Here is a 51,218-nt window from a genome sequence, read left to right on the forward strand (position 1 = left end):
CGCGGCGGCGATGCGCGGCGGCACCGGTTCGGAATCCAGCAACGGGAGATCGGCAAAGGCGTCGGCAGGCGCCGACGAAACGGACATCAAGGACATGTGAAACGCTCCTCGCAAAGACGATTTGGGCGAAAAACGTTTCAGGGCATTGCAAACAGACAGAACGACAACCCGCTTCGCACGCACGGCGAAGCGGCCCTGACGGACATGACTATCTGCACATCTTCTCTCATCCGGACTGTGACCGTCGGCTCTGGCATTCGACCAGATCTGCTGACCCCGCGCGAAATGCGCGGGCGCTCGCGGGCTCGCCGGCTTACGCCAGCCTACCGCCGGTGGGGAATTTCGCCCCGCCCTGAAGACGCACTGATTGCCGGACGGGAACGCCCCGTGACCGGCGGGCCAAGCATACAACAGCCGCACACGACGCGCAGCGAATGACCGGTAAAACCTTACTGACGACCCCGTCTAACGGCATCGTCCGAACGGCCGACGCGCGCACGCAACGCCTCCCGCGAAAACCGGGAACCGCAACGCTCGCGCCGCGCGGCCCGCGCGATCAGTTGGCGGCCGCGTGCGCCGCGTCGGGCACGAGCCAGCGCGGCGGCACCTCGGGGCTCACCGTCACGCGGAACGCACGCGCTTCGCTGTCGCCCGGGTTGCGTAGGCTGTACGGCTGATCGGCGTCGAACACGATCGCGTCGCCGGTCGCCAGCAACTGGCGGCGATCATGCACGCTGACTTCGAGCGTGCCCTCGCTGACGACGAGATTGACCGTCGTGCCCGGTGCGCGGCGTGCGCCGGGTTCCGTATGCAGCGGCGCGATCCGCAGCTCGTGGAATTCGGCCGCGACCGGCTCGCCTTCCGGATACAGCGCACGTGCCGAGAAGCGGCCGTTCGAGCTGACGACGCGCGACGCGCGCTCGGCCGCCAGGTGCTCGAAACCGTTCACCGCATGGCGCCGCAGGAACGCGGCGACCGACACCTTCAGCGCCGCGGCGATCTTGCAGAGCACCTTGATCGACGGCACGCTGCGCGCCGATTCGATCTGCGCGAGCATCGCCCGCGACACGCCGGACAGCCGCGCGAGCGCATCGAGCGACAGTTGCCGCTCGGCGCGCAAGCGCGCGAGGTTCACGCCGACGACCTGCTCGAGCGCGTCGAGCGATGCGGACGCGCGCAGGTCGGCGCCATTGCCGGACTCGAAGGAAGACACGTCGCGCACGAGCGCCAGGGATGAAGACATAGCATTGCCTCCGGGCCGCCGCGCGGCCCTGCGTAGGGGGTAAGCCGGAATCGGAATCGGGTTGCGCCGGTCGTGGCGCGTATCGAAACGCTATCACCCGGCCTTGCACGGGCAAACGAAGTTATCTTCACACCGTTATCAGCATCGCGGAGGAATGCGTTTCTCGCGAACCTTTTCCTGCCGCTATGGCGTCGCGCTCGGCGCGCCGTGGCGGCGTTCACTGCGCCGCCGGCGCCGCGCCGCGCGCCGGGCCGCGCGCGTCGAGCCGCATCGCGAGCCACGTGACGACCAGCGCCGCGAACGTCACCGCGACCGCGACCCACGGCAGCGCATCGAGCGCGAAGCCGTGCTCCAGCGCGAGGCCGCCGAGCCACGCGCCGCCCGCATTGCCGACGTTGAACGCGCCGATGTTCAGCGTCGACGCGAGATGCGGCGCGCTCGCGGCCTTTTCGACCACGCGCGCCTGCAGCGGCGGCACCGTCGCGAACGCGGCGATCCCCCAGACGAACACGGTGACGGCGGCCGCGACCGGCAGGTGGCTCGTCTTCGCGAATACGGCCATCACGGCCATCAGCGCGACGAGGATCGCGATCAGCGACGGCATCAGCGCGCGATCGGCCAGCTTGCCGCCGATCGTATTGCCGATCGTCAGCCCCGCGCCGAACAGCACGAGGATCAGCGCGACCGCGCGCGGCGAGTAGCCCGACACGGCCTCGAGGATCGGCGCGATGTACGTGAACACGACGAACACGCCGCCGAAGCCGAGCACGGTCATCAGCAGCGCGAGCCACACCTGCGGCTCCTTCAGCACGCGCACTTCATGGCCGAGGCCGACCGGCCCGCTGTCGTGACGGTTCGGCACCAGCGCGGCCACGCCGCCGAGCGCGAGCACGCCGAGCGCGGCGACGATCCAGAACGACGCGCGCCAGCCGAGCACCTGGCCGACGAACGTGCCGAACGGCACGCCGAGCACGTTCGACAGCGTGAGCCCGGTGAACATCAGCGCGATCGCGCTCGCGCGCTTGTCGGCCGGCACGAGCGACGCGGCGACCACCGCGCCGATCCCGAAGAACGACCCGTGCGCGAACGACGTGACGACGCGCGCGACCATCAGCATCGCGTAGCCGGACGCCGTCGCGCACAGCACGTTGCCGACGATGAAGATCGCCATCAGCAACTGCAGCGCGGCCTTGCGCGGCATGCGGCTCGTCAGCACCGCGAGCAGCGGCGCGCCGACCGCGACGCCGAGCGCGTAGCCGGTGACGAGCAGGCCGGCCGACGGCAGCGACACGGCGAGGTCGTGCGCGACTTCGGGTAGCAGGCCCATGATGATGAATTCGGTGGTGCCGATGGCGAAGGCGCTGATCGCGAGCGCCAGGAGCGGAATGGGCATGACGTTCTCCGGTAGGCGGCGGCCGCGGCGCCGGTTCGGTGCCGCACCGCACAAGAAAGCGGGATGTGCGCGCATTGTCCCGAAGACGCCTATATTTGATAATTGGCGTGGCATTTGAACCATTTTCAAATATTTCTGGAAAATCGCATGGACCGACTGGGCGACATCCGGCTGTTCGTCGAGGCGGCGGAGCTGGGCAGCCTGTCCGCCGCCGGGCGCAAGCTGAACCTCACGCCGGCCGCCGCGAGCGCGCGGCTCGCGAAGCTCGAGGCGAAGATCGCGACGCGGCTGTTCGAACGCTCGACGCGGCAATTGCGGCTCACCGACGAAGGCAAGCTGTACCTGAACTGCTGCCGTCAGGCGCTGCAGGCGCTCGACGATGCGGACGCGATGTTGCAGGAAGGCCGCAACGTCGTGAGGGGCAAGGTGCGGCTGTCGTCGACGTCCGATTTCGGCCGCAATCAGTTGCTCGACTGGCTCGACGAATTCACGACGCAACATCCCGACGTCACGTTCTCGCTGACGGCGTCCGATTCGTCGTCGAACCTGTGGCAGGACGAGATCGATCTCGCGATCCGCTTCGCCGCGCCGCCCGACGGCGCGCTGATCGCCCGCCGGCTCGCGACCAACCGGCGGGTGCTGTGCGCGGCGCCGTCGTTCATCGAACGCCACGGCATCCCGGCCGATCCGCACGATCTGGCCCGCTTTCCGTGCAACGTGATCACGATCGCGTCCGGCCCGATGAACACCTGGCACTTCACGCGCGGCGACGAAGTGCAGGTTCACACGGTGCCCGTGTCGACCGCGTTCGAGACCAACGACGGCGGGCTCACGCGCGAATGGACGCTGCGCGGCCATGGCATCGCGCTGAAATCGCTGTGGGACATCGCCGACGACGTCCGCGCGGGCCGGCTGCGCGTGCTGCTGCCCGACTGGCGGCACCAGGACGCGCCGCTGCACGCGATCTACCACAGCAAGCGCTACATGGCGCCGCGCGTGCGCGTGCTGCTCGACTTTCTCGCCGAACGCTTCGCGCGCGAGGAAGCCGCGCTCGACGACCTGCTGAACGCGTGCCGCTGACGGTCGGCCCGCCGTCGTCGCCGCTATCGAGGGGTCGGAACCCGGAGGCCGGCGTCGCGTGCCCGCAACCGGCGGCCCGTCCGCCGCGGCATGAAAAGCTATAATGGAAGGCTTTCCCGACGGCCTTTCCTCCCGGCTACGCGCGATTCGCGTGCCGCGCACCGCCGTCCCGACTCACCCTTGACGACGCCCCCAGGTCAACCACTGCGAACGGCGAATCCCCATGACCAAGAAAGTTTACGTAAAGACCTTCGGCTGCCAGATGAACGAGTACGACTCGGACAAGATGGTGGACGTGCTCAACGCGGCCGAAGGCCTCGAAAAGACCGACACGCCGGAAGACGCGGACATCATCCTGTTCAACACGTGCTCGGTGCGCGAGAAGGCGCAGGAAAAAGTGTTCTCCGATCTCGGCCGCGTGCGCGAGCTGAAGGAAGCGAAGCCGGGCCTGCTGATCGGCGTCGGCGGCTGCGTCGCCAGCCAGGAAGGCGCGTCGATCGTGTCGCGCGCGCCGTACGTCGACCTCGTGTTCGGCCCGCAGACCCTGCACCGCCTGCCGCAGATGATCGACGCGCGCCGCGAGAGCGGTCGCGCGCAGGTCGACATCACGTTCCCCGAAATCGAGAAGTTCGACCACCTGCCGCCCGCGCGCGTCGAGGGGCCGAGCGCGTTCGTGTCGATCATGGAAGGCTGCTCGAAGTACTGCAGCTACTGCGTGGTGCCGTACACGCGCGGCGATGAAGTGTCGCGCCCGCTCGACGACGTGCTGACCGAAGTGGCCGGCCTCGCCGACCAGGGCGTGCGCGAAGTCACGCTGCTCGGTCAGAACGTGAACGCCTATCGCGGCGCACTGACGGCCGGCTCGTCGGACATCGCCGATTTCGCGACGCTGATCGAATACGTCGCCGACATCCCCGGCATCGAGCGGATCCGCTACACGACGTCGCATCCGAAGGAATTCACGCAGCGCCTGATCGACACGTACGCGAAGGTGCCGAAGCTCGTGAGCCACCTGCACCTGCCGGTCCAGCACGGTTCCGACCGCATCCTGATGGCGATGAAGCGCGGCTACACGGTGCTCGAATACAAGTCGGTGATCCGCAAGCTGCGCGCGATCCGCCCCGACCTGTCGCTGTCGACCGACATGATCGTCGGCTTCCCCGGCGAGACCGAGGAGGATTTCGACAAGATGATGGCGCTCGTGCACGACATGCGCTACGACACGAGCTTCTCGTTCATCTACAGCCCGCGCCCCGGCACGCCGGCCGCGAACCTCGCCGACGACACGCCGCGCGAGGTCAAGCTCAAACGCCTGCAACATCTGCAGGCGACGATCGAGGAAAACGTCGCGCGCATCAGCCAGTCGATGGTCGGGAAGGTCGAGCGGATCCTCGTCGAGGGCCCGTCGCGCAAGGACCCGAACGAGCTCGCGGGCCGCACCGAGAACAACCGGGTCGTGAATTTCCCGGCGCCGCTCGCGTCGCACCCGCGCCTGATCGGCCAGATGATCGACGTGAAGATCAACCATGCGTACCCGCACTCGCTGCGCGGCGAGCTCGTGCTCGTCAGCGACGACGCGAGCACGGCCACCCACTGACCGACCGACGCCCGACAGGAGCCCGACGCTACTTTGAAGACCGTCCAAGCACTGGAATTCACCGCCCCGCGCGACGACAACGCGCGCCTCGCCAACCTCTGCGGCCCGCTCGACGAAAACCTGCGGCAGATCGAACAGGCGCTCGACGTGACGCTCGCGCGGCGCGGCCACCGGATCACGATTCGCGGGCGCGGCGCCAAGCTCGCGCTCGCCGCGCTCGAAAACTTCTACAACCGCGCGCGCGATCCGCTGTCGGTCGACGACATCCAGCTCGCGCTGGTCGAAGTGCGCCACACGGCCGGCAACGGCCGCCAGGACACGCTCGACGTGCGCTTTCGCGGCGATCCCGACCATCCGTTCGACGAACCGGTCGTGCAGCTCGACGCCAGCGAGCCGGACGAAGAGCCGGGGCCGAAGCTCTACACGCGGCGCGCCGACCTGCGCGGCCGCACGCCGGCCCAGCGCGAATACCTGAAGCAGATCCTGCAGCACGACGTGACGTTCGGCATCGGGCCGGCCGGCACCGGCAAGACCTACCTCGCGGTCGCATGCGCGGTCGACGCACTCGAGCGCGACCAGGTCAAGCGGATCGTGCTGACGCGCCCGGCCGTCGAGGCCGGCGAGCGGCTCGGCTTCCTGCCCGGCGATCTCGCGCAGAAGGTCGACCCGTACCTGCGGCCGCTGTACGACGCGCTGTACGACCTGCTCGGCTTCGACAAGACGGCCAAGATGTTCGAGCGCCAGATGATCGAGATCGCGCCGCTCGCGTACATGCGCGGCCGCACGCTGAACCACGCGTTCATCATCCTCGACGAGGCGCAGAACACGACGCCCGAGCAGATGAAGATGTTCCTCACGCGGATCGGCTTCGGCTCGAAGGCGGTCGTGACCGGCGACACGAGCCAGGTCGACCTGCCGCGCGGCCACAAGAGCGGCCTCGTCGAGGCGCAGCAGGTGCTCGGCGGCGTGCGCGGCATCGCGCTCACGCGCTTCACGAGCGCCGACGTGGTGCGCCACCCGCTCGTCGCGCGCATCGTCGAGGCGTACGACGAATTCCACGCGCAGCATCAGGACGGCTGAGCGGCGGCGGCCGCGTGCCGCCCCCGGCCTCCCGGCCCGGCCCGCCCGACGGCGCGCCGGGCTTTTTTTGCCCGTGCGCGGCCCGGCCGAATTCGGGCGCGATCGGCCATTTGGTGTATCCTCGACGCGTCCCAATCGCCTCACGCGTCATGAAATCCTCCCGTTCCCGCAAGTCCGGCCGCGCTCAGTCCGTCGCGTCCGAATCCCCCCGCCTTTCGCTGTTCGACGCGAAGGGCAAGGCCCGGACCGTCAACGCGCAAGGGCTGCGGATCGATTTCCCGGACGGCCGCAGCCTGATGTTCGACCTGTCGGGCAGCTCGGGCGACGCGGCTGTCGCGATCGTCGCGCAGCACAACGACCCGGCGATGCGCGCGAAGCTCGCGCTGCAGCCCGAGCACTACGACAGCGTGACGCTGCACGTCGGCGCCGAATTCGCGCCGCGCGAGGACGACCCCGAAGACGAGCCGCGCGCGCTGGAACTCGACCTGTCCGTCCAGTACGGCGACGAGATCACGAGCGACGTGCGCAAGACGCTGCCCAAGCGCAAGCTGATCGCCGAATGGCTCGAGCCGGCGCTGTTCGCGAGCGCGCAGCTCACCGTGCGCTTCGTCGGCGAAAACGAAGGCCGTACGCTGAACGCCGGCTACCGCCACAAGGACTATCCGACCAACGTGCTGACCTTCGCGTACGACCCGGCGCCCGACGGCACCGTGATCGGCGACCTCGTGCTGTGCTGCCCGGTCGTCGAGAAGGAAGCGCACGAGCAAGGCAAGCCGCTCATCGCCCATTACGCGCACCTGCTGGTGCACGGCGCGCTGCACGCGCAGGGCTACGACCACGAGACGAGCGACGAGGACGCGGCCGAAATGGAAGCGCTCGAAGTCGACATCCTCGCGAAACTGGGTTTCCCGAACCCGTACCGGTAAGCCGTCCGCACGATGCGTCACGCCGCGATGCTGCCGCCCGCCTACCCGCCGTCGATCGGCGAAGGCCGTCTGCTGACCGAAGACGAGCTTGCGGCATCGCTCGCGCACACGATGCGCGACTGGGACGGCCGGCAGGATCTCTGGCTGTTCGGCTATGGCTCGCTGATCTGGAACCCCGGGCTGCCGACCGTCGCCGCCGTGCGCGGCAAGGTGCACGGCTACCATCGCGGGCTCTACCTGTGGTCGCGCGTGAACCGCGGCACGCCCGAACGGCCGGGCCTCGTGCTCGCGCTCGATCGCGGCGGCTCGTGCTCGGGCATCGCGTTCCGGCTTTCCGGCCCGACCGCGCAGCCGCATCTCGAGACATTGTGGAAACGCGAGATGCCGATGGGCTCGTACCGGCCCGCGTGGCTGCCGTGCTCGCTCGAGACCGGCGAACGCGTGAACGCGCTCGCGTTCGTGATGCGCCGCGACGCACCGACCTATACGGGCAAGCTGACCGACGCCGTCGTGAAGGAAGTGTTCGGCTGCGCGGCCGGCCGCTACGGCACGACGCTCGACTACGTGAGCCGCACGGTCGACGCGCTGCGCGCGAGCGGCATCCCCGACCGCGCGCTGGAAGGGTTGCTGGCGCGATGCCGGTGATCCGACACCGCGCCGCCCGCGCACCCGCACGAGGACACCGCCAATGAAACCGTCACACCGGTCGCGTTGCAGGATCGCCGTGCTGCTCGTCGCCGCGAGCGTCGCGCTGTCCGGCTGCGGGATACTCGGCTGCGGCGGCGCCGCGACCAACGGCGCGGCCGCCGGCGGCTGCTCGGCCGGCATGCGGTTCTGAGCGGCGCGCCGGCGGCGCCCGCCTGCGGCAGAATGCCGCCGTCCGGCCGCGCCGCCCGTCCCGCCACCGTTTTTTGGCCGCCGCGCCCCGCCGCTCCTTTCTGCGATAGGATGGACCCGACGACGACGTCGCGCCCGGCGCGGCCGTCCGCGAGCGGGGCCCGCGCGAGCCGCCCGCCCTGGCCGTGCGGCCGGGGTGACACGGTCGCGTCGTGCCCTTGGTGTATCCTTGCCTACTCCGTGACCGCGCGCCCCGGCATGACCCGGGCGCACCACCATGAACGATTCGTATCCCAGTCGTAAGCCAACCGACAAACCGCAAGAAAAGCGCTCGCTGCTCGAGCGCCTGACCGACTTCATCTCGCCCGAGCCCGAATCCCGCGGCGAGCTGCTGGAAATCCTCCAGGACGCCCACGAACGCAACCTGATCGACGCCGATTCGCTGTCGATGATCGAAGGCGTGTTCCAAGTGTCCGATCTGTGCGCGCGCGACATCATGGTGCCGCGCGCGCAGATGGACGCGATCAACATCGCCGACAAGCCCGAGGATTTCATCCCGTTCGTCCTGGAAAAGGCGCACTCGCGCTACCCCGTGTACGAGGAGAACCGCGACAACGTGATCGGCGTGCTGCTCGCGAAGGATCTGCTGCGCTTCTACGCCGAGGAGGAGTTCGACGTGCGCGGGATGCTGCGCCCGGCCGTGTTCATTCCGGAATCGAAGCGCCTGAACGTGCTGCTGCACGACTTCCGCGTGAACCGCAACCACCTGGCGATCGTCGTCGACGAATACGGCGGCGTCGCGGGCCTGATCACGATCGAGGACGTGCTCGAACAGATCGTCGGCGACATCGAGGACGAATACGACTTCGACGAGGAAGCCGGCAACATCATCGCGGGGCCGGACGGCCGCTACCGCGTGCGCGCGCTGACCGAGATCGAACAGTTCAACGAGACGTTCGGCACCGATTTTCCCGACGACGAGGTCGACACGATCGGCGGGCTGATCACCCATCATTTCGGACGCGTGCCGCACCGCGGCGAGAAGCTGCAGCTCGGCAACCTCGTGTTCGAAATCCAGCGCGGCGATGCGCGCCAGGTTCATGTGCTGCTGGTGCGCCGCAACCCGCTCGCCAGCCGTCGCGCCGAAACCTCGCACGAAGACTGACCGCTCCGCGCCAGCCGCGCTTCCTTCAACCGCTCGCCCACTTCCGCTTCACATGGACGATCCGATCCCGTCCCGCCCGGCTGGCGGCCTTCTCGCGCCGGCCCCCGGCCGCGCGCTGCCGCGCTGGCACTATCCGGCCGCGCTGCTCGCCGGCGCGGCCAATACGCTCACCTTCGCGCCCACGCCGCATGGCGGCTGGCTGCAGCTCGTCGTATTCGTCTGGTTTTTCGCGCAACTGACGCGCACGTCGAGCTGGCGCGGCGCCGCGCTCACCGGCGGCGCGTTCGGCTTCGGCAACTTCATCACCGGCGTCTGGTGGCTCTACATCAGCATGCACGTGTACGGCGAGATGGCCGCGCCGCTCGCCGGCGGCGCGCTCGTGCTGTTCTCGCTGTACCTGGCGCTGTATCCGGCGTTCTCGGCCGGGCTGTGGTCGTTCTGCGCGGGCCATGCGTGGCACCGCCGCGAGCCCGACCCGCGGCCGTTCTCGCCGACCTGGCACGGCGCGTTTGCGTTCGCCAGCGCGTGGGCGCTCGGCGAATGGCTGCGCGGCACCGTGTTCACCGGCTTTCCGTGGCTCGGCAGCGGCTATCCGCAGGTCGACGGCCCGTTCGCGGGCTTCGCGCCGGTGGTCGGCGTGTACGGGATCGCGTGGGTGCTCGCGCTGTTCGCCGCGCTGGTCGTGCAGGCGCTCGCCGCCGCGCGCCCGTCGCCGGTGCGTGACGGCGCAGCCAGCGCATCGGGCGGCAACGCCCGCGTGCGCATCGCCGCGCCGGCCGGCATCGCGCTCGCGCTCGTCGCGGCCGGCCTCGGGCTGTCGCAGGTCACGTGGACCGTGCCCGCGAACGCGCCGCTCACCGTGCGGCTGCTGCAGGGCAACGTGAAGCAGGACATCAAGTTCGAGCAGGAAGGCATCGACGCGGCGATCAAGATGTACCAGCAGATGATCGTCGAGAAGCCGGCCGACCTGATCGTCACGCCCGAGACCGCGATCGCGGTGATGATCCAGGAACTGCCCGAGCCGTTCGCCGCCGCGATCCGCAAGTTCAGCGACACGACAGGTTCGGCCGTGCTGTTCGGCGCGGTCGGCGCGTCGGTGACCGAGGACGGTCACTACGTCGACTACACGAACAGCCTGTACGGCGTGACGCCGAATTCGCGCGACATCTATCACTACGACAAGCATCACCTCGTGCCCTTCGGCGAGTTCATTCCGTGGGGCTTCCGGTGGTTCGTCAACCTGATGAAGATGCCGCTCGGCGACTTCGCGCGCGGCGCGCCGGTGCAGAAGCCGTTCCTCGTGCACAACCAGCCGGTAATGGCCGACATCTGCTACGAGGACTTGTTCGGCGAGGAAATCGCCGCGACGATCCGCGACAATCCGCAGCCGCCCGGCGTGCTCGTCAACGTGACGAACCTCGCGTGGTTCGGCGACACGATCGCGCTCGACCAGCATCTGCAGATCGCGCGGATGCGCTCGCTCGAAACGGGCCGGCCGATGCTGCGCTCGACCAACACCGGGATGACGGCCGCGATCGACGCGCACGGCCGCGTGCTCGGCCAGTTGAAGCCGTTCACGATCGGCTCGCTCGACGTGCGGATCGAAGGCACGAGCGGCTTCACGCCGTACGTGACGAGCGGCAACAACATCGTGCTCGCGGTGTCGTTAGTGCTGCTCGCGTTCGGCTTCACGTTCGGGCCCGGGCTGCGCCGCCGCAACGGCCGGCAGCAGCACGGCGGCGACGAAGCGGCATGACGCAACGGGCCGCCGCCGCGCACGGCGGCGGCCCGTGACCGCGAACCGGCCGGCCGTTCAGGCCTGCCGGGACGATCGATCCGATTGCGCCGGCTGCGCGGCGAGGCCCCGCAGGTCGCGGCTCACGTCCTCCATCACCGGCGCCCACGCGCCGAACGTCGGCTGCCGGTACAACGTCGCGGTCGGATACCACGGGCTGTCCCGACGATCGAGCAGCCACGGCCAGTGCGGATTCACGTCGAGCAGCACCCAGGTGCGCGCGCCGAGTGCGCCGGCCAGGTGCGCGACCGACGTGCACACGGTGATCACGAGATCCAGCGCGCCGATGAATGCGGCCGTATCGTCGAAGCTCTTCAATTCGTCGGTGTAGTCTTCGATCGCGAAACCGGCCGCGCGCGCGGCGGCGACGTCCGCGTCCGCCCCCGGCTGCAGCGAATAAAACGTGACGCCGTCGATGCCGCGGAACGCGTCGGCGTAGCGTTCGAGCCCGACGCGCCGGAACGGATTGCGCTGGTGGCCCGCGCTGCCCGTCCACACGAGCCCGACCTTCAGCCGGCCGTCGCCGGCGAGCCGCGCGCGCCATGCGTCGCGGGCGCCCGGCTCCGCCCGCAGGTACGGCACCGACGCCGCGAGCGTCGACGCTTCCATGCCGAGCATCAGCGGCACGCCGATCAGCGGCACTTCGTAATCGAACGCCGGCAGCGCGTCGACGCCGCCGCCCGCGCCGAACACGTCCGCATGCGCGCCGAGGCTGCGCTGCATCAGCGCGCCGAGCGCCGGAAACGTATTCCACGCGAGCCGGCCGCCCTCGCGATGCACGCGTTCGGCGAGCGGCACGACGAAGCGGCAGAACTGCAGCACGTCGCCGAGCCCCTGCTCGCCCCACACCAGCAGCGTCTTGCCGGCAAGCGGCTCGCCCTGCCAGCGCGGGCCCGGCAGCGCCGGCCGGCGGCCGCGCAACTCGCCCGCGCCGTCCCAGCGCGCCTCGTGGCCGCGCCAGCCGGCCGCGTAGTTGCCGCGCACGAGCTGGATGATCGCGAGATTGAAGCGGAACGACGCGTCGTCGGGCGCGAGCTCGCACGCGCGCGCCGCGTAGCGCTCGGCGTCGTCCCAGCGCTGCGCCTCCTTCATCGCCATCGCGACGTTGTTCATCGCGAGCGCGTTGTCGGGTGCGAGATCGGCGAGCCGCGCGGCGCTCGCGAGCGCACCATCCAAGTCGTGCATCGCGATCCGCGCGACGACGAGGTTGATCCATGCCTGCACGTCCTGCGGATCGTGCTTCACGGCCGCGTCGAGCAGCGCGATCTCTTCCGCGCGGTCGCCGCCCGACAGCCGCAGCGCGATCGCGAGGTTGTTGCGCAGCGACGGCCAGCCGGCGTCGATGGCGAGCGCCGCGCGGTACGGCGCGACCGCCTGCGCGTGATGGCCGGCCATCTGCAGCACGTAGCCGTGGTTGAAGTGCGTGGCCGCGCCCGGCTGCACGCGCGCCGCGCATTCGGCGAGCGCGAGCGCGTCGGCCGGGCGCTGCCGGGCAACGAGCGCGGTCGTGAGCCGCACCAGCGAGTCGGCATCGACCGCATGCAGATGGGCGGCGGCGGCCAGCCAAAGATCGTGCGCGGGGCGCTCGCCGCGCGCCTGCGCGTCGGCGGCCTGCCCGAGCAGCGCGAGGAACGGCGGAAGCAGCGGAATCAGAATGTCGGTCGGTTCGTTCATGCAATCGGCATCGGCGAGCGGGTGACGCGGCGCGCATCGCACGCGCCGCAATACGCGCATCTTAACGCTCGCGCGAGGCGCCGCGGCCCGCGCGCGTGCGCACCGGTGCGCGGGCCGCCGGAACGGTGCGGCGATGCCCGCATCCGGCTTCCGGCCGCATCCGCTCGCCGATCCGGTAAAATTACGCGTTTCTGCACACTAACAAGCCGCGCCGCCGCGCGAGCCGACCCTCCGGGCCCGCCCGGAGCGCCGTCCGCAACGGAGCGCCAGCGCCACGAAGGCTCTTCATGCTTACGTTTCAGCAAATCATCCTGACGCTGCAGTCCTACTGGGACAAGCAGGGTTGCGCCCTGCTCCAGCCCATCGACATGGAAGTCGGCGCGGGTACGTCGCACGTCCACACGTTCCTGCGCGCGGTCGGCCCCGAGCCGTGGCGCGCCGCGTACGTGCAGCCGTCGCGCCGCCCGAAGGACGGCCGCTACGGCGAAAACCCGAACCGCCTGCAGCACTACTACCAGTACCAGGTCGTGCTCAAGCCCGCGCCGGAAAACATCCTCGACCTGTACCTCGGCTCGCTCGAGGCGCTCGGCTTCGACCTGAAGCAGAACGACGTGCGCTTCGTCGAGGACGACTGGGAAAACCCGACGCTCGGCGCGTGGGGCCTCGGCTGGGAAGTGTGGCTGAACGGGATGGAAGTCACGCAGTTCACGTATTTCCAGGAAGTCGGCGGCCTCGAATGCAAGCCGGTGCTCGGCGAGATCACGTACGGCCTCGAGCGCCTGGCGATGTACCTGCAGAAGGTCGAGAACGTGTACGACCTCGTGTGGACCGAGTGGGAAGAGCAAGGCCCGAACGGCCCCGAGCTGCGCCGCCTGTCGTATGGCGACGTGTACCACCAGAACGAGGTCGAACAGTCGACCTACAACTTCGAGCATGCGAACGTCGACCTGCTGTTCACGTTCTTCAACAGCTACGAAGCGGAAGCGAAGAAGATGATCGACGCGCAGCTCGCGCTGCCCGCGTACGAGCTCGTGCTGAAAGCCGGCCACACGTTCAACCTGCTCGACGCGCGCGGCGCGATCTCGGTCACCGAGCGGGCAGCGTACATCGGCCGCATCCGCGCGCTGTCGCGTCTCGTCGCGCAGGCTTACTACGACTCGCGCGAGAAGCTCGGCTTCCCGATGCTCGGCAACCCGCCGGGCGTGCCGGGCCTCACCACCGACGCCCAGGATGCCGCGCAGCCGGCATGGGCGCCGCCGCTCAAGGTCGAACGCAAGATCGATCAGGACTGACGAGACGAGATTTATTCCAGACATGACGCACAATCATCCCGCCCCCCTGCTCGTCGAACTGCTGACCGAAGAGCTGCCGCCGAAGGCCCTCGCGCGCCTCGGCGACGCATTCGCCGAAGGTATCGCACAACGCCTCGCCGCGCGCGACCTCGTCGAAGGCGAACTCGTGTTCGAACGCTACGCGACGCCGCGCCGGCTCGCCGTCGTCGTGCAGAACGTACGCGCCGTCGCGCCCGACAGACAGGTCCGCGAAAAGGTCCTGCCCGTGTCGGTCGCGCTCGACGCGCAAGGCAAGCCGACGGCTCCGCTCGCGAAGAAGCTCGCGGCGCTCGGCCACCCGAATCTGTCGATCGCCGATCTCGAGCGCGCGCAGGACGGCAAGGCCGAAGCGTTCTTCATCAACTACTCGGCGGCCGGCGCCACGCTCGCCGACGGCCTGCAGGCCGCGCTCGACGAAGCGCTCGCGAAGCTGCCGATCCCGAAATTCATGACGTACCAGCGCCCGGACGGCACGGACGTGAAGTTCGTGCGCCCGGTGCATCGCCTGACGGTGCTGCACGACGACCGCGTGGTGCCCGTCACCGCGTTCGGCGTCGATGCCGGCGACACCACGCTCGGCCACCGCTTCCTGTCCGACGGCCTCGTCGCGATCCAGCATGCGCGCGCGTACGCCGACACGCTGCGCGACAAGGGCCGCGTGATCGCGCACTTCGCCGATCGTCGCGAAACGATCCGCACGCAACTGAACGAACATGCGAACGGCGACACGGTCGTGATGCCCGAATCGCTGCTCGACGAAGTGACGTCGCTGGTCGAGTGGCCGGTCGTCTACCCGTGCCGCTTCGAGGACGAATTCCTGCAGGTGCCGCAGGAATGCCTGATCCTCACGATGCAGACGAACCAGAAGTATTTCGCGCTGACCGACGTCGCCGGCAAGCTGCGCTCGCGCTTCCTGATCGTGTCGAACATCGAGACGAAGACGCCGGGCGAGATCGTCGAAGGCAACGAGCGCGTCGTGCGCCCGCGCCTCGCCGACGCGAAGTTCTTCTTCGAGCAGGACAAGAAGAAGCCGCTCGCCGATCGCGTGCCGCAGCTCGCGAACGTCGTCTATCACAACAAGCTCGGTTCGGCGCTCGCACGCGTCGAGCGCCTCGAGGCGCTGGCGGGCGAGATCGCCCCGGCGATCGGCGCCGATCCCGCGCACGCGAAGCGCGCCGCGCGCCTCGCGAAGGCCGACCTGCTGACCGACATGGTCGGCGAGTTCCCGGAACTGCAGGGCACGATGGGCACGTACTACGCGCGCCACGACGGCGAGGCCGACGACGTCGCGCTCGCGTGCGCCGAGCACTACCAGCCGCGCTTTTCCGGCGACGCGCTGCCGACCACGCCGGTATCGACCGCCGTCGCGCTCGCCGACAAGCTCGAAACGATCGTCGGCATCTGGGGCATCGGCCTCGCGCCGACCGGCGAGAAGGATCCGTTCGCGCTGCGCCGCCACGCGCTCGGCGTGCTGCGCCTGCTGCTCGAGAAGCAGTTGCCGCTCGATCTCGTGTCGCTGCTGCGCACGGCCCATGCACGCTTCGACGGCGTGCCGGGCGTCGCCGAATCGACCGACGCGATCTTCGCGTTCTTCATGGATCGCCTGCGCGGCCTGCTGCGCGAGCGCGGCTATTCGGCCGGCGAAATCGACGCGGTGCTGAGCCTGAACCCGACGCGCATCGACGATCTCGTCGCGCGCCTCGACGCGGTGCGCGAATTCACGCGCCTCGCGGAAGCCGAAGCGCTCGCGGCCGCGAACAAGCGGATCTCGAACATCCTGAAGAAGTCGGAAGGCGGCGCGAACGGCGCGGTGCAGCCGACGCTGCTCGTCGAGGCCGCGGAAAAGGCGCTGCACGAGCAGCTCGCGGCCGTCACGCCGCACGTGCAGTCGCAGCTCGAGGCGCGTGCGTACACGGGCGCGCTGTCGGCGCTCGCCGCGCTGCGCGCGCCGGTCGACACGTTCTTCAACGACGTGATGGTCAACGCGGACGATCCGGCGCTGCGCGCGAACCGTCTCGCGCTGCTGTCCGCGCTGCACCAGCAGATGAACTGCGTCGCCGACATCTCGAAGCTCGCCGCATAAGGGCCGCACGATGCCGATTAGCCCCAACCGAAAGCTTGTCGTCCTCGACCGGGACGGCGTGATCAATGTCGATTCGGATGCGTTCATCAAGACGCCCGACGAATGGATCGCGCTGCCCGGCAGCTTCGAGGCGATCGCCCGGCTCAACCATGCGGGCTATCGCGTGGTCGTCGCGACCAACCAGTCCGGCATCGGTCGTGGGCTGTTCGACATGGCCGCGCTCAACGAGATGCACCTGAAGATGCATCGCGCGGCGGCTGCCGTCGGCGCGCGCATCGACGCGGTGTTCTTCTGCCCGCACACGGCCGAGGATCACTGCGACTGCCGCAAGCCGAAACCCGGCATGATGCAGATGATCGCCGAGCGCTTCGAGATCGATCCCGATCACACGCCGGTCGTCGGCGATTCGCTGCGCGACCTGCTCGCCGGCGTCGCGGTCGGCTTCCAGCCGCACCTCGTGCTGACCGGCAAGGGCAAGAAGACGCTCGCCGCGGGCAACCTGCCGCCCGGCACGAAGGTGCACGACGACCTGCGCGCGTTCGCGCTCGATTTTCTTTCACACGAACACGAGTGATGCGGCTGCCGCGCGCATCCTCCCCAACGCCAGACTCACGCCGATGCGCTTCGTTCGCTCCCTGCTGCTGCTGATCTACTTCATCCTGTACACGGTGCCGTACGCCACCGCGTGCTTCATCGCGTTCCCGTTCATGCGCCCCGACGCACGCTACTGGATGGCGGCCGGCTGGTGCAAGTCGACGCTGTGGGTCGTGCGCTGGCTGAACGGCATCCGCTACCGGATCGAAGGGATGGAGAACCTGCCCGACGGCCCGGCCGTGCTGCTGTCGAAGCACCAATCCGCGTGGGAGACGCTCGCGTTTCCGGCGCTGATGCCCAAGCCGCTCTGCTACGTGTTCAAGCGCGAGCTGCTGTACGTGCCGTTCTTCGGCTGGGCGCTCGGGCTGCTGCACATGGTCAACATCAACCGCAAGGAAGGCAAGAACGCGTTCAATTCGGTGATCCGCCAGGGCAAGAAGCGCCTGTCGGAAGGCGCATGGATGATCATGTTTCCCGAAGGCACGCGCACGCCGGTCGGCAAGCAGGGCAAGTACAAGACGGGCGGCGCGCGCTTCGCGATCGAAACCGGCACGCCGGTCGTGCCGATCGCGCACAATGCAGGTCGTGTGTGGCCGCGCAACTCGTTCACGAAATTCCCGGGCGTCGTCACCGTGTCGATCGGCAAGCCGATTCCGGTCGAAGGCAAGACGCCCGACGTATTGAACTCGCAGGTCGAAGCCTGGATCGAAGCGGAAATGCGCCGCATCGATCCCGATGCGTATCGTCAGGCGGGCAACGCCGGCACACGCGATGCCGCGCGCGCCTGACGCCCCGGATTGCAGCCGTTGCGTACGACAAAAAGAAGCGAACTGATGAAACAGCGTCCGCGGCCACGGCCTGCCGTCGTGGCCCTCGATCATCGCCAGATGGACCTGCCGCTCTTCGACGGGCCGGCCGCGCCGCCGTCGGCGCCCGCCGCCCCGCCGGCGCCGCCCGACATCGCCGCCCCTGCCGCGCCGCTCGATCCCGGTCCGGCGCCCGATCGCTCGCGCGTGCGCACGTTCGCGCTCGACAGCCGCGTGCTCGAATACCGGCTCAAGCGCTCGGCGCGCCGCACGATCGGCTTCACGATCGACGGCAGCGGGCTGTCGATCACCGCGCCGCGCTGGGTCACGCTCGCCGACATCGAAGCGGCGATCGCCGAGAAGCAGCGCTGGATCTTCGCGAAGCTCGCGGAATGGAAGACGCGCACCGAGCAACGCGCGCTGCCGCAGATAGACTGGCGTGACGGCGCGCAACTGCCGTATCTGGGCAAGACGGTGACGATCGCGCTCGGCGCGGGCGCCGTCGCGTTCGATGCCGACGCGCTGCGGCTGTCGCTGCCGCTGCCCGTGCAGGCCGACATGCAGCAGATCAAGGACCGCGTGCAGGGCTGGCTGCAGGGCGAAGCGAAACGCATCTTCGGCGAACGCCTCGCGGTCTATGCGGAAAAGCTCGGCGTCACGTATTCGATGTATGCGCTGTCGTCGGCCGCGACGCGTTGGGGCAGTTGCTCGAGCGACGGCAAGATCCGCCTGAACTGGCGGCTGATTCATTTTCCGATGTCGATCATCGACTACGTCGTCGCGCACGAGCTGTCGCACCTGCGCGAGATGAACCACAGCCCGGCCTTCTGGCAGACCGTCGAATCGATCTTCCCCGAGTTCCGCGAAGCGCGGCACACGCTCAAGCATCACCCGCCCGAGCTGCTGCCGTCGCTCTGACGCGCACGGCTTCGCCGCCGACGAAAAAGGGCGATGCGGATTACCCCGCATCGCCCTTTTTCGTTGGTGCGGCGCACATCGCACGCCGCGGCCCGGTTCATCCCGCGCTTACTTCTTCTGGATGAACTCGATCTTGTAGCCGTCCGGATCCTCGACGAACGCGATCACGGTCGTGCCGTGCTTCATCGGGCCGGCCTCGCGCGTGACCTTGCCGCCTTGCGCCTTGATCTTCTCGCAGGCCGCGTACGCATCGTCGACCGCCACCGCCAGATGGCCGAAGCCATTGCCGAGATCGTAGGACGGCGTGTCCCAGTTGTGGGTCAGCTCGATCACGGTGCCCGTGCGCTCGTCTTCGTAGCCGACGAACGCGAGCGTGAACTTGCCTTCCGGATAGTCCTCGCGACGCAGCAGCTTCATGCCGAGCAATTCGGTGTAGAACTTGATCGAGCGGTCGAGATCGCCGACTCGCAGCATCGTATGCAGCAAACGCATGTGTTGTACTCCTGTGGGGACTTTCCAGAACCGGAAATTCTACCGGAGTCGGGTGAATCGCGCCGGGGACGGCTGGCCGGCGCGCGCCCGGGCGGTGCAGCGGCTGAGCCGCACGAGCACGAGCGAGCGCCGCGGCGGGAAACAGCACGATCCGACTCACCCGGCCACCGCGTCGATCGGGTAACATCCTTCCACTTCGCACCAAAATCGGGCACGCATGCCACAGCCCGACCGCGACCACCCACTCTTCCGTACCGCCACCCTGCCGTGCGAAACCGCCCATCCGAGCGCACCGGACGCGCCGCCCGCCTCACCTCGCCGCCACCGCACCGGACCCGCGAGGCACGTCGATGAGCCCGCTTGCCGCCGCCCCCGTGCGCCGCGCACTCGATACGCACGCCGTCGGCCTGATGCTGCTGCTGTGCGCGATCTGGGGCTTCCAGCAGGTCGCGATCAAGAGCACGAACGCCGCGATCGCGCCGATGTTCCAGGCCGGGCTGCGCTCGGCGATCGCCACGCTGCTGCTGTGGGGCTGGGCCCGCACGCGCGGCACGCCGCTGTTCCAGGCGGACGGCACGTTCGGCGCGGGCCTCGCGGCCGGTGCGCTGTTCGCCGGCGAATTCGTCTGCGTGTTCTTCGGGCTGACGCTGACGAGCGCGTCGCACATGGCGATCTTCCTGTACACGGCGCCGTGCTTCACCGCGCTCGGCCTGCATCTGTTCGCACCGGGCGAGCGGCTGCAACGCACGCAATGGGCCGGCGTGGGCATCGCATTCGCCGGCATCGCACTCGCGTTCGCGGACGGCTTCCTGAAGCCGCGCGCGCCCGGCGCGTCCGTGCTGGCCGGGCTCGCCGGCGACGCGCTCGGGATCCTCGGCGGCGCGATGTGGGCCGCGACGACGGTCGTCGTACGCTCGACGGCGCTCGCGCGAGCCAGCGCGAGCAAGACGCTGTTCTATCAGCTCGCGGTATCGGCGGTCGTGCTGGTCGCGCTCGCCGCGCTGTTCGGCCAGATGTCGTTCGCGCACGTGACGCCGATTGCGGTGGCGAGCCTCGCCTACCAGTCGGTGATCGTCGCGTTCGTCAGCTATCTGTCGTGGTTCTGGCTGCTGACGCGCTACAGCGCGTCCCGGCTGTCCGTCTTCACGTTCCTGTCGCCGCTGTTCGGCGTCGCGTTCGGCGTGCTGCTGCTCGGTGAATCCGTCGGCTGGCGCTTCATGTCCGCGGCCGCGCTCGTGCTGACCGGCATCGCGCTCGTCAACGCGCCGCCGCGCCGGCGGGCGTGACGACCGGACCGGCGCAAGAAGACGCGCGGGCAATAAAAAAGCTGCCCGTCGGGCAGCCTCGTCGATACAGCCGATGAGCGGCTCGCGCCACGCGCATCATCCGGCCTTGCGCACCGCCGCCAGCGCCTGCGCGACGCCGACGTATTCGGCCACGCTCACGTCCTCCGCGCGGCGCGCGAGATCGAAGCCGAGCGCATCGAAATCGATCGTCTCGCGGTAGTCGCCGAGCGTATTGCGCAGCATCTTGCGGCGCTGCGAGAACGCGGCGGTGACGATTTCGCCGAGCAGCACGGGATCGACGTCCGGCAGTTCGTGCGGCTCGTACGGAATCATCCGCACGATCGCCGAATCGACCTTCGGCGGCGGCTGGAACGATTCCGGCGGCACGTCGAGCATCTTCTCCATCACGTAACGGTACTGCAGCATCACCGACAGCCGCGAAAACGCCTTCGTGCCCGGCTCCGCGACCATCCGCTCGACGACTTCGTTCTGCAGCATGAAATGCTGGTCGATGACCGCATCGGCGAACGTCATCAGGTGAAACAGCAGCGGGCTGGAAATGTTGTACGGCAGGTTGCCGACGATCCGCAGCGACGGCTTGTCGCCGGGCGCCGCGAGTGAGCGGAAGTCGAACGCGAGCGCGTCGCCCGCGTGCAGTTCCAGCAGCGCGCCGAAGCGTTGCTGCAGGCGCCCGATCAGATCGCGGTCGAGCTCGACCGCGTGCAGCGGCGACTCGGGCGTCGCGAGGCGCTCGATCAGCGGCTCGGTCAGCGCGCCGAGCCCGGGGCCGATCTCGACCATCCGCTGGCCGCGGGCGGGGCCGATCGTCGCGACGATCGAGTCGATCACGCCGTGATCGACGAGAAAGTTTTGCCCGAAGCGCTTGCGCGCGAAATGGCCTTGGTGCTGTCTGCTGTTCGACATCGACTCAGTAAAACGAAAAATACGACGAAAGGAGTAAGCCGGCGGCGTCAGGCTGCGCGGCGATGGCGCGCCATCGTGACGGCCGTATCGAGCGCGGCGATCATGCTGCCCGGATCCGCGCGGCCCGTGCCGGCCAGATCGAGCGCGGTGCCGTGATCGACCGACGTGCGGATGATCGGCAGCCCGAGCGTCACGTTGATGCCCTCGCCGAACGTCGCGTACTTCAGCACGGGCAGGCCCTGGTCGTGGAACATCGCCAGCACGCAATCGGCATCGGCCAGATGGCGCGGCTGGAACAGCGTGTCGGCCGGATACGGGCCGCGCGCGTCGATGCGTTGCGCGTTCGCGCGGGCCAGCGCCGGTTCGATCACGTCGATCTCCTCGCGGCCGAGATAACCGTTCTCGCCCGCGTGCGGGTTCAGGCCCGTCACGAGGATGCGTGGCGCGGCGAGACCGAAATCGCGCCGCAGGTCGCGATCGATGATCGCGAGCGTCTCGACGAGCCCGTCGATCGTCAGCGCGGCCGATACATCCTTCAGCGGCAGGTGCGTGGTCGCGAGCGCGACGCGCAGCGGCCGGTGGCCGGTGCCGGCCAGCATCATCACGACGCGCGGCGTATGCGTGCGTTCGGCCAGGTATTCGGTATGACCGGTGAACGGCACGCCCGCGTCGTTGATCGTGCTTTTCTGCAGCGGCGCGGTGACGATCGCGTCGTACCGGCCCGCCAGCGCGCCGTCGATCGCCGCGTCGAGCAACCCGAGCACGTACCGCCCGTTCGCCGCGTCCAGCTTGCCCGCCTGCGCGGGCGCGGCCAGCGCGTGATGCGCGACCGACACCTGCGTGCCGCCGGCCAGCGTGGCCGGGTCGGCCCCGACCGCCGCCGCCCGCGCATCGAGCAGCGCCGCATCGCCGAGCACGGTGAAATGCGCGTCGGGCCAGCGCTGCGCGGCGTCACGCAGCGCCTGCACGGTCAGCTCCGGGCCGACCCCCGCGGGTTCGCCGGTCGTGATCGCGATCTGCAGCGCGGGCATGGTCATCCGATGCTCGCTCAGTTCGCCGGGCCGACGCCGCCGATCTTGTACTGCACGTACGACGAATCGCGCAGCTCGCGCAGCCAGTCGGCATACGCCTGTTCGGCCTTGCGCTGGCCGATCGCCTGACGGGCGATGTCCATCTGCTGCTGCACCGACCCTTCCGCTTCACGGCGGCTCAGCACCTGGATCAGGTGGTAGCCGTACTCGGTGCGAATCGGCTGGCTGATCTGGCCGTCCTGCAGGCTGTTCATCGCGCGCTCGAATTCCGGCACGGTCTCGCCCGGGCTGATCCAGCCGAGATCGCCGCCCTGCGACGCCGAGCCGTCCTGCGAGTAGGTACGCGCGAACTTCGCGAAATCGCCGCCGGCCTCGACCTGATTGCGGATGTCGCTCAATTGCTGGCGCGCCTGGCCTTCCGACTTGCCTTCGCCAACGCGCAGCAGGATGTGGCGCACGTGCGTCTGCACGATCTTCGGCGCCGCGGCGCTCGCGCCCTGGCTCTGGCGGCGGTCGACGAGGCGCACGATCTCGAAGCCGTCCGGCACGCGGATCAGCGTCGGGTTGACCTGGCCCGGGCGCAGCTTCGACGCGGCGTCGACGACGTCGGCCGGCAGCGCGCTCGGCGCCTTGAAGCCGAGATCGCCGCCCTTCTTCGCGTCGTTCGCTTCGGAGTTGTTCTTCGCGAGGCGCTCGAAATCGGCGCCCGACTTCGCCTGCTGCAGCAGCGCTTCGGCCTTCTTCTGCGCGGCTTCGATGTCGGCCTGCGGCGCGTTGGTGGGCGCCTTGATGAAGATGTGCTGGAAGCGCAGGTCCTGCTGCTGCGCCGCGTTCGGCCCGCGCTGGCTCGCGATGTAGTTCGCGACCTCGGCGTCCGACACCGTGATCTTGCCGTCGACTTCGCGCTCACGCAGCTTCGACAGCATCAGCTCGGTACGCGCATCGTTCGTGAAGATGCTCCACGGCACGCCTTGCGCCTCGAGACGCGCGCGGTACTGGTCGAGCGTCATCCCGTTCGCCTGCGCGAGACGCTGCAGCGTGGCCTGCACGGTCGCGTCGTCGATGCGGATCCCGTCGTCCTTGGCCTTTTGCACCTGGATACGCTCGAGCACCATCTGGTTCAGCACCTGCGCGCGCAACTGGTCGGCCGGCGGCACCGGCGCGTTCTGCTGCTGCAGCCGGCGCGCGATCAGGCCGACGCGCTGGTCGAGTTCGCGGCCGGTGATCACGTCGTTGTTGACGACCGCGACGACTTCGTCGGCGAGCTGCGCACCTTGCGAACCGAGCGCCTGCGCCGCAGCGGGCGCGGCGGCGAGCAGCGCGGCGGACGCGGCGAGGCTGGACACGACTGCCGCGAAACGAAGGGTTTTCTTCATTGCCACTGAAACTCCATTGAAATCGTGCTGACCGGTGCAGACATGCCGGCGTTACTCGTAGTTGCTGAAGCGGGACATCGGCGGCGGCGGCGGCGGCAACGGCGTGTAGCCCGGCACCCCGGCGCGGAATGCGGACACGAGGCCGTTGTCGATGGTCGACAAGCCCTTGAGCGTCAGCTGCATCATGAATCGCGTCGACGAGTTCTGCTGTCCCGACGTATTGATGCCGTTCGCGGCCCGCTGCACTCCGACCCCGAGCGCCCAGCAATCCGCGTCGTATTGTAAGCCGACCAGACCGTCGACCACGCGATCTCCGGCGAAGTCGTAGTTGAAGCGGCCGATCGCATACAGGCGGCGCGTGAGCGGCCACTGCGCGGACACCAGGAACTGGTTGATCGGCTGGTTGTCGAGCGTGGTGTTCGTGCGCGTATAGCGGTAGCCGACGTTGATCACGCGGCGCTCGCCCGGGCTGTAGCCGAAACCGATACTCGACTTCACGAGCTGGTTGTTGTTCTGGTTGTACTGGAACGCCGTTTCCGACATGAAGCCCGAGCCGAGCTTCAGCGCGGCGCCGACGATCAGGTCCGAGTGGCGCGCCAGCACGGCGCTCTGCCCGGGCGTCAGCGTGACGCGCTGATCCGCGAAGTAGTACTGCTGCGCGATCACGAAGCGCGCGCGCTCGTCGCCGGTGCGCGGATCGATGAAGCGCGACGTGAGGCCGGCCGTGATCCGGTTCGCGTCGGCGATCCGGTCGTTGCCGACGAACGTGTTCGGCTGGTAGATCTCCGCGAGGCCGAAGTCCGATTCCGCGGTGTCGAACAGCGGCGCGTTCGACTGGTCGCGATACGGCGTGTACACGTAGTACAGGCGCGGCTCGAGGGTCTGGATGAAGTCCTGGCCGAACAGGCGCACCGAACGGTCGAAGATCAGGCCCGTGTCGAAGCTCACGGTCGGGATCGACTCGGTGAAGCGCTTCGGGCTGTTCGGCGTGGTCGACGACAGGTAGTTCAGGTCGTAAGACGCGAAGTGGTATTGGACCTTCGGCACGACGAAGTAGCCGGGCCCGTACACGCCGTACGAGATGTACGGATTGAAGACGATGCGGTCGCCTTCGGTCGCGTCGGCGGTCGTGATGCGGAACCGCGAATAATCGGCTTCCGCGCCGAAGTCGAAGCCGCCGACGTTGTACTTCGTGTACTTCACGTTCAACTGCGGCTCGCGGCTGTACGGCGCGATCGACGGCGGCAGCGTCTGCCAGTGCTGGTAGCGCGCGAGCACCGACCACGGGCCGTTGTTGTACGTGAGGCCGGCTTCCTGCTGGTACAGCGTCTGCGTCCCGTTGATGAACTGGTTCGCCGACCCGAGGTCTTCCGGATACGTGTTGTCCGAGACCTTGTTGTAATAGACGTAGCCGCCGAAACCGCCGCCGAAGTTCTGCTGGTGCTGCCAGTAGATCGCGTAGCGGTTGCGGTGCGCGAGCCGGTCGTCCGGCAGGTAATTGGCCGTGAACGTGCCCGAATACGACGGCGACAGATAGCGGAACGTCGCCTCGGCCATCACGCCGCGCCGCGAGATGATGCGCGGCGTGAGCGTCAGGTCGCGGTTCGGCGCGATGTTGAAGTAGTACGGCAGCGACAGCTCGAAGCCGTTGCTCGAGTTCACCGAGAACGTCGGCGGCAGCAGGCCGCTGCGCCGCTCGCCCGACAGCGGGAACGTCATCCACGGGCTCGCGAAGATCGGCACGCCCTGGAAGAACAGCACGCCGTTGCGCGCGGTGCCCTCGTCGGCACCCGTATCGAAGTCGAAGCGGCTGCCCTTGATGTACCACGCGGGGTTCGTCGCGCACTGGCATGCGGTATACGTGCCGTTGACGAACACCGAGCGCTCGTTGTCGACCATGTCGACGCGCTCCGCGCTGCCCGACCCGCCCGTCACGTTGAAGTGATACTTCGGCGCGGTCATGAAGCCCTGGTTCGCCTCGACCTTCAGGTGCGCCTCGGGGCCCGCGAACGACGTGCCACCGTTGATCACCTTGACCTGGCCGTACGCATCGGCCATGTCGGTATCCTGATCGTAGTGGATCGCGTCGGCCTTCACGACGGCATCGCCGCGCCGCAGCTCGGCGGAGCCCTTCGCGGCGAGATCCTGCTCGGCGGTGCCGCTCGTGTGGTCGGCGATCACGAACGCGGCCGGCTTCGCGCCGTCCTTCAGCGGATGATCCTCGAGCTGGGGTGCGAGACGCAGATCCCACGGCGAGTCGAGCGGCTGCGGCTGCGCAGCGGCGCCCGACAGCTGCGCGTACGACACGGCCGGCACGAGGCCGGGCACGGCCAGGAGCGCGAGCGCGAGCCGCCGTTTGCGCGGCGCCCCGTCACCGGGGAAAACATTCGGGAATAGCGGTTTGGGCGGCATCTATCGTTTGGCGAATCGCCCCTTGTCAACCGCGCCTGCAAGGCACCTTCGCGCGCGGCGGGCCGCGCCGTCGAGCCGCGACTGCGGCTCTTCGCAAACCGGGGAGGCGATCGGGCGGACGTCGCGACAGGCGCGGGCCTGCACGGCGGAAGCTGACGCGGGGCGCGTCAAAAAAGTCGTGGGGTATTATATGGCAAGACGTTCCCCCCTCCGCCGAGTTTCATGACGCCCCCATCCGCCGCATCCCAGCCCGACGCCCGCCTCGACGCGCTCACCGCGTGGCTGCGCCCGCTCGCCGGGCGCTACGCCCTCGATCTGTCGACCCTCGCGCCCGCGTCGTCGGACGCCAGTTTCCGCCGCTATTTCCGCGTCGCGTCCGCCGCGAGCCCCGGCGGCACGCTGATCGCCGTCGACGCGCCGCCGCCCGAGAAGTGCCGCGAATTCGTCCAGGTCGCGCAGTTGCTCGCCGCGGCCGGCGACCACGTGCCGGACGTGCTCGCCCACGATTTCGACGCGGGCTTCATGCTCGTGACGGACCTCGGCCGCACGTCGTACATCTCGGTGCTCGATCCGGCCGACCCGGCCGCCGCAAAGCCGCTGATGCGCGCGGCGCTCGACGCGCTGATCCGCTTCCAGCTCACGTCGAAGCCCGACGTGCTGCCGCCGTTCGACGAAGCGTTCCTGCGCCGCGAAATGGAGCTGATGCCCGAATGGTTCGTCGGCCGCCACCTCGGCAAGCCCGTCACCGACGCGATGCGCGGCACGCTCGACCGCACGTTCGCGCTGCTGGTCGCGAGCGCGCACGCGCAGCCGCAAGGCTTCATGCTGCGCGACTTCATGCCGCGCAACCTGATGGTCTGCGAGCCGAACCCGGGCGTGCTCGACTTCCAGGACGCCGTGTACGGGCCGCTGACGTACGACGTCGTGTCGCTGCTGCGCGACGCGTTCATCAGCTGGGACGAGGAATTCGAGCTCGACTGCTTCGCGTACTACTGGGAAAAGGCGAAAAAGGCCGGCCTGCCGGTCGATCCCGACTTCGGCGAGTTCTACCGCCAGCTCGAATGGATGGGCCTGCAGCGCCACATCAAGATCCTCGGCCTGTTCGCGCGCATCAACTACCGCGACGGCAAGCCGCACTACCTGAACGACCTGCCGCGCTTCCTCGCGTATGCGCGCAAGGTCGCGCTGCGCTATCGCCCGCTCGTGCCGTTCGCGAAGCTGCTCGACGAGCTCGAGGGCAACGCGCCGGCCGACGTCGGCTATACATTCTGAGCGCCCTTACACCCAGCCGAACATGAGCCCTACCCTGACCACGGCGATGATCTTCGCCGCCGGACGCGGCGAACGGATGCGTCCGCTGACCGACACCTGCCCGAAGCCGCTGCTCGAAGCCGGCGGCAAGCCGCTGATCGTGTGGCAGATCGAGGCGCTCGCGCGGGCGGGCATCGACACGATCGTGATCAACCATGCGTGGCTCGGCGAACGAATCGAGGCCGCGCTGGGCGACGGTTCGCGCTGGGGCGTGCGGATCGCGTATTCGGCCGAAGGCGAAGCGCTGGAAACCGCCGGCGGCATCGCACAGGCGCTGCCGCTCATCGAGCGCGACGGCCAACCGACCGTGTTCGCGGCCGTCAGCGGCGACGTGTACTGCGCCTTCGACTACCGGACGCTCGCGCCGCGCGCCGCCCGGATGGCCGCACTCGACACGCCGGCGATGCACCTCGTGATGGTGCCGAACCCGCCGTTCCACCCGGCCGGCGACTTCGCGCTCGGCGACGACGGCCGTCTCGCGCTCGATGGCGCCGCGCGCTTCACGTTCGGCAACATCGGCCTGTACGACACACGGATGTTCCGCGATCTCGCGCCCGGCACGCGGCGCGCGCTGACGCCGTACTACCGCGCGGCGATCGAGGCCGGCCACGCGAGCGGCGAACTGTACGAAGGCATCTGGGAGAACGTCGGCACGCCCGCGCAGCTCGGCGAGCTGGACGCGCGCCTGCGCGCCGCCGCGGGCCGATCGTTTCGCGGCTGACTGCAGGGCTGACTGCCGGTTCGCCGGCTCGGCGGCCGATGGACTGACAGGCCGATGACGGCACCCGGTCAACCTGCGCGAACCGATCCGGAATCGAATGCCGGGAACGCCCCGCCGCGCGCCGCGTTGCGCGACACCGCACTCACGCGGCCTCGGCCTCTTCCCCGCCGGCTGCCGCGCGCTGCTGCTGCAGCGCCCACATCTGCGCATACAGCCCGTCGGCGCGCACGAGTTCGTCGTGCGTGCCGCGCTCGACGATCCGCCCGTGATCCATCACGAGAATCTGCTGCGCGTGCACGACCGTCGACAGCCGGTGCGCGATCACGAGCGTCGTGCGATGCCGCGCGATCTGGTCGAGTTCGTGCTGGATCGCGCGTTCCGAGCGCGAATCGAGCGCCGACGTCGCTTCGTCGAACAGCAGCACCGGCGGATCCTTCAGCAGCGTGCGCGCGATCGCGACGCGCTGCTTCTCGCCGCCGGACAGCTTCAGCCCGCGCTCGCCGACCGGCGTGTCATAGCCCTTCGGCAAGCTCTCGATGAAATCGTGGATGTGCGCGGCGCGCGCGGCCGCGACCACCTCGTCGCGGCTCGCCGTCGGCCGGCCGTACGCGATGTTGTAGTAGATCGAGTCGTTGAACAGCACGGTGTCCTGCGGCACGATCCCGATCGACGCGCGCAGCGATTCCTGCGTGACGTCGCGAATGTCCTGGCCGTCGATCCGGATCGCGCCGCCCGTCTGCCGGTCGAGATCGTAGAAGCGGAACAGCAGCCGCGACAGCGTCGATTTCCCCGAACCGCTGTGGCCGACCACCGCGGTCGTCGTGCCGGCCTCGATCGTAAAGGTCACGTCGTGCAGGATCGGCCGCGACGGCTCGTACGCGAAGTTCACGTGCTCGAAGCGCACCTGCGCGCCGGCCACCGCGAGCGGCGGCGCATCCGGCCGGTCGGCCACTTCCTTCGGCGCCGACAGCAGCCCGAACATCCGATCCATGTCGGTGAGGCTCTGCTTCAGCTCGCGATAGACGACACCCAGGAAATTCAGCGGGATGTACAGCTGCAGCATGAACGTGTTGATCAGCACGAGATCGCCGAGCGTCAGCTTGCCCGCGAGCACGCCCTGCGTCGCGCGCCACAGGATGAACACGAGCCCCGTGCCGATGATCGCCTGCTGGCCGAAGTTCAGCACCGACAGCGAGTTCTGCGAGCGGATCGCGGCCTTCCGGTAGCGCTTCAGGTTCTCGTCGTAGCGCTGCGCCTCCCACTCCTCGTTGCCGAAGTACTTCACCGTCTCGTAGTTGATCAGCGAATCGATCGCCCGCGAGTTCGCGCGCGAATCGAGCTCGTTCATCGTGCGGCGGAAGTGCGTGCGCCAGTTGGTGACCTTCACGGTGAACACGATGTACGTGACGAGCGCGGCGAACGTCACGTACGCGTAGTAGGCCTCGTACTTGACCACGAAGAAGCCGAGCACGAGCCCGACCTCGACGAGCGTCGGCAGGATGCTGTACAGCGAATACGAAATCAGTTGCTGGATGCCGCGCGTGCCGCGCTCGATGTCGCGCGACATGCCGCCCGTCTGGCGTTCGAGATGAAACCGCAGCGACAGCCCGTGCAGGTGCCGGAACACCTGCAGCGCGAGCTGGCGCACCGCGCTCTCCGTGACCTTCGAGAACAGGATCTCGCGCAGCTCGGTAAAGAGCGACGTCGACAGCCGCACGAGCGCGTACGCGACGACCAGCAGCCCGACGCCGCCCGCGAGCACGATCCCGGCCGACTGCTCGGCGCGGCCGAGCGCGGTGAGCTGCTGCACGGCGGACAGGTGGTCGACGATGCGCTTCATCACGACCGGCACGCCGAGGTTCGCGACCTTCGCGCCGATCAGGCAGCCGAGCGCGAGCGCGACGCGCCATTTGTAGGTGGTCAGGTACGGCAGCAGCGACCGGATCGTCTGCCAGTCGTTGCGGGGCCCGGTCGAAGCCGGCGCGGGCTCGCCGGAAGCGGGAAATCGGCGCATGGGGAAAAGGTCCTGCGGCGATGCCGGACGCGCGTATCGACGGCCGGCTCGCGCGCTTTCTCGTACAATTTGCGAACGTTGTATTGTCGCAGAAGCCGCTTCGCGCCGCTGCCGGCGGCCTTGCCGGCCGGCCTGCGCGCGGCGGCCCATTTATTACAGGATGAAAGCCCCCGCCATGACCGATTCGACCCTCGAACTCCCGCAGAAGCAGCCCGCGCTGCGCGTCGTCCCGCAACCGCACGACGCGAACGTTCACGGCGACGTGTTCGGTGGCTGGATCATGTCGCAGGTCGACATCGCCGGCTCGATTCCCGCGAGCCAGCGCGCGAACGGCCGCGTCGCGACGGTCGCGGTCAACTCGTTCGTGTTCAAGCAGCCGGTATTCGTCGGCGATCTGCTGAGCTTCTACGCCACGATCATGCGCACCGGCAACACGTCGATCACGGTCGACGTCGAGGTGTACGCGCAGCGCATGCGCCTGATGGGCGAAGTCGTGAAGGTCACCGAAGCGACGCTCACCTACGTCGCGACCGGCCCGGACCGCAAGCCGCGGCAACTGCCGCCGCTCTGACGCGGGCACGCGCAGCGGCGCGGCAGGCGGCCGTCAATGCGTGGCCGTCAGCCCGAACTCCCGCATCGCGGGCAGGAAATCGTGATTCAGCTTCGGCTTGCGCGACAGCTTCACCAGCACGTAGCGCTGGAACGGCGCGAGCCGCTGCCACTGCGCGAGCGCGGGCGCCGGCAGCCCGGCCAGCGCGCTCTGCTGCACGAGCGACTCCGGCACCGTGTCGACGTCGCGCCAGGCCGGCTGCTCGTCCGGCTGAAACCATGACGGCTCCAGATCGGCGTGCGTGCGCAGCATTTCGAACAGCGCATGATCGAAGTTGGGCTCGATCGCGGTGTCGTCGTCGGCCGGGAAGCGCGCGAGCAGCTTGCGGTCCTCGAGCGGCAGCAGTTGCCACTGTTCGAGCGAAATCCGCAGCCCGAAGCGGTCGAGATTGAAACGCACGATCATCGGGATGTACGTGAAGTTTTCCGACGAATCGTGTTCGAAGTTGAAGAGCAACGGAGCGTCGCTGAGTCCCATGGTCGTTACCTGACGTGGCGGATGCCGGCGCGGCCGGCTTGCCTGGGGTATTTTAGAACCTCTGCGCGCGGGCGGCGGCACGATCGTCGCCGGCCGTGCGTCGAATCAACGGGAGTGCTCGTGAATCCGACCCAATCAGACGATCCGCGCAACGCGTTGCGCGATGAGCCGCACGGCGCGATCGAGCTGCCCGTGAGCCGCACGCGCGGCGGCGCGGTCGAAACCGCGCACGACTTCGTCGGCCAGGAATGGCCGGTCGCACTCGTCTTCAACGGCATCTCGCACGCGGTGATGATGTGTACGCCATGCGACCTCGAAGCGTTCGCGGTCGGCTTCGCGATCTCGGAGGGAATCGTCGCGCGCGGCAGCGACATCAAGGACATCGAGGTGATCCTGCATGCCGATGCGCCGTTGCCGCACGCGGAAGTCCACCTGGAAGTCGTCCAGCAGGCGTTCGCCGCGCTGAAGGACCGGCGCCGCGCGCTCGCCGGGCGCACGGGCTGCGGCGTGTGCGGCATCGAAAGCATCGACCTGCTCGATCTGGCGCCCGAACGCGTGCCCGATACCGGCTTTCTCGCGCGCCTCGCGCCCGATGCGCTGGCGCGCGCCGCGCATGCGCTGCCGGCGCATCAGGCGCTGACGAAACTGACCGGCGGCCTGCACGCGGCCGCGTGGTGCGACGCAACAGGCGCGATCCGCGCGGCATTCGAGGATGTCGGCCGCCACAATGCGCTCGACAAGCTGATCGGCTCGCTCGTGCTGTTGCGCGCCGATACCACCGACGGCTTCGTGTTCCTGTCGAGCCGCGCGAGCTATGAGCTGGTACGCAAGGCCGCACGGGTCGGCATCCCGCTGGTCGCGACCATCTCCGCGCCGTCGTCGCTCGCGATCGAGATCGCGAAGGCGGCCGGCTTGCGGCTCGTCAGCTTCTGCCGCGAAACGGGCCACGTCGACTACGGCACGGCCTGATCGCGATCGCGGCCGCGCACCGGCGATCCCCCGGCGGCGCGGCCTGCGCCGTCAGTCGAACTGACGGAAATCCGGCTTGCGCTTCTCGAAGAACGCCGTCATCGCCTCGCGCGCTTCCGGCGCGCGCAGCATCGCCGAGAAGTGGCGCGCTTCCTCGGCCATCCGCGCGGGCGTCGCCACGCCGCCCGTATCCTTGAGCAGCGCCTTGGTCACACGCAGCGATGCCGCCGGCAGCGCCGCCAGCTTCGCCGCCTGCTTCGCCGCGAATGCGTCGAGCTCCGCCGCCGGCAGCACGCGGTTGACGATGCCGATCCGGTGCGCTTCCAGCGCGTCGAACGCCTCGCCCAGCAGCAGCTTCTCGGCGGCGACCTGATGGCCGGCCAGGCGCGGCAGCAGCGCGCTCGACGCGGCTTCCGGGCACAGCCCGAGCTGCACGAAAGGCAGCGAGAACGTCGCGGTGTCGGCCGCGTAGACCAGATCGCAGTGCAGCAGCATCGTCACGCCGACGCCGACCGCAATGCCCGGCACCGCTGCCACGATCGGCTTGCTCGCGCTGCTGATCCGCGCCAGGAACTGGAACACCGAGGCGGTGTCGTCCTTCGGCGGCGACTTCAGGAAATCCTCGAGATCGTTGCCCGCGCTGAAATTGCCGTCGCTGCCGCGCAGCAGGATCACGCGCGTCGCCTTGTCTTCCTGCGCGTCGGCGAGCGCGTCGGCCATCGTCTGGTACATCGCCGCCGTCAGCGCATTCTTCTTCGCCGGGCGCGCGATCGTGATCGTCATCACGCCGTCGGCGCGTTCCACTTGAATGTCGGCCACAACCGTCTCCTTTGACTGTCTCTACCGGAATGAAAAAACGGTGCGCGAGCTCGTGGCCCGCGCACCGTCGTCGCTTTTATCCGCGCCTCGCTTACAGGCGCTCGATGATGCCCGCGGCGCCCATGCCGGTGCCGACGCACATCGTGACCATCCCGTACTTCAGGTTGCGGCGGCGCAGGCCGTGCACGACGGTCGCCGCGCGGATCGCGCCGGTCGCGCCGAGCGGGTGGCCCAGTGCGATCGCGCCGCCCATCGGGTTGACCTTCGACGGATCGAGGCCGAGGTCGCGCATCACCGCCAGCGATTGCGCGGCGAACGCTTCGTTCAGTTCGATCCAGTCGAGATCGTCCTGTTTCAGGCCGGCGGCCTTCAGCGCGGCCGGAATCGCTTCCTTCGGACCGATACCCATGATTTCCGGCGGCACGCCACGCACCGCGAAGCTCACGAAGCGCGCGAGCGGCGTCAGGTTGAATTGCTTGAGCACCTTCTCCGACACGACGAGCAGCGCGCCCGCGCCGTCCGACGTCTGCGAGCTGTTGCCGGCCGTGACCGAGCCCTTGTTCGCGAACACCGTGCGCAGCTTCGCGAGGCCTTCGAGCGACGTATCCGCGCGCGGACCTTCGTCGAGCTTGATCTCGCGTGTCTTCACGTCGACTTCGCCGGTCGCGAGGTTCGGGAAACGCTCGGTGATCGTGTACGCGGCGATTTCGTCGCCGAACTCGCCGGCCTGCTGCGCGGCGAGCGCCTTGCGGTGCGACTCGACCGAGAACGCGTCCTGGTCCTCGCGGCTCACCTTCCACTGCTCGGCGACGCGCTCGGCCGTCAGGCCCATCCCGTACGCGATGCCGAAGTCTTCGCTGCGATCGAAGATGTGCGGCGACATCGACGGCTTGTTGCCCATCATCGGCACCATGCTCATCGATTCGCAGCCGCCCGCGAAGATCGCGTCCGATTCGCCGACGCGGATGCGGTCGGCCGCCATCGCCAGCGCGGTGATGCCCGACGCGCAGAAGCGGTTGACCGTCACGCCGCCGACCGTCTGCGGCAGGCCCGCCAGCAGCGCGCCCATGCGCGCGACGTTCAGGCCCTGCTCCGCTTCCGGAATCGCGCAGCCGATGATCGCGTCCTCGATCACCTTCGTGTCGAGGCCGGGCACCTGAGCGACCGCCGACTTGATCGCGTGAACCAGCAGCTCGTCGGGGCGCGTGTTCTTGAAGACACCGCGCGGGGCCTTGCCGATCGGCGTGCGGCTGGCGGCGACGATGTATGCGTCTTGCAGTTGTTTGCTCATTTGAAACTCCTTGCCTTATCCGCTCGCTCAGTTACGCACCGGCTTGCCGGTCTGCAACATGCCCATGATCCGTTCCTGCGTCTTCTGCGTGCCGAGCAGCTCGACGAACGCGCGACGCTCGAGCGCGAGCAGCCATTCTTCGTCGACGAGGCTGCCGGCTTCGACGTCGCCGCCGCACACGGCTTCGGCGATGCGGCTCGCGATCAGGTAGTCGTGGTCGCTGATGAAGCGGCCGTCACGCATGTTGACGAGCGATGCCTTGATCGTCGCGATCGCCGAGCGGCCCGCGACCGGCACGTCCTTCGCGCGCAGCGGCGCGCGGTAGCCGGTGGCGGCCAGCGCACGCGCTTCCTTCTTCGCGGTGTCGAGCAGTTCGAACACGTTGAAGACGATCGTGTCGGACGGCTTCACGTAGCCCATCGCACGCGCGTCGTGCGCGGACGACGACACCTTCGCCATCGCCGCGTTCTCGAACGACTTCGTGACGAACTTCAGGATGTCGGTGGTCGCGTTCGCGGCCGTCGCGGCTTCCGCTGCGCGCAGCGCCGCTTCCTTCAGGCCGCCGCCGGCCGGCACGAGGCCGACGCCCACTTCGACGAGGCCGATGTAGCTCTCGACGTGCACGACGCGCTTCGCGCTGTGCAGCATCAGCTCGCACCCGCCGCCGAGCGCGATGCCCGACACGGCCGCGACGACCGGCACGTTCGCGTACTTCACGCGCAGCATGCCTTCCTGGAATTTCTTCACGAACGGCTCGATGCCCTTCGCGCCGCCCATCATGAACGCGGGCATCGCCTCCTCGAGGTTCGCGCCTGCCGAGAACGGGCCGCCCGGCGTGCCGAGCTTCAGCGACGTCGGCTGCCAGATCACCACGCCCTTGTAATCCTTCTCCGCGAGTTCGATCGCCTGCACGAGGCCGTCGATCACGCTCGGTCCGATCGTGTTCATCTTCGACTTGAACGACACGATCACGACGTCGTCCTCGCCGGCACGATCGTCGACCCACGCGCGCACCGCGTCGGTTTCGAACAGCGTCTTGCCGTACGTCTTCGGGTCGGCGCCGGCTTCGCCGACGAGCGGCGCACGGAACACCTGCTTGTCGTACACGGCCAGGTCCGAACGCGGCACGAAACGCTTGGCGGCCGGCGCCCACGAGCCTTCGGCCGTGTGCACGCCGCCCTTCTCGGCGACCGGGCCTTCGAGCACCCACGACGGCAGCGGCACGTTCGCGAGCGCCTTGCCGGCCGCGATGTCTTCCTGCACCCACTCGGCGACCTGCTTCCAGCCGGCGGCCTGCCAGCCTTCGAACGGGCCTTCGTTCCAGCCGAAGCCCCAGCGGATCGCGAGATCGACGTCGCGCGCGTTGTCGGCGATCGATTCGAGATGCACGCCGATGTAATGGAACACGTCGCGGAAGATCGACCACAGGAACTGCGCGTGCGGATGGTTCGTCTCGCGCAGCAGCTTCAGGCGTTCCGCCGGCGGACGCTTCAGGATGCGGCCGACCGTTTCGTCCGCCTTCGCGCCCGAGTCGACGTAGGTGCCCGTCTTCGCGTCGAGCACCTTGATCGCCTTGCCTTCCTTCTTGTAGAAACCGCCGCCCGTCTTCTGGCCGAGCGCGCCCTGCTTCACCAGCTCGGCGAGCACGGCGGGCATCTGGTAGACCGGGAAGAACGGATCGTCGGCGAGGTTGTCCTGCATCGTCTTGATCACGTGCGCCATCGTGTCGAGGCCGACCACGTCCGCGGTGCGGAACGTCGCCGACTTCGCGCGGCCGAGGCGGCTGCCCGTCAGGTCGTCGACTTCGTCGAAGCGCAGGCCGAACTTCGCGGCCTCGGTGATCACCGCGAGGATCGAGAAGATGCCGACGCGGTTCGCGATGAAGTTCGGCGTGTCCTTCGCGCGCACGACGCCCTTGCCGACGACGCTCGTCAGGAACGTTTCGAGCTGGTCGAGGATTTCCGGCCGCGTATGCGCGGTCGGGATCAGCTCGACGAGGTGCATGTAGCGCGGCGGGTTGAAGAAGTGCACGCCGCAGAAGCGCGCCTTCAGCTCGTCCGAGAAACCTTCGGACAGCTTCGTGATCGACAGGCCCGACGTGTTGGTCGCAAAGATCGCGTGCGAGGCGATGTGCGGTGCGACCTTCTTGTACAGGTCGTGCTTCCAGTCCATCCGCTCGGCGATCGCCTCGATCACGACGTCGCATTCGGCCAGCTTCGCGATGTCGTCCTCGTAGTTCGCCGCTTCGAGGTACTTCGCGTCGTCCTTCACGCCGAACGGCGCGGGCGACAGCTTCTTCAGGTTCTCGATCGCCTTCAGCGCGATCGCGTTTTTCGGGCCTTCCTTGGCCGGCAGGTCGAACAGCAGCACCGGCACGCGCGCGTTGACGAGGTGCGCGGCGATCTGCGCGCCCATCACGCCGGCGCCCAGCACGGCGACCTTGCGAATCAGGAAATTGCTCACGGGATGTCTCCGGATAGTGTCGTGCAGCGCGGAATATGGTGGCTGCACGGCGAAGTGAGTACCAGGAACCGTTGCGTTCGGGCGGCGCGGCACGCGGCGCGCACCGCCCGGACTTGGATCAGAACAGCGATTCGTCGACTTCCATCAGCGTCTTCGAACCGGCGCGCGCGGCGCGGATCGTCGATGCCGTTTCGGGCAGCAGACGCGCGAAGTAGAAGCGGGCGGTGGCGAGCTTCGACTTGTAGAACGGATCGCCCGACGCTTCGTTGTCGAGCGCGATGCGCGCCATGCGCGCCCAGAAGTACGAGAACACCAGGTGGCCAACGGTGCGCAGGTACGGCACGGCCGCGGCGCCGACTTCGTCCGGGTTCTGCATCGCCTTCATGCCGATTTCCATCGTCAGCTTCTGCACCTTTTCACCGATGTCGGCGAGCGGGTTGATGAACTCGGCCATCTCGGGCTTCACGCCTTCGGCTTCCGCGAATTCGGTCACGAGCTTGCCGAACTTCTTCAGCTTCGCGCCCATGTCGCCGAGCACCTTGCGGCCCAGCAGGTCGAGCGACTGGATCGAGTTCGTGCCTTCGTAGATCATGTTGATCCGCGCGTCGCGCACGTACTGCTCCATGCCCCACTCGGAGATGAAGCCGTGGCCGCCATAGATCTGCATCGCATGGTTCGTGCACTCAAACGCGTTGTCGGTCAGGAACGCCTTGATGATCGGCGTGAGCAGCGCGACGAGGTCGGCCGCTTCCTTGCGCACCGCTTCGTCGGCGTGCGACAGCTCCTTGTCGATCTGCAGCGCGGACCAGTACGTGAATGCGCGCGCGCCTTCCGCGTAGGCCTTCTGCGTGAGCAGCATGCGGCGCACGTCCGGGTGCACGATGATCGGATCGGCCGGCTTGTCCGGTGCCTTCGGGCCGGTCAGCGAACGCATCTGCAGGCGTTCCTTCGCGTACGTCAGCGAGTTCTGGTACGCGACTTCCGTGAGGCCGAGGCCCTGCATGCCGACACCCAGACGCGCGGCATTCATCATCACGAACATCGCGTTCAAGCCCTTGTTCGGCTCGCCGACCATCCAGCCCTTCGCACCGTCGAGGTTCATCACGCACGTCGAGTTGCCGTGGATGCCCATCTTGTGCTCGATCGAGCCGCACTTGATGCCGTTGCGCTCGCCCGGCTCGCCCGAAGCGTCCGGAATGAACTTCGGCACGATGAACAGCGAGATCCCCTTCGTGCCTTGCGGCGCGTCCGGCAGGCGCGCGAGCACGAGGTGGACGATGTTCTTCGACATGTCGTGCTCGCCGCTCGAGATGAAGATCTTCGTGCCGCTGATCGAGTACGAGCCGTCGCCGTTCGGTTCGGCCTTGGTGCGCAGGATGCCGAGATCGGTGCCGCAGTGCGGCTCGGTCAGGCACATCGTGCCGGTCCATTCGCCCGACACGAGCTTCGGCAGGTATTGCTGCTGCAGTTCCGGCGCGCCGTGCGCGTGCAGGCATTCGTACGCGCCGTGCGACAGGCCCGGATACATCGTCCAGGCCTGGTTCGCCGAGTTCAGCATTTCGTAGAGTGCGTTGTTCACGAACGCGGGCAGGCCCTGGCCGCCGTAGTCCGGATCGCAGCCGAGCGCCGGCCAGCCGGCTTCGACGTATTGCTGATACGCTTCCTTGAAGCCGGTCGGGGTCTTCACGACGCCGTCGCCTTCATACGTGCAGCCTTCGCGGTCACCGACCTGGTTCAGCGGGAACAGTACCTCGGAGCAGAACTTGCCCGCTTCCTCGAGGACCTGGTTGATCGTGTCGGCGTCGAGGTCCGCATGCTTGGGCATTTGCTTGACTTCGGCTTCGACGTTCAGAAGCTCGTGCAACACGAATTGCATGTCGCGCAGCGGCGCGGCGTACTGTCCCATGACTCTCTCCAAAGGTGGGCAAACGGCTCGAGCTCCTGGCGGGCGGGTCACGCGCCGCTAACGGCTCTCGCTCTGATACGAAACAATCGTCTTTTCCAGCGCGGCCCACGTGAGGCGCACGGCGTCCGGCGAATGCAGGAAGCGTGCGTCGTGATGCAGGCCGAGCGTGAAGCTGTACAACTCGAAGAGCATCAATTCCGGATCCGTATCCGCGCGCAGATGCCCTTCTTCCATCGCCTGCGAAATGGCGCGCAGCAACGCGGCACGCCAGGCGGTCACGCTCGCGATCAACTGTTCGCGCACGGGGCTGTCCGGCCGGTCGTCGTACTCCACCGCGCCGCTGATGTAGATGCACCCGGTCGTCACCTCCTGGATGCGCTTCTCCATCCAGCGCGCCAGCATCGCCCGAAGACGCGGCAGACCGCGCGCCTCGCGCAGGCTCGGAAAGAACACCTCGTTCTCGAAACGATGGTGGTACTCGCGGACGACCTCGACCTGCAGGTCCTCGCGCGATCCGAAGTGCGCGAACACGCCGCTCTTGCTCATCTGCATGCGCTCGGCCAGCAGGCCGATCGTCAGCCCCTCCAGCCCGTCACGGCTGGCGAGGTCCAAAGCAGCTTCGAGTATCGCGGCACGCGTCTGTTCGCCTTTTCGCATAGCTATTTCTGTAACCGTTCGGGGGTTCGAATAAAATCGAACGGCCGTACTATTATTGAGTGCGGCCGCTCGCGAAACAAGGAAATTATTAGAAACCGGTGTCTAACCGAGCCGCTATTTTGCGCGATTCCGGCGGGACCGGAGCGGCTTTTCCGCACGAACGTGCGGACGGATTTTTGAAGTGAATGCTTAGTCTGCGTCAGTCGTAACCGCCGACCGTCAGCGCCTTCATCAGGAGGCGGTACGTGTTGTACGCCAGCCAGTTCAGCAGCCGCTCGATGCGCGGGCGCGCGGCGTAGTGCGCGGCGTCGATCTCGCGCCCTTCGGCGAACGCGGTGGCGATCGCGTCGCGCAACTGGTTCGTGACTGCATCGTAGCGCACCAGCACGACGTTCGCTTCATTGTTCAGCATCAGGCTCAGCGCGTCCAGATTCGACGAGCCGACCGTCGCCCAGTTGTCGTCGATCACGGCGACCTTGCCGTGCAGGATCGTCTTGTCGTATTCGGCGACGCGCACGCCCGCGCGCAACAGCGAGTGATACAGGAACGGCACGGCCGTATCGAGCGCCGTGAACTCCTTGCGGCCGATCAGCACCTGCACGTCGACCCCGCGGCGGGCCGCGCCCGTCAGCGCGCGGCGCAGCTTGCGGCCCGGCATGAAGTATGGATTCGCGAGCAGGATCCGCTGGCGCGCCTGGCCGATCGCCGCGAGATACGCCTTCTCGATCGCGCTGCGGTTCACGACGTTGTCGCGCGCGACGAACGCCACGCTCGGCTCCGTCACGACCCGCAGCGCGCCGGCCTTGATCCACCGGTGGCTGCGCATCCAGCGCCGGAACATGTCCGGGAACGCTTCGCCGCCGTGCAGCCCGGCCGCGTACTGCGCGTACGGCTTGTGGCCGAACTGGATCCGGTGCCACTGCAGCTCGAACGCGGCGCGCACGTCGGACACCGCGGGCCCAGCCATCTCGACCGCGAAATCCCAGCGCGGGAACGGCAGCGTCGCGCTGCCCTGCGTGTAGTCGTCGACGATGTTGATGCCGCCGCAGAACGCGACCGCGTGATCGACCACCGCGAGCTTGCGGTGCGTGCGCGAGAAGCCGAAGCGGCCGAACAGGTAGCGGTTGTAGATGCAGTGCTCGACACCGGCCTCGGCCCACGTGTCGAACAGCGGCAAGCGCGCGGTGCCGATGCCGTCGGTGATCACGCGCACGCGCACGCCGCGCTGCACCGCGCGGATCAGCGCGTCCGACACCGGTCGGCCGGCCGCGTCGTCGCAGAAGATGTAGGTTTCGAGCATCACCTGCTCGCGGGCGGCATCGATCCGATCGATCAGCGCCTGGAAGAATTCGCCGCCGGTTTCGCACAGCCGCACGGTGTTGCCGGCCGTAAACGCGAGCCGCGATGCGGAGCCGCGCTCCTGCAGGAACATCTGCCGCAATTGCGCGAAGCGCTTGCGGGTTTCCGCATTCATGCGGACGAGCCGTGCGGCGCGCGCGCGAGCGCCACGCGTACGGGCAATTGCAGGATCGCCTCGGCGTTCGACGGCGAGAAACAGCGCGCGGCCGCCTCGCGGAACGGCAGCCACGCGTGATCGACGTGCTCGCGCGGCGACAGCGTCACGTCGACACGATGCGGCACGCACAGCCCGAACCAGTGCTCGACGTTGCGCGTGACGCCCGGCGCATAGCGGTGCAGGTATTGCGGATAGATCGTGTATTCGATCCGGTGATGCCAGTCGACGAGCGCGCTGGCCGGCACGTCAGGCGTGCCGACCGCGATGCCGGTTTCCTCGGCTACTTCGCGCGCGGCGGTGAGCGCGAGCGGCTCGTCGAGCGCGTCCTTCGAGCCGGTGACCGATTGCCAGAAATCGGGCTGGTCGGCACGCTTGATCACGAGCACGTCGAGGTCGGGCGTGTAGATCACGACGAGAACGGATTCAGGGATTTTCGGCGGCTTCGTCATCTTGGTTTCATGCGGCACGAGGCCGTGCGTCGACCCTGTGCCCCGAACGTGCGGCAAGTGCTGCGACTGTACCGCAAAAAATGAAAAAGGCGCACCGCGCCTTTTTCATGGGTGTCGTGTGCGCGTGACCGCACACACGACAGAGGGGGCGAAAGCGCGTTACGCCTTCGGCTGCTCCGGCTGACGCAGACGGATGTGCAGCTCGCGCAGTTGACGCTCGTCGACCGGGCTCGGCGCCTGCGTGAGCAGATCCTGCGCACGCTGGGTCTTCGGGAACGCGATCACGTCGCGGATCGAATCGGCGCCGGCCATCATCGTGACGATGCGGTCGAGACCGAACGCGATACCGCCGTGCGGCGGCGCGCCGTACTGCAGCGCGTCCAGCAGGAAGCCGAACTTCGCCTGCGCTTCTTCCGCGCCGATCTTCAGCGCGCGGAACACCTTGCTCTGCACTTCCTCGCGGTGGATACGCACCGAGCCGCCGCCGATTTCCCAGCCGTTCAGCACCATGTCGTACGCCTTCGCGAGGCAGCGGCCCGGATCGGTCTCGAGGTACTCGAGGTGCTCATCCTTCGGGCTCGTGAACGGATGGTGCGCAGCGACGTAGCGCGCGTCTTCGTCGTCGTATTCGAACATCGGGAAGTCGACGACCCACAGCGGCTTCCAGCCGGCCTGGACGAGACCGTTCGCCTTGCCGAATTCCGAATGGCCGATCTTCAGGCGCAGCGCGCCCAGGCTGTCGTTGACGACCTTCGCGCGGTCGGCCGCGAAGAAGATGATGTCGCCGTCCTCAGCGCCGGTGCGCTCGAGGATCGCCGCGATCGATGCGTCGTGCAGGTTCTTGACGATCGGGCTTTGCAGGCCGTCGCGGCCCTTCGCCTTCTCGTTGACCTTGATCCACGCGAGGCCCTTCGCGCCGTAGATGCGCACGAATTCCGTGTAGCCGTCGATGTCGCCGCGCGACAGCTCGCCGCCCTTCGGCACGCGCAGCGCCGCGACCCGGCCGTCCTTCGCGTTCGCCGGCGTGCTGAACACCTTGAAGTCGACGTCCTTCATCGCGTCGGTCAGCTCGGTGAATTCGAGCTGCACGCGCAGGTCCGGCTTGTCCGAGCCGAAACGCGCCATCGCTTCCGAGTACGGCATCACCGGGAATTTCGCGTCGAGCTCGACGTCGATCGTCGTCTTGAAGATGTGACGGATCATGTCCTCGAACAGGTCGCGGATTTCCTGCTCGCCGAGGAACGACGTTTCACAGTCGATCTGCGTGAATTCCGGCTGGCGGTCGGCGCGCAGATCCTCGTCGCGGAAGCACTTGGTGATCTGGTAGTAACGGTCGAAGTTCGCAACCATCAGCAGCTGCTTGAACAGCTGCGGCGACTGCGGCAGCGCGAAGAACTGGCCCGCGTTCACGCGCGACGGCACGAGATAGTCGCGCGCGCCTTCCGGCGTGCTCTTCGTCAGCATCGGCGTTTCGATGTCGATGAAGCCCTGCTCGTCGAGATACTTGCGTGCCTCGATCGCGACGCGGTAGCGCAGGCGCAGGTTGTGCTGCATCTGCGGGCGGCGCAGGTCGAGCACGCGGTGCGTGAGGCGCGTCGTTTCCGACAGGTTGTCGTCGTCGAGCTGGAACGGCGGCGTGACCGACGCGTTCAGCACGTTCAGCTCGTGGCACAGCACTTCGATCTTGCCGCTCTTCAGGCCGGCGTTGACCGTGCCTTCCGGACGGTTGCGCACGAGGCCCTTGATCTGCACGCAGAACTCGTTGCGCACGCCTTCGGCGGTCGCGAACATCTCGGCGCGATCCGGGTCGCACACCACCTGCACGAGGCCTTCACGATCGCGCAGGTCGATGAAGATCACACCGCCGTGATCGCGGCGGCGCTGCACCCAGCCGCACAGCGACACGGTTTGGCCCAGCAGGTGTTCGGTCACGAGACCGCAGTATTCAGTACGCATCGACATGATGTTTGCTTTCGTTCGGTTTGATCAACGGGCGCCGCAACGCGCGGCCCGGGCGATGATTCTTTACTTACAGCGGCGGCTCGACGGGACGGCGGGCGGGCGCCGGAACCGGCGCCGAAGGCGCCACGACGCCCATCGAGACGATGTACTTGAGCGCGGCATCGACCGACATGTCGAGTTCGATGACTTCGCTCTTCGGCAGCATCAGGAAGAAGCCGGATGTCGGGTTCGGCGTCGTGGGCACGTACACGCTCACGTACTCTTCCGTCAGATGGTTGACCACGTCGCCGCCGGGCACGCCGGTCAGAAACGCGATCGTATACGAGCCGCGGCGCGGGTATTCGATCAGCAGCGCCTTGCGGAACGCGTTGCCGCTGCTCGACAGCAGCGTGTCCGATACCTGCTTGACGCTCGTGTAGATCGGCCCGACGACCGGGATGTGGCGCACGACCGCGTTCCACCACGTGACGAGCTTCTGGCCGATGAAGTTCTGCGTGGCCAGCCCGACCACGAAGATGAACGCGAGCGTGAGCACCGCGCCGATCCCCGGCAGATGGAAGCCGAGCATCCGCTCGGGCTGCCACGATTCGGGCAGCAGGAGCAGCGTCTGATCCATCGTGCCGATGATGAGGCCGAGCACCCACAGCGTGATCGCGAGCGGGACGAGAACCAGCAAGCCGGTCAGGAACACCGTTTTCAGGGTCGTCTTTTTCATCATCTGCCGTCAATGAACCGCGCCGGCGGCGCGGGTTGGTCGCGACCCGGCCGGGCCGCGACGGTCAACTGCCGGCGGCGGGCGTCGCGGCCGGTGCCGGCGCGGCGCTCGTCGTCGTGGTGCTGCTTGAACTGCTCGCCGCGGCCGGCGCGGCCGCGGCGGGTGCGGCTTGCGCCCCGGAGGCTGCCGGCGCCGCGTCGCCCGACGTCGCCGCCGGTGCGCTGGTGCCGCCCGAGCCACCGCGGAAATCGGTGACATACCACCCCGAGCCCTTGAGCTGGAACCCGGCGGCAGTCACCTGTTTGCGAAAAGCATCCTTCCCGCATTCAGGGCATTGCGACAGCGGCGCGTCGCTCATCTTCTGGAGCACGTCCTTCGCGAAACCGCACGCTTCGCATCGATAGGCGTAGATCGGCATGATATTTTTCCCGCGGAAACTGGAAACGGCTTGCAAAACCTTGAATTATAGCCGAAACCCGGGCGCGCTCCGGCAATGGCCGAGACACCGGCGCATCAGCGGCGACGCCACGTGAGCCAGCGCTCGTGCCCGTCGAACACGGCCAGCGAATCGGTCACCGGCAAATCCTCCACCCGTTCGAAGTGCGGCGCGAGCAGCGCGTCGAGCTCCGCACGCTCGATGCCGAACGGCGGCCCCTTCGGCTTCGCCACCAGGAAGAAATAGCCGGCCAGCAAGCCGCCCGCGGGCAGCAGCTCGGCCATCCGCGCCGCATAGTCGGCGCGCATGGCCGGCGGCAACGCGCACAGAAACGCTCGCTCGTACACCCACTGCACGTCGAACGGCGGCCGGTACTGGAAAAAATCCGCCTGCTCGACGACGTCCGCATGCGCGCCGAGCTGCGCCTTCGCGGCAGCGACCGCCTGCGCGGCGAAATCGATCGCGCGCACCGGCCAGCCGGCCTGCGCGAGCCATCCGGCCTCCTGCGCGCTGCCGCAGCCGGGGATCAGCACCGCGCACGGCTCGAGCCGCCGCGCGAACACGCGAAAGCCGTCCGGCACGCCGCCGAATTCCCACGGCGTCACGCCGCGCTCGAAGCGCTCGTTCCAGAACGACGCGCTGCCCGGGTCGCGCGTCGCGAAATCGGCGGCCGACGGTGCGGCCGGTTGCTTCGGATCGGACATCGCCGCGCTCCTTTCGATTAGGCGCCGTACGCGAGCGCGAGCAGCACGCGCGCGACGAGCGCGCCGACGCCGACGGCCAGGCCGAAGATCAGCAACGCCTGCATCAGCCGGTTCGTCCGTTTCTGCTCGACGAGGATCTGGCGCATCAGCTCCTCGCTCGCGGCGCGCGGCGCGTCGTGGCGCGCGGCCATCGCATGGTGGATCAGGCGCGGCAGCTGCGGCAGCGTCTTGCTCCACTGCGGCGCCTCGACCTTGAACCGCTCGTACCAGCCGCGCAGGCCGATCTGCTCGGTCATCCAGCGCTCGAGATACGGCTTCGCGGTCTTCCACAGATCGAGTTCGGGGTCGAGCGAGCGGCCGAGCCCTTCCACGTTCAGCATCGTCTTCTGCAGCAGCACGAGCTGCGGCTGGATCTCGACGTTGAAGCGGCGCGACGTCGAGAACAGGCGCATCAGCACCTGGCCGAGCGAAATGTCCTTCAGCGCGCGGTCGAAATACGGCTCGCACACCGCCCGGATCGCACTTTCGAGCTCCTCGACGCGCGTCTCGGGCGGCACCCAGCCCGATTCGAGGTGGAGCGTCGCGACGCGGTGGTAGTCGCGCTTGAAGAACGCGAGGAAGTTCTGCGCGAGGTAGTTCTTGTCGAAATCGGACAGCGCGCCGACGATCCCGAAATCGAGCGCGATATAGCGGCCGAACGTGTTCGGATCGAGGCTCACCTGGATGTTGCCGGGGTGCATGTCCGCATGGAAGAAGCCGTCGCGGAACACCTGCGTGAAGAAGATCTCGACGCCTTCGCGCGCGAGCTTCTTGATGTCGACGCCCGCCGAGCGCAGCGTCTCGACCTGGCTGATCGGCACACCGGTCATGCGCTCCATCACGAGCACCTGCGACGTCGAGAAATCCCAGAACATCTCCGGCACGAGCAGCAGGTCGAGGCCCGCGAAGTTGCGGCGCAGCTGGCTGCCGTTCGCGGCCTCGCGCATCAGGTCGAGCTCGTCGTGCAGGTACTTGTCGAATTCGGCGACGACCTCGCGCGGCTTCAGGCGTCGGCCGTCGGCCCACATGCGCTCGGTCCACGTCGCGATGTCGCGCATCAGCGCGAGGTCGGAATCGATCACCGGCAGCATGTTCGGGCGCAGCACCTTGACGGCGACCGCCTTGCCCGCATGCGCGCCCTGCTTCAGCTTCGCGAAATGCACCTGTGCGATCGACGCGCTCGCGATCGGCTCGCGCTCGAATTCGTCGAACAGTTCGTCGACCGGCGCGCCGAGCGATTTCTCGATGATCGCGATCGCGACGGCCGAATCGAACGGCGGCACCTGGTCCTGCAGCTTCGCGAGTTCGTTCGCGAAATCGACCGACAGCAGGTCGCGGCGCGTCGACAGCACCTGGCCGAACTTCACGAAGATCGGGCCGAGGCTTTCGAGCGCGTGACGCAGCCGTACGGCCGGCGGATCGGAATAGCGGCGGCCGATCGTCGTGATCCGCAGCAGCAGCTTCACGCGCCGGTCGTCGATCCGGGACAGCATCACTTCGTCGAGGCCAAAGCGGATGACGGTGTAGACAATCTTGATGAAACGGAAAATGCGCATGCCCTGCGGCCCTCAGTGCGCGCCGCGCGGGCCGGAACCCGTGCGCGCGCCGATTTTTTGTTCGAGTCGCTCGACCCGCTTTTCGACCCGCGCGAGCGCATCGCGCGCGCGCGCCAGTTCCGCGTCGAAACCGCCGAGCGACGTGCGCCGGACGACTTGCGGGTTCTCGTCGAGCCAGTATTCGGCGACGGAATCGAGCACGTTGCGGCCGGTGCGGCGCACGCGCGCGCCGGCGTCGCGCACGAACGTCGCGATCCGGTACGCGGCCGCGTCGCCGACCAGCTTCGCGAGATCTTCCTCAGGTTCCCAGCGCAGATGCTCGGCCAGCTTCGCGATCTGCGTCGCGAATTCCGCGTCGCCCTCGATCTTCACGTGCTTCATCACGGCCGCCTGGCCGCCCTGCAGGAACGCGGCGACCGTGTCGCCGGCGAGCGCGATCGACACGTCGACCTTGTGCGCATCGTGCGCGTCGACGGCCGACAGATAACCGTCGGGCTGCACGAGCAGCGTGAGCGTGACGGGAGGCACGTCGATCCGGGCAGTCTTGCCCGCATAGGGAATCAGGCGGTCGCGCGCCCACGATTCGCGCGCGAGCAGGTGATTGACGGCAGCAGCAAAAGGCTTGGCGGCAAAGGTCATCGGGCTGGGAAAGAAAAAACCCGCGCAGGCCGGGCGCCCACGCGGGTTTCTATTGTAACGTCGGATCGGCGGCAGACCGTGCCCGACCGTACACCCGGGCGGCAAGCGGTCGCAGTGCGGCGGCCGTCGCGCGGATGCCCGGCGGCGCGGGCCGCCGGTCACGCTCAGTGCGTGTTGATCTGCTGGATACCCGCGAGCAGCCAGCCCTGACTGCCCGACTTCGACAGGTTCCACACCTCGTCGAACGGCGTGGCCGACGTATTCGCCGATTCGCGGATCAGACCGTGGAAGCGTACGCTCGCCGACTGCTCGATGCCGCGATCCTCGATCGCGACCAGTTCCGCGTCGAGCTGCACGACGTCGGTCTGGTTCGCGTCGGTGCCGCGCGAATCGAGGTCGACCTTGATCTCGGCGAACATTTCGGGCGTCGTGAACTCGCGGATGTCGGCCAGGTTGCCCTGGTCCCACGCAGCCTGCAGGCGCACGAAGTACACCTTCGCGCTGCGCAGGAACGCTTCGGTATCGAAGCCGGCCGGCACCTGCAGCGGCGCAGCCGCCATCGCGCCTGCCGCACCGGCCGCCGCCGCACCGCCGCCGAACACGCTCTGCGCTTCGTTCGCATAGCTGCTGCCGCTACCTGCATAGTTGCTGCCGGTGTTGCCCTGCTGGAACGACGGGCTTTGCGCGTAGCCGCCCGACGACGACGACGCGCCGCCGACCGAATACGCCGGCTCCTGCGGGCGACGGCGGTTCATGAACTTGCGGATCAGCCAGATGCCGACCATCGCGAGCAACGCGATCACGATGACGTTCGCCATCATGCTCGCGAACGCGCCGCCGAGGCCGAAGTGCGACAGCAGCGCCGCGATGCCGAGACCGGCCGCGAGGCCGGCGATCGGCCCGAGCCAGCGCGAGCGGTTGGGTTGCGCGGCCGGCGTGGGCGCGGCCGGGTTCGTACGCTGCGCCTGCGACGGCGCCGCTTGCTGCATCGGCTGCTGCGCGGGCGGCGTGGCCTGACGCTGCGTGACGGTGGAACTCTGGCGGCCGATGCTGCGCCCGCCGCCCATGCGCTTGGCCTCAGCGTCGAGCGATGCGAACGTGCCGGCCGTGAGCAGGCCGACCATCAGCAGGGTGCCGACCCGTCGAGCCCACGGCTTCGACGGCTTGCCACGGTTGAACAACGAACGCGATTCGAACATCAGTTTCTCCAGATGTAAGACAAATGTATGGAAAGAGCCCCTTAGTACTTGGCTCCCATGTGTAAAGCTACCACGCCACCTGACAAATTGTAATATTTGACGGCATCGAGGCCCGCTTGTTCCATCATCGTCTTCAGCGTGTCCTGATCGGGGTGCATCCGGATAGATTCAGCAAGATACCGATAACTTTCAGCATCTTTCGCGAACTTGTCGCCAAGCCACGGTAATACTTTGAAAGAATACAGATCGTACGCTTTTTTCAGCGGATCCCAGACTTTCGAGAATTCCAGCACCATCACGCGGCCGCCGGGCTTCGTCACGCGGCGCATCTCGGCGAGCGCGGCGTCCTTGTGCGTCATGTTGCGCAGCCCGAACGCGACCGTCACCACATCGAAGTAGTTGTCCGGAAAGGGAATTTTCTCGGCGTCGCACAACAGCGACGGCGTCACGATGCCCTTGTCGAGCAGTCGGTCGCGGCCGACGCGCAGCATCGATTCGTTGATGTCGGTATGCCAGACCTCGCCCGTCGGCCCGGCCGCCTTCGCGAACGACTTGGTCAGGTCGCCGGTGCCGGCCGCGATGTCGAGCACCTTGAAGCCGGGGCGTACGTTCGCCTGCGCGATCGTGAACGCCTTCCACGCGCGGTGCATGCCCGCCGACATCAGGTCGTTCATCAGATCGTAGTTGCTCGCGACCGAATGAAACACGCCCGCCACTTTCTTCGCTTTTTCGTTTTCCTCGACGCTTTCGAAGCCGAAGTGGGTTTTGCTCATCGCGTTGATCCTCAGTAAATGGCAAGACGGCGCCGAGCGGGCGCCGTCGATTTCAGTGGCAGTGGCCGTGCGGCGCGCCGGCCGCCTGCATCGGGGCGTCGCGCTCGACGCCCGCCGCCTTCAGTTTGTCGAAATAGTCGCGCCACAGCGCGTCCTGCTGCGTCGCCAGTTCGTACAGCAGATCCCACGAGTAGATGCCGGTCGAATGGCCGTCGGAGAACGTCGGCTGCAGCGCGTAGTTGCCGACGCCCTCGAGCGCGGTGATCGTCACTTCGCGCTTGCCGGTCTGCAACGTCTCCTGGCCGGGCCCGTGGCCGCGCACCTCGGCCGACGGCGAATACACGCGCATCAGCTCGAACGGAATCCGGTAACTCTCGCCGTTCGGATACTGCAATTCGAGCACGCGCGACACCGCGTGCACGACGACGCCGGACGGAATCGGCGTCGTGGAAGTCAAACCGCTCATGGCTGCCTCGAATCGATCATGCGTTGAATTTCCTCGCGCACCGCATTGTGCAGCAGCGAGGCCTGCGCCGCGCGCGAGCGCAGCAGCGCCTCGGACACGCTGCGCTGGCGCGGCGCCCATACGGGCTGCGGAAAATGGGCATCGTTGGAAAAACGCGGAATCACGTGCCAGTGCACGTGCGGCACCATGTTGCCGAGGCTCGCGAGATTCACCTTGTTCGGCTGCATCACGCGGCGCACGGCCCGCTCGACCGCGTAGACCACGCGCATCAAGTGTGCCCGCTCCGACTCGCCGAGATCGGAGAACTCGGCGACGTGCGCGCCCCAGATCACCCGGCAGAAGCCCGGGTAGTCGTGCTCGCCCGTCGCGAGCACGACGCGCAGCGCATCGTCCTGCCAGAGCACCTCGCCGCCGTCTTCACGGCAAAACACGCATTCCATCGTCGCTCCCATGTGGACGGGCGCCGGCGCATCAGCGCCGGCGCCCGCTCTCATCCGTCGCCCGGCCGGGCGGTCGTCATGCCCGCATTAGACCAGCACGCGCTCGATCCCGCCATGGTTGGCCCGTGCGACATAATCGGCCATCCAGTTCTCGCCGAGCACCTGGCGCGCGATCTCGACCACGATGTAGTCCGCTTCGAGATTCGCGTCCTCGCCGTAGCGCGACAGCCCCTGCAGGCACGACGGGCAGCTCGTCAGGATCTTCACGTCCGGGCCGGCCGCGGCCACTGCCGCCGGCGCCGCCGCGTCGCCCGCCACCACCGGAATCGCACGCAGCTTCGCCGCGCCCTTGCGGATCTCTTCTTCCTTGCGGAAGCGCACCTGCGTCGAGATGTCCGGCCGCGTGACCGCCAGCGTGCCCGATTCGCCGCAGCAGCGATCGTTCTTCTCGATCGTGTAGCCGTCCTTCTCCGAACCCATCAGCTCGTTGACCAGCTTCACCGGGTCCATCGTCTTGATCGGCGTGTGGCACGGGTCGTGGTACATGTAGCGCGTGCCCGTCACGCCGTCGAGCTTCATCCCCTTCTCCAGCAGGAACTCGTGGATGTCGATGATCCGGCAGCCCGGGAAGATCTTGTCGAATTCGTAGCCCGCGAGCTGGTCGTAGCACGTGCCGCACGACACCACCACCGTCTTGATGTCCAGGTAGTTCAGCGTGTTCGCCACCCGGTGGAACAGCACGCGGTTGTCCGTCACGATCTTCTCGGCCTTGTCGTACTGGCCCGAGCCGCGCTGCGGATAGCCGCAGCACAGATAGCCCGGCGGCAGCACCGTCTGCACGCCCGCCTCCCACAGCATCGCCTGCGTCGCCAGCCCCACCTGCGAGAACAGCCGCTCGGAGCCGCAGCCCGGGAAATAGAACACCGCTTCCGAATCGACGGTCGTCGATTTCGGGTTGCGGATGATCGGCACGATCTTGTTGTCCTCGATGTCCAGCAGCGCGCGCGCCGTCTTCTTCGGCAGGTTGCCCGGCATCTTCTTGT

At 67.9% G+C, this 51,218-nt stretch carries 47 protein-coding genes and 1 riboswitch (1 of these 48 running past the window's edge); of the genes, 18 read left to right on the top strand and 29 right to left on the bottom strand.

The window, feature by feature from the left end; genetic code table 11:
• The 3 genes from ribB to QZM15_RS23175 all read right to left on the bottom strand — a co-directional run.
• Positions 1 to 96, bottom strand: partial view of a 3,4-dihydroxy-2-butanone-4-phosphate synthase gene (ribB, locus tag QZM15_RS23165; RefSeq protein WP_012329192.1) — the 5' end (the start) only. 615 nt of this gene lie to the left of the window's left edge; only the first 96 of its 711 coding nucleotides appear in the window; it begins with the start codon at positions 94 to 96; its stop codon lies off the left edge, out of view.
• A gap of 118 nt (positions 97 to 214) precedes the next feature.
• Positions 215 to 364: riboswitch (FMN riboswitch) on the bottom strand.
• Positions 365 to 556: 192 nt separating this feature from the next.
• Positions 557 to 1,243 carry a helix-turn-helix domain-containing protein gene (locus QZM15_RS23170; RefSeq protein ID WP_302107325.1) on the bottom strand — a complete coding sequence of 229 codons (687 nt, stop codon included), beginning with the start codon at positions 1,241 to 1,243 and terminating at the stop codon, positions 557 to 559.
• Between the two features lie 217 nt (positions 1,244 to 1,460).
• The gene (locus tag QZM15_RS23175) at positions 1,461 to 2,636 is read right to left on the bottom strand and encodes an MFS transporter (RefSeq protein ID WP_059578810.1); all 1,176 of its coding nucleotides are present in this window, start codon (positions 2,634 to 2,636) and stop codon (positions 1,461 to 1,463) included.
• Positions 2,637 to 2,783: 147 nt separating this feature from the next.
• On the opposite strand from QZM15_RS23175, the gene QZM15_RS23180 reads away from it, so the two are divergent.
• The 8 genes from QZM15_RS23180 to lnt all read left to right on the top strand — a co-directional run bounded on the left by QZM15_RS23180 (position 2,784) and on the right by lnt (position 11,077).
• Positions 2,784 to 3,716: a LysR family transcriptional regulator gene (locus QZM15_RS23180; RefSeq protein WP_302107326.1), complete on the top strand. Its 933-nt coding sequence runs from the start codon at positions 2,784 to 2,786 to the stop codon at positions 3,714 to 3,716.
• 223 nt (positions 3,717 to 3,939) lie between these two features.
• Entirely contained in the window at positions 3,940 to 5,313 is a 1,374-nt protein-coding gene (miaB, locus tag QZM15_RS23185; RefSeq protein ID WP_302107327.1) for a tRNA (N6-isopentenyl adenosine(37)-C2)-methylthiotransferase MiaB, read from the top strand.
• Between the two features lie 33 nt (positions 5,314 to 5,346).
• On the top strand, positions 5,347 to 6,393 hold the full coding sequence (locus tag QZM15_RS23190) for a PhoH family protein (protein WP_059578685.1): 1,047 nt from the start codon (positions 5,347 to 5,349) through the stop codon (positions 6,391 to 6,393).
• Between the two features lie 149 nt (positions 6,394 to 6,542).
• Complete coding sequence (gene ybeY / locus QZM15_RS23195; protein ID WP_104011916.1) at positions 6,543 to 7,319, top strand: rRNA maturation RNase YbeY; 777 nt, start codon at positions 6,543 to 6,545, stop codon at positions 7,317 to 7,319.
• Between the two features lie 12 nt (positions 7,320 to 7,331).
• Entirely contained in the window at positions 7,332 to 7,964 is a 633-nt protein-coding gene (locus QZM15_RS23200; protein ID WP_059578691.1) for a gamma-glutamylcyclotransferase, read from the top strand.
• Between the two features lie 43 nt (positions 7,965 to 8,007).
• Positions 8,008 to 8,157: a hypothetical protein gene (locus tag QZM15_RS23205; RefSeq protein WP_302107328.1), complete on the top strand. Its 150-nt coding sequence runs from the start codon at positions 8,008 to 8,010 to the stop codon at positions 8,155 to 8,157.
• 276 nt (positions 8,158 to 8,433) lie between these two features.
• On the top strand, positions 8,434 to 9,321 hold the full coding sequence (locus tag QZM15_RS23210) for an HlyC/CorC family transporter (protein ID WP_059578694.1): 888 nt from the start codon (positions 8,434 to 8,436) through the stop codon (positions 9,319 to 9,321).
• Between the two features lie 52 nt (positions 9,322 to 9,373).
• Positions 9,374 to 11,077, top strand: coding sequence for an apolipoprotein N-acyltransferase (lnt, locus tag QZM15_RS23215; RefSeq protein WP_302107329.1), 1,704 nt, complete (start codon positions 9,374 to 9,376; stop codon positions 11,075 to 11,077).
• Between the two features lie 57 nt (positions 11,078 to 11,134).
• On the opposite strand, the gene QZM15_RS23220 is transcribed toward lnt, so the two are convergent.
• Complete coding sequence (locus tag QZM15_RS23220) at positions 11,135 to 12,790, bottom strand: hypothetical protein (RefSeq protein WP_089465290.1); 1,656 nt, start codon at positions 12,788 to 12,790, stop codon at positions 11,135 to 11,137.
• A 287-nt stretch (positions 12,791 to 13,077) separates the two neighbouring features.
• On the opposite strand from QZM15_RS23220, the gene glyQ reads away from it, so the two are divergent.
• From glyQ to QZM15_RS23245, 5 genes are read left to right on the top strand one after another with little or no spacing between them, the layout of a single operon-like run.
• Entirely contained in the window at positions 13,078 to 14,082 is a 1,005-nt protein-coding gene (gene glyQ / locus QZM15_RS23225) for a glycine--tRNA ligase subunit alpha (RefSeq protein ID WP_006477868.1), read from the top strand.
• Between the two features lie 22 nt (positions 14,083 to 14,104).
• Positions 14,105 to 16,204, top strand: coding sequence for a glycine--tRNA ligase subunit beta (glyS, locus tag QZM15_RS23230; RefSeq protein ID WP_059642974.1), 2,100 nt, complete (start codon positions 14,105 to 14,107; stop codon positions 16,202 to 16,204).
• Positions 16,205 to 16,214: 10 nt separating this feature from the next.
• A complete protein-coding gene (gene gmhB / locus QZM15_RS23235; RefSeq protein WP_060314991.1) occupies positions 16,215 to 16,778 on the top strand; it encodes a D-glycero-beta-D-manno-heptose 1,7-bisphosphate 7-phosphatase in 564 nt (187 codons plus the stop codon).
• A 43-nt stretch (positions 16,779 to 16,821) separates the two neighbouring features.
• The gene (locus tag QZM15_RS23240) at positions 16,822 to 17,586 is read left to right on the top strand and encodes a 1-acyl-sn-glycerol-3-phosphate acyltransferase (protein WP_059578704.1); all 765 of its coding nucleotides are present in this window, start codon (positions 16,822 to 16,824) and stop codon (positions 17,584 to 17,586) included.
• A gap of 45 nt (positions 17,587 to 17,631) precedes the next feature.
• Positions 17,632 to 18,522 carry a M48 family metallopeptidase gene (locus QZM15_RS23245; RefSeq protein WP_060314988.1) on the top strand — a complete coding sequence of 297 codons (891 nt, stop codon included), beginning with the start codon at positions 17,632 to 17,634 and terminating at the stop codon, positions 18,520 to 18,522.
• Positions 18,523 to 18,630: 108 nt separating this feature from the next.
• Here the strand turns inward: QZM15_RS23245 and gloA are convergent, their stop codons facing one another.
• Positions 18,631 to 19,014 (bottom strand): lactoylglutathione lyase, encoded by a 384-nt coding sequence (gloA, locus tag QZM15_RS23250; RefSeq protein ID WP_059578709.1) that lies wholly within the window; start codon positions 19,012 to 19,014, stop codon positions 18,631 to 18,633.
• 350 nt (positions 19,015 to 19,364) lie between these two features.
• On the opposite strand from gloA, the gene QZM15_RS23255 reads away from it, so the two are divergent.
• The gene (locus tag QZM15_RS23255; RefSeq protein WP_060966680.1) at positions 19,365 to 20,300 is read left to right on the top strand and encodes a DMT family transporter; all 936 of its coding nucleotides are present in this window, start codon (positions 19,365 to 19,367) and stop codon (positions 20,298 to 20,300) included.
• 96 nt (positions 20,301 to 20,396) lie between these two features.
• Here QZM15_RS23255 and rsmA read toward each other — a convergent pair whose 3' ends face one another.
• From rsmA to QZM15_RS23275, 4 genes are read right to left on the bottom strand one after another with little or no spacing between them, the layout of a single operon-like run.
• The gene (gene rsmA, locus QZM15_RS23260) at positions 20,397 to 21,224 is read right to left on the bottom strand and encodes a 16S rRNA (adenine(1518)-N(6)/adenine(1519)-N(6))-dimethyltransferase RsmA (protein ID WP_034201387.1); all 828 of its coding nucleotides are present in this window, start codon (positions 21,222 to 21,224) and stop codon (positions 20,397 to 20,399) included.
• 47 nt (positions 21,225 to 21,271) lie between these two features.
• A complete protein-coding gene (pdxA, locus tag QZM15_RS23265) occupies positions 21,272 to 22,261 on the bottom strand; it encodes a 4-hydroxythreonine-4-phosphate dehydrogenase PdxA (protein ID WP_059642958.1) in 990 nt (329 codons plus the stop codon).
• A gap of 11 nt (positions 22,262 to 22,272) precedes the next feature.
• Complete coding sequence (locus tag QZM15_RS23270) at positions 22,273 to 23,631, bottom strand: peptidylprolyl isomerase (protein WP_059578719.1); 1,359 nt, start codon at positions 23,629 to 23,631, stop codon at positions 22,273 to 22,275.
• Positions 23,632 to 23,682: 51 nt separating this feature from the next.
• Complete coding sequence (locus tag QZM15_RS23275) at positions 23,683 to 26,043, bottom strand: LPS-assembly protein LptD (protein ID WP_089465126.1); 2,361 nt, start codon at positions 26,041 to 26,043, stop codon at positions 23,683 to 23,685.
• Positions 26,044 to 26,265: 222 nt separating this feature from the next.
• On the opposite strand from QZM15_RS23275, the gene QZM15_RS23280 reads away from it, so the two are divergent.
• Positions 26,266 to 27,315, top strand: a complete 1,050-nt coding sequence (locus tag QZM15_RS23280; RefSeq protein ID WP_059642949.1) for an aminoglycoside phosphotransferase family protein — start codon at positions 26,266 to 26,268, stop codon at positions 27,313 to 27,315.
• 22 nt (positions 27,316 to 27,337) lie between these two features.
• Positions 27,338 to 28,075, top strand: a complete 738-nt coding sequence (gene murU, locus QZM15_RS23285) for an N-acetylmuramate alpha-1-phosphate uridylyltransferase MurU (protein ID WP_302107330.1) — start codon at positions 27,338 to 27,340, stop codon at positions 28,073 to 28,075.
• 142 nt (positions 28,076 to 28,217) lie between these two features.
• On the opposite strand, the gene QZM15_RS23290 is transcribed toward murU, so the two are convergent.
• Complete coding sequence (locus QZM15_RS23290; protein WP_060314964.1) at positions 28,218 to 30,089, bottom strand: ABC transporter ATP-binding protein/permease; 1,872 nt, start codon at positions 30,087 to 30,089, stop codon at positions 28,218 to 28,220.
• A gap of 175 nt (positions 30,090 to 30,264) precedes the next feature.
• On the opposite strand from QZM15_RS23290, the gene QZM15_RS23295 reads away from it, so the two are divergent.
• On the top strand, positions 30,265 to 30,660 hold the full coding sequence (locus QZM15_RS23295) for an acyl-CoA thioesterase (RefSeq protein ID WP_006485741.1): 396 nt from the start codon (positions 30,265 to 30,267) through the stop codon (positions 30,658 to 30,660).
• Positions 30,661 to 30,693: 33 nt separating this feature from the next.
• Here QZM15_RS23295 and QZM15_RS23300 read toward each other — a convergent pair whose 3' ends face one another.
• Entirely contained in the window at positions 30,694 to 31,176 is a 483-nt protein-coding gene (locus tag QZM15_RS23300) for a nitrate reductase associated protein (RefSeq protein ID WP_059642940.1), read from the bottom strand.
• 120 nt (positions 31,177 to 31,296) lie between these two features.
• On the opposite strand from QZM15_RS23300, the gene fdhD reads away from it, so the two are divergent.
• Positions 31,297 to 32,145 carry a formate dehydrogenase accessory sulfurtransferase FdhD gene (gene fdhD / locus QZM15_RS23305; RefSeq protein WP_124658659.1) on the top strand — a complete coding sequence of 283 codons (849 nt, stop codon included), beginning with the start codon at positions 31,297 to 31,299 and terminating at the stop codon, positions 32,143 to 32,145.
• Between the two features lie 51 nt (positions 32,146 to 32,196).
• Here the strand turns inward: fdhD and QZM15_RS23310 are convergent, their stop codons facing one another.
• The 18 genes from QZM15_RS23310 to QZM15_RS23395 form a co-directional block, all read right to left on the bottom strand.
• Positions 32,197 to 32,964 carry an enoyl-CoA hydratase gene (locus QZM15_RS23310; RefSeq protein WP_226225247.1) on the bottom strand — a complete coding sequence of 256 codons (768 nt, stop codon included), beginning with the start codon at positions 32,962 to 32,964 and terminating at the stop codon, positions 32,197 to 32,199.
• A 91-nt stretch (positions 32,965 to 33,055) separates the two neighbouring features.
• Positions 33,056 to 34,255, bottom strand: coding sequence for an acetyl-CoA C-acyltransferase (locus QZM15_RS23315; protein WP_059642934.1), 1,200 nt, complete (start codon positions 34,253 to 34,255; stop codon positions 33,056 to 33,058).
• 27 nt (positions 34,256 to 34,282) lie between these two features.
• Positions 34,283 to 36,718: a 3-hydroxyacyl-CoA dehydrogenase/enoyl-CoA hydratase family protein gene (locus tag QZM15_RS23320; RefSeq protein ID WP_302107331.1), complete on the bottom strand. Its 2,436-nt coding sequence runs from the start codon at positions 36,716 to 36,718 to the stop codon at positions 34,283 to 34,285.
• Positions 36,719 to 36,836: 118 nt separating this feature from the next.
• A complete protein-coding gene (locus QZM15_RS23325; RefSeq protein ID WP_104011909.1) occupies positions 36,837 to 38,624 on the bottom strand; it encodes an acyl-CoA dehydrogenase C-terminal domain-containing protein in 1,788 nt (595 codons plus the stop codon).
• Between the two features lie 57 nt (positions 38,625 to 38,681).
• On the bottom strand, positions 38,682 to 39,281 hold the full coding sequence (locus tag QZM15_RS23330; protein ID WP_059578757.1) for a TetR/AcrR family transcriptional regulator: 600 nt from the start codon (positions 39,279 to 39,281) through the stop codon (positions 38,682 to 38,684).
• 199 nt (positions 39,282 to 39,480) lie between these two features.
• Positions 39,481 to 40,755 carry a cardiolipin synthase ClsB gene (clsB, locus tag QZM15_RS23335; protein ID WP_302107332.1) on the bottom strand — a complete coding sequence of 425 codons (1,275 nt, stop codon included), beginning with the start codon at positions 40,753 to 40,755 and terminating at the stop codon, positions 39,481 to 39,483.
• Positions 40,752 to 41,246, bottom strand: coding sequence for a dihydroneopterin triphosphate diphosphatase (gene nudB / locus QZM15_RS23340; RefSeq protein WP_059578816.1), 495 nt, complete (start codon positions 41,244 to 41,246; stop codon positions 40,752 to 40,754). Before nudB ends, clsB begins: the two co-directional genes overlap by 4 nt.
• Positions 41,247 to 41,405: 159 nt before the next feature.
• The gene (aspS, locus tag QZM15_RS23345; protein WP_006485737.1) at positions 41,406 to 43,208 is read right to left on the bottom strand and encodes an aspartate--tRNA ligase; all 1,803 of its coding nucleotides are present in this window, start codon (positions 43,206 to 43,208) and stop codon (positions 41,406 to 41,408) included.
• A 67-nt stretch (positions 43,209 to 43,275) separates the two neighbouring features.
• Positions 43,276 to 43,926 carry a DUF502 domain-containing protein gene (locus tag QZM15_RS23350; protein WP_059578762.1) on the bottom strand — a complete coding sequence of 217 codons (651 nt, stop codon included), beginning with the start codon at positions 43,924 to 43,926 and terminating at the stop codon, positions 43,276 to 43,278.
• 61 nt (positions 43,927 to 43,987) lie between these two features.
• Positions 43,988 to 44,341 (bottom strand): FmdB family zinc ribbon protein, encoded by a 354-nt coding sequence (locus QZM15_RS23355; RefSeq protein ID WP_099316806.1) that lies wholly within the window; start codon positions 44,339 to 44,341, stop codon positions 43,988 to 43,990.
• A gap of 95 nt (positions 44,342 to 44,436) precedes the next feature.
• Positions 44,437 to 45,063, bottom strand: a complete 627-nt coding sequence (locus tag QZM15_RS23360) for a methyltransferase domain-containing protein (protein WP_059578768.1) — start codon at positions 45,061 to 45,063, stop codon at positions 44,437 to 44,439.
• Positions 45,064 to 45,080: 17 nt separating this feature from the next.
• Positions 45,081 to 46,658 carry a ubiquinone biosynthesis regulatory protein kinase UbiB gene (gene ubiB / locus QZM15_RS23365; protein ID WP_059578770.1) on the bottom strand — a complete coding sequence of 526 codons (1,578 nt, stop codon included), beginning with the start codon at positions 46,656 to 46,658 and terminating at the stop codon, positions 45,081 to 45,083.
• 12 nt (positions 46,659 to 46,670) lie between these two features.
• Positions 46,671 to 47,297 carry an SCP2 domain-containing protein gene (locus tag QZM15_RS23370; RefSeq protein WP_302107333.1) on the bottom strand — a complete coding sequence of 209 codons (627 nt, stop codon included), beginning with the start codon at positions 47,295 to 47,297 and terminating at the stop codon, positions 46,671 to 46,673.
• Positions 47,298 to 47,461: 164 nt separating this feature from the next.
• Positions 47,462 to 48,496: a Tim44 domain-containing protein gene (locus tag QZM15_RS23375; protein WP_089465130.1), complete on the bottom strand. Its 1,035-nt coding sequence runs from the start codon at positions 48,494 to 48,496 to the stop codon at positions 47,462 to 47,464.
• 41 nt (positions 48,497 to 48,537) lie between these two features.
• Entirely contained in the window at positions 48,538 to 49,269 is a 732-nt protein-coding gene (gene ubiE / locus QZM15_RS23380; RefSeq protein WP_059578778.1) for a bifunctional demethylmenaquinone methyltransferase/2-methoxy-6-polyprenyl-1,4-benzoquinol methylase UbiE, read from the bottom strand.
• Positions 49,270 to 49,321: 52 nt separating this feature from the next.
• On the bottom strand, positions 49,322 to 49,735 hold the full coding sequence (locus tag QZM15_RS23385) for a gamma-butyrobetaine hydroxylase-like domain-containing protein (RefSeq protein ID WP_006487879.1): 414 nt from the start codon (positions 49,733 to 49,735) through the stop codon (positions 49,322 to 49,324).
• Positions 49,732 to 50,175 (bottom strand): HIT family protein, encoded by a 444-nt coding sequence (locus tag QZM15_RS23390; protein WP_060966669.1) that lies wholly within the window; start codon positions 50,173 to 50,175, stop codon positions 49,732 to 49,734. The genes QZM15_RS23385 and QZM15_RS23390 overlap by 4 nt, the downstream gene beginning before the upstream one ends.
• Before the next feature lie 87 nt (positions 50,176 to 50,262).
• Positions 50,263 to 51,218 (bottom strand): (Fe-S)-binding protein (locus tag QZM15_RS23395; protein ID WP_302107334.1); only part of this gene is annotated, 956 nt, incomplete at its 5' end.

Source organism: Burkholderia sp. AU44665 (assembly GCF_030504405.1).
In the GTDB taxonomy this organism is placed as follows: domain Bacteria; phylum Pseudomonadota; class Gammaproteobacteria; order Burkholderiales; family Burkholderiaceae; genus Burkholderia; species Burkholderia semiarida.

Excerpts from the sequence above, each read along its gene's own strand:
- QZM15_RS23170 (WP_302107325.1), bottom strand. The coding sequence starts at position 1,243 with ATGTCTTCATCCCTGGCGCTCGTGCGCGACGTGTCTTCCTTCGAGTCC.
- QZM15_RS23175 (WP_059578810.1), bottom strand. The coding sequence starts at position 2,636 with ATGCCCATTCCGCTCCTGGCGCTCGCGATCAGCGCCTTCGCCATCGGC.
- QZM15_RS23180 (WP_302107326.1), top strand. The coding sequence starts at position 2,784 with ATGGACCGACTGGGCGACATCCGGCTGTTCGTCGAGGCGGCGGAGCTG.
- miaB (WP_302107327.1), top strand. The coding sequence starts at position 3,940 with ATGACCAAGAAAGTTTACGTAAAGACCTTCGGCTGCCAGATGAACGAG.
- ybeY (WP_104011916.1), top strand. The coding sequence starts at position 6,543 with ATGAAATCCTCCCGTTCCCGCAAGTCCGGCCGCGCTCAGTCCGTCGCG.
- QZM15_RS23200 (WP_059578691.1), top strand. The coding sequence starts at position 7,332 with ATGCGTCACGCCGCGATGCTGCCGCCCGCCTACCCGCCGTCGATCGGC.
- QZM15_RS23205 (WP_302107328.1), top strand. The coding sequence starts at position 8,008 with ATGAAACCGTCACACCGGTCGCGTTGCAGGATCGCCGTGCTGCTCGTC.
- QZM15_RS23210 (WP_059578694.1), top strand. The coding sequence starts at position 8,434 with ATGAACGATTCGTATCCCAGTCGTAAGCCAACCGACAAACCGCAAGAA.
- lnt (WP_302107329.1), top strand. The coding sequence starts at position 9,374 with ATGGACGATCCGATCCCGTCCCGCCCGGCTGGCGGCCTTCTCGCGCCG.
- QZM15_RS23220 (WP_089465290.1), bottom strand. The coding sequence starts at position 12,790 with ATGAACGAACCGACCGACATTCTGATTCCGCTGCTTCCGCCGTTCCTC.
- glyQ (WP_006477868.1), top strand. The coding sequence starts at position 13,078 with ATGCTTACGTTTCAGCAAATCATCCTGACGCTGCAGTCCTACTGGGAC.
- glyS (WP_059642974.1), top strand. The coding sequence starts at position 14,105 with ATGACGCACAATCATCCCGCCCCCCTGCTCGTCGAACTGCTGACCGAA.
- gmhB (WP_060314991.1), top strand. The coding sequence starts at position 16,215 with ATGCCGATTAGCCCCAACCGAAAGCTTGTCGTCCTCGACCGGGACGGC.
- QZM15_RS23240 (WP_059578704.1), top strand. The coding sequence starts at position 16,822 with ATGCGCTTCGTTCGCTCCCTGCTGCTGCTGATCTACTTCATCCTGTAC.
- QZM15_RS23245 (WP_060314988.1), top strand. The coding sequence starts at position 17,632 with ATGAAACAGCGTCCGCGGCCACGGCCTGCCGTCGTGGCCCTCGATCAT.
- gloA (WP_059578709.1), bottom strand. The coding sequence starts at position 19,014 with ATGCGTTTGCTGCATACGATGCTGCGAGTCGGCGATCTCGACCGCTCG.
- QZM15_RS23255 (WP_060966680.1), top strand. The coding sequence starts at position 19,365 with ATGAGCCCGCTTGCCGCCGCCCCCGTGCGCCGCGCACTCGATACGCAC.
- rsmA (WP_034201387.1), bottom strand. The coding sequence starts at position 21,224 with ATGTCGAACAGCAGACAGCACCAAGGCCATTTCGCGCGCAAGCGCTTC.
- pdxA (WP_059642958.1), bottom strand. The coding sequence starts at position 22,261 with ATGACCATGCCCGCGCTGCAGATCGCGATCACGACCGGCGAACCCGCG.
- QZM15_RS23270 (WP_059578719.1), bottom strand. The coding sequence starts at position 23,631 with ATGAAGAAAACCCTTCGTTTCGCGGCAGTCGTGTCCAGCCTCGCCGCG.
- QZM15_RS23275 (WP_089465126.1), bottom strand. The coding sequence starts at position 26,043 with ATGCCGCCCAAACCGCTATTCCCGAATGTTTTCCCCGGTGACGGGGCG.
- QZM15_RS23280 (WP_059642949.1), top strand. The coding sequence starts at position 26,266 with ATGACGCCCCCATCCGCCGCATCCCAGCCCGACGCCCGCCTCGACGCG.
- murU (WP_302107330.1), top strand. The coding sequence starts at position 27,338 with ATGAGCCCTACCCTGACCACGGCGATGATCTTCGCCGCCGGACGCGGC.
- QZM15_RS23290 (WP_060314964.1), bottom strand. The coding sequence starts at position 30,089 with ATGCGCCGATTTCCCGCTTCCGGCGAGCCCGCGCCGGCTTCGACCGGG.
- QZM15_RS23295 (WP_006485741.1), top strand. The coding sequence starts at position 30,265 with ATGACCGATTCGACCCTCGAACTCCCGCAGAAGCAGCCCGCGCTGCGC.
- QZM15_RS23300 (WP_059642940.1), bottom strand. The coding sequence starts at position 31,176 with ATGGGACTCAGCGACGCTCCGTTGCTCTTCAACTTCGAACACGATTCG.
- QZM15_RS23315 (WP_059642934.1), bottom strand. The coding sequence starts at position 34,255 with ATGAGCAAACAACTGCAAGACGCATACATCGTCGCCGCCAGCCGCACG.
- QZM15_RS23325 (WP_104011909.1), bottom strand. The coding sequence starts at position 38,624 with ATGGGACAGTACGCCGCGCCGCTGCGCGACATGCAATTCGTGTTGCAC.
- QZM15_RS23330 (WP_059578757.1), bottom strand. The coding sequence starts at position 39,281 with ATGCGAAAAGGCGAACAGACGCGTGCCGCGATACTCGAAGCTGCTTTG.
- clsB (WP_302107332.1), bottom strand. The coding sequence starts at position 40,755 with ATGAATGCGGAAACCCGCAAGCGCTTCGCGCAATTGCGGCAGATGTTC.
- nudB (WP_059578816.1), bottom strand. The coding sequence starts at position 41,246 with ATGACGAAGCCGCCGAAAATCCCTGAATCCGTTCTCGTCGTGATCTAC.
- aspS (WP_006485737.1), bottom strand. The coding sequence starts at position 43,208 with ATGTCGATGCGTACTGAATACTGCGGTCTCGTGACCGAACACCTGCTG.
- QZM15_RS23350 (WP_059578762.1), bottom strand. The coding sequence starts at position 43,926 with ATGATGAAAAAGACGACCCTGAAAACGGTGTTCCTGACCGGCTTGCTG.
- QZM15_RS23355 (WP_099316806.1), bottom strand. The coding sequence starts at position 44,341 with ATGCCGATCTACGCCTATCGATGCGAAGCGTGCGGTTTCGCGAAGGAC.
- QZM15_RS23360 (WP_059578768.1), bottom strand. The coding sequence starts at position 45,063 with ATGTCCGATCCGAAGCAACCGGCCGCACCGTCGGCCGCCGATTTCGCG.
- ubiB (WP_059578770.1), bottom strand. The coding sequence starts at position 46,658 with ATGCGCATTTTCCGTTTCATCAAGATTGTCTACACCGTCATCCGCTTT.
- QZM15_RS23370 (WP_302107333.1), bottom strand. The coding sequence starts at position 47,297 with ATGACCTTTGCCGCCAAGCCTTTTGCTGCTGCCGTCAATCACCTGCTC.
- QZM15_RS23375 (WP_089465130.1), bottom strand. The coding sequence starts at position 48,496 with ATGTTCGAATCGCGTTCGTTGTTCAACCGTGGCAAGCCGTCGAAGCCG.
- ubiE (WP_059578778.1), bottom strand. The coding sequence starts at position 49,269 with ATGAGCAAAACCCACTTCGGCTTCGAAAGCGTCGAGGAAAACGAAAAA.
- QZM15_RS23385 (WP_006487879.1), bottom strand. The coding sequence starts at position 49,735 with ATGAGCGGTTTGACTTCCACGACGCCGATTCCGTCCGGCGTCGTCGTG.
- QZM15_RS23390 (WP_060966669.1), bottom strand. The coding sequence starts at position 50,175 with ATGGAATGCGTGTTTTGCCGTGAAGACGGCGGCGAGGTGCTCTGGCAG.